This window comes from Sphingomonas turrisvirgatae, from assembly GCF_001721295.1.
In the GTDB taxonomy this organism is placed as follows: Bacteria; Pseudomonadota; Alphaproteobacteria; order Sphingomonadales; family Sphingomonadaceae; genus Sphingomonas; species Sphingomonas turrisvirgatae.
The window spans coordinates 115052-168665 of the sequence record NZ_MDDS01000046.1; the positions used below are offsets into that span (position 1 = coordinate 115052).

60 protein-coding genes (2 of these 60 cut by a window edge) are annotated in these 53614 nt (G+C 66.1%); 29 read left to right on the forward strand and 31 right to left on the reverse strand.

Annotated elements, in window-relative coordinates; all coding sequences use genetic code 11:
* Positions 1 to 464: the 5' portion of a hypothetical protein gene (locus tag BFL28_RS15070; RefSeq protein WP_420911771.1), read on the reverse strand. Its footprint begins 175 nt before the window's first position; the window shows 464 of its 639 coding nt (coding positions 1-464); its start codon is at positions 462 to 464; its stop codon lies beyond the left edge, outside the window.
* An 85-nt stretch (positions 465 to 549) separates the two neighbouring features.
* Between BFL28_RS15070 and ispH the strand changes: the two genes are divergently transcribed.
* From ispH to rnhA, 3 genes are read left to right on the forward strand one after another with little or no spacing between them, the layout of a single operon-like run.
* The gene (gene ispH / locus BFL28_RS15075) at positions 550 to 1503 is read left to right on the forward strand and encodes a 4-hydroxy-3-methylbut-2-enyl diphosphate reductase (RefSeq protein ID WP_069321358.1); all 954 of its coding nucleotides are present in this window, start codon (positions 550 to 552) and stop codon (positions 1501 to 1503) included.
* 2 nt (positions 1504 to 1505) lie between these two features.
* Positions 1506 to 2492 (forward strand): homoserine kinase, encoded by a 987-nt coding sequence (gene thrB / locus BFL28_RS15080; protein WP_069321359.1) that lies wholly within the window; start codon positions 1506 to 1508, stop codon positions 2490 to 2492.
* Complete coding sequence (gene rnhA, locus BFL28_RS15085) at positions 2489 to 2941, forward strand: ribonuclease HI (protein ID WP_069321360.1); 453 nt, start codon at positions 2489 to 2491, stop codon at positions 2939 to 2941. Before thrB ends, rnhA begins: the two co-directional genes overlap by 4 nt.
* 22 nt (positions 2942 to 2963) lie before the next feature.
* Here the strand turns inward: rnhA and BFL28_RS15090 are convergent, their stop codons facing one another.
* On the reverse strand, positions 2964 to 4040 hold the full coding sequence (locus BFL28_RS15090; RefSeq protein ID WP_069321361.1) for an NAD(P)/FAD-dependent oxidoreductase: 1077 nt from the start codon (positions 4038 to 4040) through the stop codon (positions 2964 to 2966).
* Complete coding sequence (locus tag BFL28_RS15095; protein ID WP_069321362.1) at positions 4037 to 4981, reverse strand: alpha/beta hydrolase; 945 nt, start codon at positions 4979 to 4981, stop codon at positions 4037 to 4039. The genes BFL28_RS15090 and BFL28_RS15095 overlap by 4 nt, the downstream gene beginning before the upstream one ends.
* A gap of 50 nt (positions 4982 to 5031) precedes the next feature.
* Here BFL28_RS15095 and BFL28_RS15100 point away from each other — a divergent pair, with 50 nt between their 5' ends.
* Genes BFL28_RS15100 through BFL28_RS15135 form a run of 8 tightly spaced genes read left to right on the forward strand, consistent with a single transcriptional unit; the run spans position 5032 to position 12479 of the window.
* Entirely contained in the window at positions 5032 to 5511 is a 480-nt protein-coding gene (locus tag BFL28_RS15100) for an A24 family peptidase (RefSeq protein ID WP_069321363.1), read from the forward strand.
* A gap of 43 nt (positions 5512 to 5554) precedes the next feature.
* Positions 5555 to 6583 carry a Flp pilus assembly protein CpaB gene (cpaB, locus tag BFL28_RS15105; RefSeq protein WP_069321364.1) on the forward strand — a complete coding sequence of 343 codons (1029 nt, stop codon included), beginning with the start codon at positions 5555 to 5557 and terminating at the stop codon, positions 6581 to 6583.
* 1 nt (position 6584) lies between these two features.
* Positions 6585 to 8255: a type II and III secretion system protein family protein gene (locus BFL28_RS15110; RefSeq protein ID WP_069321365.1), complete on the forward strand. Its 1671-nt coding sequence runs from the start codon at positions 6585 to 6587 to the stop codon at positions 8253 to 8255.
* Between the two features lie 20 nt (positions 8256 to 8275).
* Positions 8276 to 8899: a CpaD family pilus assembly protein gene (locus BFL28_RS15115; protein WP_241527355.1), complete on the forward strand. Its 624-nt coding sequence runs from the start codon at positions 8276 to 8278 to the stop codon at positions 8897 to 8899.
* 1 nt (position 8900) lies between these two features.
* Positions 8901 to 10193: a pilus assembly protein CpaE gene (locus tag BFL28_RS15120; protein ID WP_069321367.1), complete on the forward strand. Its 1293-nt coding sequence runs from the start codon at positions 8901 to 8903 to the stop codon at positions 10191 to 10193.
* 49 nt (positions 10194 to 10242) lie between these two features.
* Entirely contained in the window at positions 10243 to 11223 is a 981-nt protein-coding gene (locus BFL28_RS15125; protein WP_069321368.1) for a type II secretion system F family protein, read from the forward strand.
* 4 nt (positions 11224 to 11227) lie between these two features.
* Positions 11228 to 12226, forward strand: a complete 999-nt coding sequence (locus tag BFL28_RS15130; protein WP_069321369.1) for a type II secretion system F family protein — start codon at positions 11228 to 11230, stop codon at positions 12224 to 12226.
* A gap of 37 nt (positions 12227 to 12263) precedes the next feature.
* Positions 12264 to 12479 (forward strand): hypothetical protein, encoded by a 216-nt coding sequence (locus BFL28_RS15135; protein WP_069321370.1) that lies wholly within the window; start codon positions 12264 to 12266, stop codon positions 12477 to 12479.
* An 11-nt stretch (positions 12480 to 12490) separates the two neighbouring features.
* On the opposite strand, the gene BFL28_RS15140 is transcribed toward BFL28_RS15135, so the two are convergent.
* Both BFL28_RS15140 and ppdK read right to left on the reverse strand, forming a co-directional pair.
* Positions 12491 to 13033: a hypothetical protein gene (locus tag BFL28_RS15140; protein ID WP_079247190.1), complete on the reverse strand. Its 543-nt coding sequence runs from the start codon at positions 13031 to 13033 to the stop codon at positions 12491 to 12493.
* Positions 13030 to 15693, reverse strand: coding sequence for a pyruvate, phosphate dikinase (ppdK, locus tag BFL28_RS15145; RefSeq protein WP_069321371.1), 2664 nt, complete (start codon positions 15691 to 15693; stop codon positions 13030 to 13032). Before ppdK ends, BFL28_RS15140 begins: the two co-directional genes overlap by 4 nt.
* A 152-nt stretch (positions 15694 to 15845) precedes the next feature.
* On the opposite strand from ppdK, the gene BFL28_RS15150 reads away from it, so the two are divergent.
* On the forward strand, positions 15846 to 16646 hold the full coding sequence (locus tag BFL28_RS15150; protein ID WP_069321372.1) for an energy transducer TonB: 801 nt from the start codon (positions 15846 to 15848) through the stop codon (positions 16644 to 16646).
* A gap of 15 nt (positions 16647 to 16661) precedes the next feature.
* Here the strand turns inward: BFL28_RS15150 and glyS are convergent, their stop codons facing one another.
* Both glyS and BFL28_RS15160 read right to left on the reverse strand, forming a co-directional pair.
* A complete protein-coding gene (gene glyS, locus BFL28_RS15155) occupies positions 16662 to 18860 on the reverse strand; it encodes a glycine--tRNA ligase subunit beta (protein ID WP_069321373.1) in 2199 nt (732 codons plus the stop codon).
* A complete protein-coding gene (locus BFL28_RS15160) occupies positions 18857 to 19723 on the reverse strand; it encodes a glycine--tRNA ligase subunit alpha (RefSeq protein WP_069321447.1) in 867 nt (288 codons plus the stop codon). Before BFL28_RS15160 ends, glyS begins: the two co-directional genes overlap by 4 nt.
* A gap of 106 nt (positions 19724 to 19829) precedes the next feature.
* Between BFL28_RS15160 and BFL28_RS15165 the strand changes: the two genes are divergently transcribed.
* The 3 genes from BFL28_RS15165 to pth all read left to right on the forward strand — a co-directional run bounded on the left by BFL28_RS15165 (position 19830) and on the right by pth (position 22105).
* Positions 19830 to 20675, forward strand: coding sequence for a TraB/GumN family protein (locus tag BFL28_RS15165; protein ID WP_069321374.1), 846 nt, complete (start codon positions 19830 to 19832; stop codon positions 20673 to 20675).
* A gap of 111 nt (positions 20676 to 20786) precedes the next feature.
* Complete coding sequence (locus BFL28_RS15170; protein WP_069321375.1) at positions 20787 to 21452, forward strand: 50S ribosomal protein L25/general stress protein Ctc; 666 nt, start codon at positions 20787 to 20789, stop codon at positions 21450 to 21452.
* A 77-nt stretch (positions 21453 to 21529) separates the two neighbouring features.
* Entirely contained in the window at positions 21530 to 22105 is a 576-nt protein-coding gene (gene pth, locus BFL28_RS15175) for an aminoacyl-tRNA hydrolase (protein WP_069321376.1), read from the forward strand.
* A 55-nt stretch (positions 22106 to 22160) separates the two neighbouring features.
* Here pth and BFL28_RS15180 read toward each other — a convergent pair whose 3' ends face one another.
* Positions 22161 to 23150, reverse strand: coding sequence for a transferrin-binding protein-like solute binding protein (locus tag BFL28_RS15180; protein WP_069321377.1), 990 nt, complete (start codon positions 23148 to 23150; stop codon positions 22161 to 22163).
* A 144-nt stretch (positions 23151 to 23294) separates the two neighbouring features.
* The gene (locus tag BFL28_RS15185; RefSeq protein WP_069321378.1) at positions 23295 to 23813 is read right to left on the reverse strand and encodes a hypothetical protein; all 519 of its coding nucleotides are present in this window, start codon (positions 23811 to 23813) and stop codon (positions 23295 to 23297) included.
* A 95-nt stretch (positions 23814 to 23908) separates the two neighbouring features.
* Here BFL28_RS15185 and BFL28_RS15190 point away from each other — a divergent pair, with 95 nt between their 5' ends.
* From BFL28_RS15190 to ychF, 3 genes are all read left to right on the forward strand, one after another.
* Entirely contained in the window at positions 23909 to 24511 is a 603-nt protein-coding gene (locus BFL28_RS15190; RefSeq protein WP_069321379.1) for a TIGR02466 family protein, read from the forward strand.
* A gap of 62 nt (positions 24512 to 24573) precedes the next feature.
* Positions 24574 to 25041: a glycine zipper 2TM domain-containing protein gene (locus BFL28_RS15195; protein WP_069321380.1), complete on the forward strand. Its 468-nt coding sequence runs from the start codon at positions 24574 to 24576 to the stop codon at positions 25039 to 25041.
* A 119-nt stretch (positions 25042 to 25160) separates the two neighbouring features.
* Positions 25161 to 26261, forward strand: coding sequence for a redox-regulated ATPase YchF (ychF, locus tag BFL28_RS15200; RefSeq protein WP_069321381.1), 1101 nt, complete (start codon positions 25161 to 25163; stop codon positions 26259 to 26261).
* Between the two features lie 12 nt (positions 26262 to 26273).
* Here ychF and BFL28_RS15205 read toward each other — a convergent pair whose 3' ends face one another.
* Positions 26274 to 27074: a hypothetical protein gene (locus BFL28_RS15205; protein WP_069321382.1), complete on the reverse strand. Its 801-nt coding sequence runs from the start codon at positions 27072 to 27074 to the stop codon at positions 26274 to 26276.
* Positions 27075 to 27109: 35 nt separating this feature from the next.
* The gene (locus tag BFL28_RS15210) at positions 27110 to 27949 is read right to left on the reverse strand and encodes an oxygenase MpaB family protein (RefSeq protein WP_069321383.1); all 840 of its coding nucleotides are present in this window, start codon (positions 27947 to 27949) and stop codon (positions 27110 to 27112) included.
* A 75-nt stretch (positions 27950 to 28024) separates the two neighbouring features.
* Here BFL28_RS15210 and BFL28_RS15215 point away from each other — a divergent pair, with 75 nt between their 5' ends.
* The gene (locus BFL28_RS15215) at positions 28025 to 28477 is read left to right on the forward strand and encodes a MaoC family dehydratase (protein ID WP_069321384.1); all 453 of its coding nucleotides are present in this window, start codon (positions 28025 to 28027) and stop codon (positions 28475 to 28477) included.
* A 1-nt stretch (position 28478) separates the two neighbouring features.
* Here the strand turns inward: BFL28_RS15215 and BFL28_RS21265 are convergent, their stop codons facing one another.
* The 5 genes from BFL28_RS21265 to petA form a co-directional block, all read right to left on the reverse strand.
* Complete coding sequence (locus tag BFL28_RS21265; RefSeq protein WP_069321385.1) at positions 28479 to 29009, reverse strand: hypothetical protein; 531 nt, start codon at positions 29007 to 29009, stop codon at positions 28479 to 28481.
* A gap of 68 nt (positions 29010 to 29077) precedes the next feature.
* Entirely contained in the window at positions 29078 to 29617 is a 540-nt protein-coding gene (locus BFL28_RS15225; RefSeq protein WP_069321386.1) for an adenine phosphoribosyltransferase, read from the reverse strand.
* A 72-nt stretch (positions 29618 to 29689) separates the two neighbouring features.
* On the reverse strand, positions 29690 to 30544 hold the full coding sequence (locus BFL28_RS15230; RefSeq protein ID WP_069321387.1) for a cytochrome c1: 855 nt from the start codon (positions 30542 to 30544) through the stop codon (positions 29690 to 29692).
* Between the two features lie 14 nt (positions 30545 to 30558).
* The gene (locus BFL28_RS15235) at positions 30559 to 31851 is read right to left on the reverse strand and encodes a cytochrome b (RefSeq protein WP_069321388.1); all 1293 of its coding nucleotides are present in this window, start codon (positions 31849 to 31851) and stop codon (positions 30559 to 30561) included.
* 14 nt (positions 31852 to 31865) lie between these two features.
* Entirely contained in the window at positions 31866 to 32438 is a 573-nt protein-coding gene (gene petA, locus BFL28_RS15240; RefSeq protein WP_069321389.1) for a ubiquinol-cytochrome c reductase iron-sulfur subunit, read from the reverse strand.
* Between the two features lie 197 nt (positions 32439 to 32635).
* On the opposite strand from petA, the gene BFL28_RS15245 reads away from it, so the two are divergent.
* From BFL28_RS15245 to BFL28_RS15255, 3 genes are read left to right on the forward strand one after another with little or no spacing between them, the layout of a single operon-like run.
* A complete protein-coding gene (locus tag BFL28_RS15245) occupies positions 32636 to 33085 on the forward strand; it encodes a tRNA (cytidine(34)-2'-O)-methyltransferase (protein ID WP_069321390.1) in 450 nt (149 codons plus the stop codon).
* On the forward strand, positions 33082 to 33936 hold the full coding sequence (gene hemF, locus BFL28_RS15250) for an oxygen-dependent coproporphyrinogen oxidase (protein ID WP_069321391.1): 855 nt from the start codon (positions 33082 to 33084) through the stop codon (positions 33934 to 33936). Before BFL28_RS15245 ends, hemF begins: the two co-directional genes overlap by 4 nt.
* Before the next feature lie 4 nt (positions 33937 to 33940).
* Positions 33941 to 34540: a GNAT family N-acetyltransferase gene (locus tag BFL28_RS15255; protein ID WP_069321392.1), complete on the forward strand. Its 600-nt coding sequence runs from the start codon at positions 33941 to 33943 to the stop codon at positions 34538 to 34540.
* Here BFL28_RS15255 and BFL28_RS15260 read toward each other — a convergent pair.
* Together BFL28_RS15260 and BFL28_RS15265 are read right to left on the reverse strand one after the other, a co-directional pair.
* Positions 34504 to 35241, reverse strand: coding sequence for a hypothetical protein (locus BFL28_RS15260; protein WP_131818663.1), 738 nt, complete (start codon positions 35239 to 35241; stop codon positions 34504 to 34506). The genes BFL28_RS15255 and BFL28_RS15260 overlap by 37 nt on opposite strands.
* Entirely contained in the window at positions 35238 to 36062 is an 825-nt protein-coding gene (locus BFL28_RS15265) for a hypothetical protein (protein WP_173655769.1), read from the reverse strand. The genes BFL28_RS15260 and BFL28_RS15265 overlap by 4 nt, the downstream gene beginning before the upstream one ends.
* Before the next feature lie 100 nt (positions 36063 to 36162).
* Between BFL28_RS15265 and lipB the strand changes: the two genes are divergently transcribed.
* The 3 genes from lipB (at position 36163) to BFL28_RS15280 (ending at position 38058) form a co-directional block, all read left to right on the forward strand.
* Entirely contained in the window at positions 36163 to 36849 is a 687-nt protein-coding gene (gene lipB, locus BFL28_RS15270) for a lipoyl(octanoyl) transferase LipB (RefSeq protein WP_069321395.1), read from the forward strand.
* 92 nt (positions 36850 to 36941) lie between these two features.
* Positions 36942 to 37193, forward strand: a complete 252-nt coding sequence (locus BFL28_RS15275) for a hypothetical protein (RefSeq protein WP_069321396.1) — start codon at positions 36942 to 36944, stop codon at positions 37191 to 37193.
* Positions 37194 to 37392: 199 nt separating this feature from the next.
* On the forward strand, positions 37393 to 38058 hold the full coding sequence (locus tag BFL28_RS15280) for a hypothetical protein (protein ID WP_069321397.1): 666 nt from the start codon (positions 37393 to 37395) through the stop codon (positions 38056 to 38058).
* Here the strand turns inward: BFL28_RS15280 and queE are convergent.
* The 7 genes from queE to BFL28_RS15315 form a co-directional block, all read right to left on the reverse strand.
* On the reverse strand, positions 38055 to 38687 hold the full coding sequence (gene queE / locus BFL28_RS15285; protein WP_069321398.1) for a 7-carboxy-7-deazaguanine synthase: 633 nt from the start codon (positions 38685 to 38687) through the stop codon (positions 38055 to 38057). The genes BFL28_RS15280 and queE overlap by 4 nt on opposite strands.
* A gap of 42 nt (positions 38688 to 38729) precedes the next feature.
* A complete protein-coding gene (gene queC, locus BFL28_RS15290) occupies positions 38730 to 39416 on the reverse strand; it encodes a 7-cyano-7-deazaguanine synthase QueC (RefSeq protein ID WP_069321399.1) in 687 nt (228 codons plus the stop codon).
* Between the two features lie 52 nt (positions 39417 to 39468).
* Complete coding sequence (locus BFL28_RS15295; RefSeq protein WP_069321448.1) at positions 39469 to 39873, reverse strand: invasion associated locus B family protein; 405 nt, start codon at positions 39871 to 39873, stop codon at positions 39469 to 39471.
* A gap of 51 nt (positions 39874 to 39924) precedes the next feature.
* On the reverse strand, positions 39925 to 40842 hold the full coding sequence (locus tag BFL28_RS15300) for an Hsp33 family molecular chaperone HslO (RefSeq protein ID WP_069321449.1): 918 nt from the start codon (positions 40840 to 40842) through the stop codon (positions 39925 to 39927).
* Positions 40843 to 40958: 116 nt separating this feature from the next.
* The gene (gene argF, locus BFL28_RS15305; RefSeq protein ID WP_069321400.1) at positions 40959 to 41882 is read right to left on the reverse strand and encodes an ornithine carbamoyltransferase; all 924 of its coding nucleotides are present in this window, start codon (positions 41880 to 41882) and stop codon (positions 40959 to 40961) included.
* A 50-nt stretch (positions 41883 to 41932) separates the two neighbouring features.
* Complete coding sequence (locus BFL28_RS15310) at positions 41933 to 43129, reverse strand: aspartate aminotransferase family protein (RefSeq protein ID WP_069321401.1); 1197 nt, start codon at positions 43127 to 43129, stop codon at positions 41933 to 41935.
* Between the two features lie 125 nt (positions 43130 to 43254).
* Entirely contained in the window at positions 43255 to 44103 is an 849-nt protein-coding gene (locus BFL28_RS15315; RefSeq protein WP_069321402.1) for an ABC transporter permease, read from the reverse strand.
* Positions 44104 to 44163: 60 nt separating this feature from the next.
* On the opposite strand from BFL28_RS15315, the gene BFL28_RS15320 reads away from it, so the two are divergent.
* Positions 44164 to 44862: a GcrA family cell cycle regulator gene (locus BFL28_RS15320; RefSeq protein ID WP_069321403.1), complete on the forward strand. Its 699-nt coding sequence runs from the start codon at positions 44164 to 44166 to the stop codon at positions 44860 to 44862.
* 74 nt (positions 44863 to 44936) lie between these two features.
* On the opposite strand, the gene BFL28_RS15325 is transcribed toward BFL28_RS15320, so the two are convergent.
* The gene (locus BFL28_RS15325) at positions 44937 to 45776 is read right to left on the reverse strand and encodes an outer membrane protein (protein WP_069321404.1); all 840 of its coding nucleotides are present in this window, start codon (positions 45774 to 45776) and stop codon (positions 44937 to 44939) included.
* Between the two features lie 152 nt (positions 45777 to 45928).
* Here BFL28_RS15325 and parE point away from each other — a divergent pair, with 152 nt between their 5' ends.
* Entirely contained in the window at positions 45929 to 47911 is a 1983-nt protein-coding gene (parE, locus tag BFL28_RS15330) for a DNA topoisomerase IV subunit B (protein ID WP_069321405.1), read from the forward strand.
* A complete protein-coding gene (locus BFL28_RS15335) occupies positions 47908 to 49206 on the forward strand; it encodes a serine hydrolase (RefSeq protein WP_131818665.1) in 1299 nt (432 codons plus the stop codon). Before parE ends, BFL28_RS15335 begins: the two co-directional genes overlap by 4 nt.
* Here BFL28_RS15335 and BFL28_RS15340 read toward each other — a convergent pair.
* Genes BFL28_RS15340 through BFL28_RS15360 form a run of 5 tightly spaced genes read right to left on the reverse strand, consistent with a single transcriptional unit; the run spans position 49203 to position 52519 of the window.
* Positions 49203 to 49736: a GNAT family N-acetyltransferase gene (locus BFL28_RS15340; RefSeq protein ID WP_069321450.1), complete on the reverse strand. Its 534-nt coding sequence runs from the start codon at positions 49734 to 49736 to the stop codon at positions 49203 to 49205. The genes BFL28_RS15335 and BFL28_RS15340 overlap by 4 nt on opposite strands.
* The gene (locus tag BFL28_RS15345; RefSeq protein ID WP_069321406.1) at positions 49736 to 50065 is read right to left on the reverse strand and encodes a TM2 domain-containing protein; all 330 of its coding nucleotides are present in this window, start codon (positions 50063 to 50065) and stop codon (positions 49736 to 49738) included. The genes BFL28_RS15340 and BFL28_RS15345 overlap by 1 nt, the downstream gene beginning before the upstream one ends.
* A gap of 59 nt (positions 50066 to 50124) precedes the next feature.
* On the reverse strand, positions 50125 to 50919 hold the full coding sequence (locus tag BFL28_RS15350; protein WP_069321407.1) for a LysR substrate-binding domain-containing protein: 795 nt from the start codon (positions 50917 to 50919) through the stop codon (positions 50125 to 50127).
* Entirely contained in the window at positions 50916 to 51314 is a 399-nt protein-coding gene (apaG, locus tag BFL28_RS15355) for a Co2+/Mg2+ efflux protein ApaG (protein WP_069321408.1), read from the reverse strand. The genes BFL28_RS15350 and apaG overlap by 4 nt, the downstream gene beginning before the upstream one ends.
* Positions 51311 to 52519, reverse strand: a complete 1209-nt coding sequence (locus BFL28_RS15360) for a trans-sulfuration enzyme family protein (protein ID WP_069321409.1) — start codon at positions 52517 to 52519, stop codon at positions 51311 to 51313. Before BFL28_RS15360 ends, apaG begins: the two co-directional genes overlap by 4 nt.
* A gap of 81 nt (positions 52520 to 52600) precedes the next feature.
* On the opposite strand from BFL28_RS15360, the gene BFL28_RS15365 reads away from it, so the two are divergent.
* Positions 52601 to 53614, forward strand: the 5' portion of a protein-coding gene (locus BFL28_RS15365; RefSeq protein ID WP_069321410.1) for a glycosyltransferase family 39 protein. Its footprint extends 213 nt past the window's final position; 1014 of the gene's 1227 nt are visible here — the first part of the coding sequence; it begins with the start codon at positions 52601 to 52603; its stop codon lies beyond the right edge, outside the window.

Genomic DNA, 53614 nt, shown 5'->3' on the forward strand with positions numbered 1-53614 from the left:
AGGGTCGCGGCGGCGCGCGATACGCTGGTATAACCGGTCGCGGTTGCCGAAGCGCGGCTCTGCCCCGGCGCGAATCGCACGGTCACCTGCCCCACGCGCTTCGACACGACCGAGCTGCCGCCCTGCACCATCGTCACGAAATAGGGGAAGGTCACGTCGCGCGCCTCGCTGCCCTGCCGCCGGCTCGCCTGCACCTCGAAACTGATCGTAGTGCGGATCGTCTCGCCCGCATCGTCGCAGGTCGAGGTGACGTTCGTCAGCACCGCGGTCACGTCGATCGCGCTCGCCTCGCGGCTCGTCGCCGGGTTGAAGGTGGTGATGTCGCCAGTGCCGGCGGGCACGCCCACGCGCGGGCAGGCCGAGCGAACCTGCGTGATGCCGCCCTCGGCGATATCGCCCGTCTTCGCGCACCCGGCGAGCGTGATCATGGCCGTCGCGACCAGCGCGATATTACGAATGTTCAACTGGGGCACCTTTCCGGGACGCATTTGGCCACGTCATAGGAACCGGCTTCCGCGCGCGCAAGCAATCGCGTAGAGCCGCCTCGATATGACCAGCACCGAAAAGCCAGTCCTCGAGCTCCTGATCGCCGCGCCGCGCGGCTTCTGTGCCGGGGTCGATCGCGCGATCCAGATCGTCGAGCGCGCGATCGAACGGAACGGCGCGCCGGTCTATGTGCGGCACGAGATCGTCCATAACAAATATGTCGTCGACAGCCTGAAGGCGAAGGGCGCGATCTTCGTCAAGAAACTGGACGAGGTCCCCGATGGCTTCCCAGTCGTATTCAGCGCGCATGGCGTGCCCAAGACGGTACCCGCCGCCGCGCAGGACCGCGGTCTTGCCTATTTCGACGCGACCTGCCCGCTGGTGAGCAAGGTCCATCGCCAGGCCGAGCGCCTCGTCGCCGCCGGTCGCCACATCCTGTTCATCGGGCACAAGGGGCATCCCGAAGTCATCGGCACCTTCGGTCAGGTTCCCGCTGGCGACATGACCCTGATCGAGACCGAGGCGGATGCCGAGGCGATCGCCGTCGCCGATCCCGACAATATCGCCTATCTCACGCAGACGACGCTGTCGGTGGACGACACGGCGTCGATCCTCGCTATCCTGCAACGTCGTTTCCCGAACATCATCGCGCCCAAGGCCGACGACATCTGCTACGCCACGTCGAACCGCCAGGCATCGGTCCGCGCCATCGCGCCGTCCTGCGATCTCGTGCTCGTCATCGGTGCGCCCAACTCGTCCAATTCGCTCCGCCTGGTCGAAGTGGCCGAGCGCGAAGGGACTACCGCGCGGCTCATCCAGCGCGCCGACGAGATGGATTTCGACTGGCTGGCCGGCATCGGCACGCTCGGCATCACTGCCGGTGCCAGCGCGCCGGAAGTGCTGGTTCGGGAGGTGATCGACCGCATCGCCACCCGCTTCGACGTGACCGAGCGTCAAGTCGAGACGGCCGAGGAAAATCTGGTCTTCAAGCTGCCTCGCGGCCTCGAAGCGGCCTGAACATGGCAGTCTACACGCAAGTTTCCGCCGAAGCGCTCGGCGACTTCCTGGCGCGCTATGACGTTGGCGAACTCGTTTCGGCCAAGGGCATTGCCGAAGGCGTCGAGAATTCGAATTATCTCGTAGAGACCACTCAAGACCGCTTCATCCTGACGCTCTACGAAAGGCGCGTGAACGCCGACGAACTGCCCTATTTCATGGCGCTGCTCGATCACCTTGCCGCAAAGGGCCTGTCGGTGCCGCCGGCGATCAAGGACCGCAACGGCGTCGCCATCCAGCGGCTGGAAGGCCGCCCCGCCTGCCTCATCAAATTCCTGCGGGGCGTCTCGGTCAGCCATCCCACCCCGGCTCAGGCGCTCGTGGCCGGTGGGGCGCTCGGGCAGATGCACCGCGCGGTCGAGGATTTCGCGCTCGACCGGCCCAACTCGATGGGCGCGCAGACTTGGCAGGCGTTGTTCGAGCAGTGCGGCCGCGATCTCGACCGCATCCACCCCGATCTATACGACCGCGTCGAGGAAGCGCTCGATCAGGTGCTGGCGCGCTGGCCAACCGACCTCCCAACCGGCGCGATCCATGCCGACCTGTTCCCCGACAATATCCTGATGCTCGGCGATCAAGTTACTGGCCTGATCGACTTCTATTTCGCCTGCACTGACCTGCGCGCCTATGACCTTGCAGTGATGCACGGTGCGTGGGCGTTCGACTCGACCGGCACCGATTTCTTCCCGGCCACCGGGCACGGGATCGTCAGCGGCTATCGGGACGCGTTTGAGTTGAGCGAAGCCGAATTGGCCGCCCTACCTGTGCTCGCACAGGGCGCATCGCTCCGCTTCCTGCTCAGCCGCGCGTGGGACTGGCTCAACACGCCGGCCGACGCGCTGGTCACGCGCAAGGATCCGCTCGCCTATCTACGCCGCTACGATTTCTACCGGACCTTCGATCCGGCAACGACGCTTCAGGGCGTCAACGCGGACCCGTTTCTCGCATGACCGATTCATCCCCCGAAATGCCGCTGGTTGAGATCGCCACCGATGGCGCGTGCAAGGGCAACCCCGGCCGCGGCGGCTGGGGCGTGCTGCTGCGTATGGGCACGACCGAAAAGGAGCTGTCGGGCGGCGAAGCGCACACGACGAACAACCGCATGGAGCTGATGGCGGCGATCGAAGGGTTGAAGGCGCTGAAGAAACCATGCCGCGTCAAGCTGTCGACCGACAGCCGCTATGTGATGGATGGCCTCACCAAGTGGATCAAGGGCTGGCAGAAGAACGGCTGGAAGACCGCCGACCGTAAGCCGGTGAAGAATTCCGATCTCTGGATTGCGCTGCTCGACGCCGCCAAGCCACACCGTATCGAGTGGCTGTGGGTCAAGGGTCATGCCGGGCACCCGGACAACGAGCGGGCGGACCGGCTGGCGAGCGAAGCAGCCTTGCGGCACTGATTGCGGCGGCGGATCGCTCGCGCTACCGCCTCAGACGCGACACGGCATACCCAGCAGGGTCGATCGCCGCGACCAGCGGATCGGGCGCCATGCCGAGCAGCATCGCCGCCGCCATTTTGGCAGCAGCGGGCGCGGTCTGGATGCCGAAGCCGCCCTGCCCTGCGCACCAGAAAAATCCGGGCACGCCGGGATCGAAGCCATAGACCGGTAGCCGGTCGGGCGCGAAACTGCGCAAACCCGCCCATTTGCGATCGATCCCGGCAACGCGCCAATGGACGACATGCTCGAACCGCTCAATCGCGATGGCGATGTCGATTTCCTCGGGCTGGGCATCGCACGGCGGGCTGGAGATTTCGTCGTGCGGGCTGAGCCACAGCCGGTCGCCCTCGGGCTTGAAGTAGAAGTCGCCCGCGATGTGGCCGACCAGGGGCAAGCCGGCGGGAGCGCCAGGATCGGTGCGCAACTGCATGATGGTGCGGCGATAGGGCTGGATGCCGATCGGCTTGACGCCGGCCAGCAGCGCCACGCCGTCCACCCACGCCCCTGCGGCGTCGACCAGCACGTCCGCCGCAAATTCCCCCGCCGCCGTGGCCAGCCGCCATGCGCCATTCAAGCGCGCGGCACCGCGCAACTCGGCCGATGGCTGCAGGGTCGCCCCCGCTCGCCTAGCGCGCGCCAGGCAATCCTGATGCAGCCCGCCGACATCGATATAGGCGCAACTCGGCTCCCATATGCCCAGCGCCCAATCGTCACGCAGGCCGGGGACGACGGTGCGCGGATCGCGAGCCTCCAGCGTCACGCCGCTGCCTTCGAATTCCGCCAGAAAGTCGTCGATCCTGGAAGCTTCTCCGGTGCGTCCGATGTGCAGCGAGCCGAGTGGCGAAAGGAATGGTTGCAGACCCGTGTGCGACGCGGTGGTCAGCGGCTGGATCAGCGGCCCGCCATAGGTTTCGGACCAGAAGGCGGCCGAGCGCCCGGTCGAATGGTAGCCCGGCTGATCCTCCATCTCCAGGATCAGGACGCTGGCATGCGGCGCCAGTTCGGCGGCAAGGCTGGCACCCGCGATACCGGCGCCGGCAATGGCGATATCGTATTTCATGGGTGAGGGGCGCGTGCCCGAAGAAAGGCGTCGATCTCATCGAGCGCGCGGTCGCGGACGGCGTCCACCTCCCGCAGGATCTCGTGCGCGCTCTCCTTGCCGAACCGCATCACCCGAGCATCCGGAAGCCGCGCAAGCGTGGCAAGCGCCGCCCGGGCATCGACCAGGCCATCCGTCTCGGCGACCAGGGCCAGCACCGGCACGCGCAAGTTGGCAAGTGCGGGGTTGGCGCGCAACTCGCGGGTGGAGCGGAACGCCTCGATCACCCAGTTCCAGCTTGGCGGGCCAGTGACGATTCGCGGGTCCCTGCCCTGCCACCACAATTCGTCGGCATAACGATCCGGATCATGCGTCAGCAGCGATTCGCGTGAATTGACTGTATAGGGCCGCTCGTTCGCCTTCCACGCCGGGCGGGCGCGATCCCCCAACCCGCCCATCAGGCGCGCGATCCGCTCGCCCCATGACGCGCCGAACGGCGATTTCAGGCCGAGCATCGGCGCGATCAGCACCGCCGCATCCGGCGTTACCGCACCCTCGGCCAGCGCGCGCAGCACCAGATGCCCGCCCATCGAATGGCCGATGATGACATGCGGTCCCGGCGTCGCCGCCTGCCACTCGGCCGCAAAGACTTGTAGGTCACCGATATAGTTCGCGAAATCGTCGATATGTCCGCAATCGCCGGCGGGGCTGACGCGATCCGATCCGCCCTGACCCCGCCAGTCGAACGACGTGATTCCACAGCCTTGGCCGTGCCAGTGGGCCAGCGCCTCAAGATACTTTTCGAACATGTCGCCACGACCGCCCTGGAACAGGATCGACCCGCGCCTGAGGCCATCGACCGGCCAATCGAACCGGCGCAGCCGCACGCCGTCGCCCGCATGCCAATCGCCCACATGCGCACTCGCCGGGATGGCGCGGCGATCGAATGGTGAAGGGTTCATTTGGGCTGGTTACGTTTTTGAAAGCCCCTGCGTCTAGGCATTTGCAGGATATGGGGGAATTCGCGTCTGTCGTGCTGGTGATCGTCCTGAGCCTGTTGCTGGTGTCAGCGGGGATCGAGGACGCACGCAAGCGCGAGATCGCGAACTGGAAGAATGCGGCGATAGCGCTGCTCGCCATCCCCTTCTGGATCGCCAGCGGCTTGCCGCTATGGCCCGGCATTGCGGTGCAATTGGCGCTGGCCCTGGCCGTGCTGGCGGTGTTCGCGGCCGCGTTCCGCTTCGGGATGATGGGCGGCGGTGACGTCAAGATGATCGCCGCGCTCGCGCTGTGGTTCCCGTTCGGTCAGCTAGTAACGATGCTGATCGTCATGTCGCTGGCCGGCGGCGCGATCACCTTGCTCATGCTGATCGACAAATGGCTGCGCCGCGCCAGCGTTCAGCCGGAAGTGCCGTACGGCATCGCGATCGCCATCGCCGCACTGCTTATGCTTCGTGAACCGATTTTTTACCAGTTCAACTTAAATGCTTAACACCGGTGAAACCGGGCGAAGACTTTGAAAGGCCTGTAACGTCATGGATGGACGCAAGATCATTCTGCTGGTGGGCGCGTTGATCATCGCCGCGGTCACGGCATTCATGGCACGCACGCTGATGGTCGGGGCACCCGCGCCGGTGGCCGATGCCAGCGGCGCCCGGGGACCGGCGCCGATCGACGGTGTCGAGGTGCTGGTGGCGACCAAGGCGTTGCCGGTGGGCACGATCCTAGGCCCCGATTCGATGAAGTTCATCCCCTGGCCCAAGGATTTGATCGAGGGCGCCTATTTCAAGCGCGAGGGAACGGACCTGCGCCAGTTGCAGGGCACCGTCGTGCGCTATGCCATTTCGGCGGGTCAGCCGCTGACGCAAGGTGCGCTGGTGAAGCCCGGTGATCGCGGCTTCCTGGCCGCGGCGCTCGGCCCGGGCATGCGCGCCGTGACGGTGCCGGTTTCGACGCAGAGCGCCGTCGCGGGCTTTGTCTTCCCGGGCGACCGGGTCGATCTCATCCTCACGCAATCGGTCGTGGGCGGCGGCGACGGGCCACCGCTCAAGGCTTCGGAAACGGTGCTGCGCAACCTGCGCGTGCTCGCCACCGACCAGAAGACCGACAAGCAGACCGACGAGCAGGGCCAGACGGTGGTCACCACCTATTCGACCGTGACGGTCGAGGCGACGCCCCGCATCGCGGAGAAGATCGCCGTGGCGCAGACCATCGGCACGCTGTCGCTGTCGCTGCGCTCGATCGCCGACAATGCCGGCGACCTGGAAACCGCGATCGCGGCCGGAGAGGTCACGATGCCAAGCGATCCAAAGGCCGAGAAGGCCGTGCTCGCGCGCGTCGCATCGCGCCCCGTCGAAGGCGGCGGGTCGATGTCGACCGGTGCCGACGTGTCGCGCTTCCAGCGCAGCACGGTGCCGGGCAAGCCGCGCGACCAACAGCCGTCCGGCGGCAGTGCGCCGCAGGGCATGCCGTACACGACGGTGCCGGGCATCGACACCGGACCGATCGTCAAGGTTTCACGGGGCAACAGCGTCACCGTTGTTCCGGTTGGTGGAAAGGACTGACATGCGTTCGAGGGGGAAAACGCTGGGCGCGCCGCTGGCGATGGCCGCGATGGTGAGCATGATTGCCACCGTCCCGTTGCCGGCGCTTGCACAGACGGTGCAGGCCGCACCACGCGATACGGTCCAGATCGCGACCGGCCGGGGGCGGCTCGTCACGCTGAACGCGCCGATGTCGGACATCTTCGTCGCCGATCCGTCGATCGCCGATGTGCAGGTCCGCTCGCCTACTCAGCTGTGGGTGTTCGGCAAGAAGGCCGGTGAGACGACCGTCTATGCCACGACCAAGGCCGGTAGGGTCATCTATTCGGCGACCGTCCGCATCGGCAACAATTTCGACAGCGTCCAGTCGATGCTCGGCATCGCGATGCCGGAGGCGCAGATCACCGCCACGCCGATGAACGGCCTGGTGCTGCTGACCGGCACCGTCGCGGCACCCGAGGATGCCGCCGAGGCGCAGCGGCTGGTGCAGGCGTTCGTCGGGCAGGAAACGCAGGTGCTCTCACGGCTCAAGACTGCAACGCCATTGCAGGTCAACCTGCAGGTCCGCTTTGCCGAGGTGAGCCGCAGCTTCGTCAAGAATATCGGCGTCAATCTCGCCACCCGCGACACGACCGGCGGCTTCCAGTTCGGCCTGTCCAGCGGCACGCGCGTGCCGGGCACGATCAGCGCGCCCGATCTCTCAAACCTGCCCCGGCTCGACGCCTCGTCGCGCTTCGGCCTGCCGGCCGGCTCGATCACGCTGCCGTTCGATCCCAAGAAGGGCGACTTCGTCCTCCCGGGCACGGGCAGCCAGTATACGTTCAATCGCCCGACATCGGGCAATGCGCTTAACTTCGCGGGCAAGCTGTTCGGGCTCGACGTGCTTTCGGCACTCGACTTGGGCGAGCGGATCGGTCAGGTCACGACGCTGACCAACCCGAACCTGACCGCGCTGTCGGGCGAGACCAGCACCTTCCTGGCCGGCGGCGAAGTGCCGATCCCGGTCAGCCAGGGGCTTGGCGCCATTTCGGTCGAGTACAAGCAGTTCGGCGTCAGCCTGGCCTATCCCCCGACCGTGCTGTCGGATGGCCGCATTTCGCTGCGCGTCCGGCCCGAAGTGTCGCAGCTGAACTATCAGAACGGCGTGCAAAGGGGCGGGACGATCGTCCCCGGCTTGTCGACCCGCCGCGCCGAGACGACGGTGGAACTGGGATCGGGCCAGAGCTTCGTGATTGCGGGGCTGCTGCAGAACACCCACGACAATTCGATCGACAAGACCCCGGGCCTGGGCGACGTGCCGGTGCTGGGCGCGCTGTTCCGGTCGAACGCTTTCCAACGCGGCGAGACGGAGCTGGTGATCGTGGTGACGCCGTATCTGGTGAAGCCGGTCAACGCGAACGACATCGTCCTGCCGACCGATGGCTACAAGGCGCCGACCGATGTCGAGCGCGTGCTGCTGGGCGAACTGGGCGGCGGTAAGACCGGACTCGACCGTCCCAAGCCGCGCATGGTCGCCCCGGCGGGCAGCGCGCCTTCGGTGGGCGCAGCCTCGCCGCTGTCTCCCGAGCCGCAGCAGGCGCCCCAGCCGCAACAGCCGGTCGCGACGCCGGCACTGCCGCCGCAGCCGGCAGCCAAGGACAGCAAGCGCAAGAAGGGTTCGGCTTCGGCCACGCCCGGCTTCGGCTTCAATTGATCGCGAGAGGAATGGCGCAGATGCTCAAGCGAAACCTGATCGTGCTCACGGGGCTCGCCGCCTCGCTCGCGGCATGCGGCCCGGCCAATCGTGGCATGGAGTCGATCAACCAGCCCGTGGTGCAGCGCACCGACTATGTCTTCGATGCAGCGAGCGACGGCGGCTATCTCGCCCCGAGCGAGTTGCAGCGCGTGGCCGGCTGGCTCGCGTCGGTACGGCTGGCTTATGGCGACCGCGTCTATGTCGACGATCCGAACGGAAGCCAGGCGCGGGCGCAGATTGCGCAGGAGGCGGGCCGCTACGGCATCCTGCTGTCCGATCCGGCACCGGTCACCACCGGGCCGGTCCAGCCGGGCACGGTCCGCGTGATCGTCAGCCGCATGAAGGCAAGCGTGCCGGGCTGTCCCAACTACACGCGCGCCGGGGGTACCGAGTTTGCGGCGAGCACGACGTCGAACTTCGGCTGTGCCAGCAACTCGAACCTGGCCGCCATGGTTGCGCGGCCAGAGGATCTGGTGCGCGGCCAGGCCGGGGCCGAGACGGTTGACCCCAACACGAACTTCAAGGCGATCGACACGCTGCGCAAGGCGCAGCCCACGGGCGCCGGCGGTCTCAAGGAAGCCAGCGGAGGCGGCGGCAACTAACATGAACGCACCCTTCAATCCCCAACGCGCCGCACATCGCGAGCCGTTCATCGCCTTTGTCTGCGACGAAACGACCGCCGACGCACTGCGCCCGATCGCGATCGAACAGGGGTGGAACCCCGAGAAGGTCAACAAGGGCGGACTGCGCAACGCGGTACAGACGCTATCGGTGTCGGCCAGCCCGAACGTGCTGTTCGTCGATCTGTCGGAAAGCGGCGATCCGCTCAACGACATCAACGCGCTCGCCGAAGTGTGCGAGCCGGGCACGGTGGTGATCGCCGCGGGCCAGGTCAACGACGTGCGCCTATATCGCGACCTGGTCGCGTCGGGCATTCAGGATTACCTGCTCAAGCCGCTGAACCCGGACATGCTGCGTGAGGCATTTGCCCACGCCTATACGACGCTGAACGCGCCCAAGCATGTCGATCCCACCGTCGACCGTCCGCATTGCGCGGTTGCCGTGATCGGCACGCGTGGCGGCGTGGGCGCATCCACCATCGCGACCTCGCTTGCGTGGCTGACCAGCGAAAAGGGCGCGCGGACCACCGCGCTGCTCGACCTCGACGTGCATTTCGGGACCGGCGCGCTGGCGCTCGACCTGGAACCCGGACGAGGCCTGACCGACGCGATCGAGAATCCCAGCCGCATCGACGGGCTGTTCATCGAACGCGCGATGGTGAAGGCGTCAGACAAGCTGGCGGTGCTGTCGGCAGAAGCGCCGATCAACCAGCCGGTGATGACCGATGGCGCGGCGTTCTTCCAGCTGCAGGAGGAAATCCGCACGGCGTTCGAATGCACCGTGATCGACTTGCCGCGCACGATGCTGGTCAACTACCCGCACCTCATTACCGATGTGCAGGTCGCGGTGCTGGTGACCGAGCTGACGCTCGCCGCCGCGCGCGACTCGATCCGCATCCTCAGCTGGTTCAAGTCGAACGCGCCGCACACCACCGTGATCGTGGTTGCCAACCGCGTGCCTGCCGGCGGAACGCTTGAGATCACGCGCAAGGATTTCGAAGGGTCGATCGAACGTCGCATCGACTACACCATTCCCTATGACCCCAAGACCGCCGTTCAGGCCGCAAAGCTGGGCAAGCCGCTCGCCGAAGCGGGCAAGGCCGTGAAGGGCATGGCGCCGCTGGCCGAGATCGCCGAACGCGTCGTGGCGTTGACCGATTCCGGCGACGATGCGCGCGCACCCAAGGGCAAGGACAAGAAGGGTCAGGGCGCTTCGGACGGCAAGGGTACCTCGTTGTTCGCCAAGCTCAATCTGAAGCTGCCAAAGAAGAAGTAAGCGGCGTCGCGCAACGCGGCGTTTTGCACATGAGGAGACGACGGACGGCATGGATATTCTGCCGCTGATCCTGCTGGGCGGAGGCACCTTCCTGGTGCTGCTGCTGATGATCCTCGCCTTTGCGGGTCCGTCCGCCAAGGCCGCGGGGTCGCGCCGGCTCGTCTCGCTCCGCGACCGCCACGCCGGCGTGATCGGCGCAGGCGCGGTCGAGGCGCAGATCCGCAAGATCTCGAACCGCAGCAAGGCAAGCGGCATGGAAAGCGCGGCCGCACGGCTGCTGCCCAATCCTGCCCAGCTGGCCAAGCGGCTGGAGATGACCGGCAAGACGTGGACGGTCGGGCAATATGCCATGGCCACCTTGGGCCTGCTGGTCGTGATCGCCGGCCTGCTGATACTTCAGGGCCTGCCGTTCCTGCTCGCCCTGCTGATCGGCGTCGTGATCGGCGCGGGCCTGCCCCACATGGTGGTCGGCTTTTTCATCAACAAGCGCGTCGCCGACTTCACCAAGAAGTTTCCGGACGCGATCGAATTGCTCGTTCGCGGGCTGCGTTCGGGCCTTCCGATTACCGAGACGATGAACGTCGTCGGCAGCGAGGTCGACGGCCCGGTCGGCGAGGAATTCCGTGCCATCACCGACAAGATGAAGATCGGACGCACGCTGGACCAGGCGCTTCAGGAAACCGCCGACCGGCTGGGCACGCCCGAATTCCAGTTCTTTGTCATCACCATCGCGATCCAGCGCGAGACCGGCGGCAACCTTGCCGAAACGCTCGCCAACCTGGCCGAAGTGCTGCGCAAGCGGTCGCAGATGAAGCTGAAGATCAAGGCGATGTCGTCGGAATCGAAGGCGTCGGCCTATATCATCGGCGCGCTGCCGTTCATCGTCTTCGGCCTGATCTGGACGATCAACGGGTCATACATGCAGAACTTCTTCGTCGATGAGCGGCTGATGGTCGCCGGCGGCGGCGGGATCATCTGGATGGGCATCGGGGCCTTTATCATGGCCAAGATGATCAACTTCGAGATTTGATGCTATGACAACGCCTCCTTCCGGCCCTACCCTGCTCGGCGTCGATGTCGTCTTTGCCGGGACGATGCTAGCCGGCATCGCCGCCTTCTGCGTCGTCGTCGCCATCTACGCCGCCACGTCCGTCCGCGATCCCATGGCCAAGCGCGTCAAGGCGCTGAACGACCGGCGCGAGCAGCTGAAGGCCGGCATCACCGCATCGACCAGCAAGCGGCGCGCGAAGCTGGTTCAAAAGAACGAGACGACCGATCGCATCCGGTCCTTCCTCTCCTCGCTCAAGGTGTTGCAGGACGAGCAGGTCAAGGCCGCGCAGATCAAGCTGCTGCAGGCGGGTATCCGATCGAAGGATTACGCTTACGCCGTGATCTTCGGCCGGCTGGTGCTGCCGATCGTGCTGGGCGGCATCATGCTGTTCCTGGTCTATGGCACCGATATGTTTGCCGACTGGTCGCCGCTCAAGGCCTATGGCCTGGTCGCCGGCAGCTTCATCCTGTCCTACAAGGGGCCGGACATCTTCCTGAAGAACAAGATCCAGAAGCGAAGCGCCGCGATCCGCAAGGGCATTCCCGATGCGCTCGACCTGCTCGTCATCTGCGCCGAGGCAGGCTTGACCGTCGACGCCGCCTTTGCGCGCGTGGCCAAGGAGCTGGGCAAGGCATATCCCGAATTGGGTGAGGAATTTTCGCTCACCGCGATCGAGCTGGGCTTCCTGACCGACCGTCGCATGGCGTTCGAGAATATGGCGATGCGCATCGACCTCGATTCGATCCGCGGGGTCGTCACGACGATGATCCAGACCGAGAAATACGGCACCCCGCTGGCTTCCGCATTGCGCGTCCTGTCGGCCGAGTTCCGCAACGAACGCATGATGCGCGCCGAGGAAAAGGCCGCCCGCCTGCCCGCAATCATGACCGTGCCGCTTATCCTGTTCATTCTGCCGGTGCTGTTCGTCGTCATCCTGGGTCCGGCGGCCTGTTCGATCAACGACGCGTTGATGACCGGCTAGGCTGGTCGCGGCGCCTCAAATCCGTCAGGATAGTCTCATGCCCTTCGCGTCTCCCCTTGGCTGGCTGATCGTGGTGCTGGCGCTGGTCGCCGGCTGGGTGATCGGTGCGGCGACGAGCCCTGCCGGTCGCAAATGGCACAAGCGCTTCCGCGAGCGCGAGGTCATTATCGCCAAGTACAAGCGCGAGATGGAAAAGGCGCTGGTCAAGGCGCGCGAACGAGTTCGACAGTTGGAGGACGAACGCGAAGCCTGAGCGGCTCGCGGCTAAGGCGCGCCGATCAACACGCGCTGATAGCGTTCGACCACTTCGGCCAGCGGGCGCCCCTGCCCATCCAGCACGATCGCGCGGTGGCGGATGATCTCAGCGCTGCCCTGGCCCTTTGCCAGCCGGATCGAGACGGTACGACGGCTGGGCACCAGCGGCAGGATCACGCGGCCGAACGGCGCGTCACTGTCGTCGAGCGCGGCGTTCATCGCGGGGGTGAGGCGCGCAGGCACATACCAGTTCGTCGCTTCCGACAAGACGGCATCGCCGCACATCAGCCGTACGCGACGGTAGCCGAGCGGCTCGTCCTTGCCGACCCTCAGCCGAAAACGCGACGGCGCGGCGCTGCCCGGAGCGCGCCCGCGTTCCACTTCGGCCCGAACACGCGGGGGATCGGCAAGGCCCAGCGCGGCGCAGCGCCGTTCCAGCACCGCCGTCGCCGTCGAGCTGGCGAGCAGTTCGGCATTGAGCCGTTCGATCGCATCCGAATGACCCGCTGGCACGGCGGCAGCCGCAAGCACGACCGCCGCCGCGACGATCACTTCGCCTTCAGCGCCGCCTGCGCCGCGGCCAGCCGGGCGATCGGCACGCGATAGGGCGAGGCGGACACGTAATCGAGTCCGGTCTGTTCACAGAATGCGATCGAGGCCGGATCACCGCCATGCTCGCCGCAGATGCCCAGTTTGATGTCGGGGCGGGTCGCACGTCCACGCTCGGCAGCGATCTCGATCAGCTCGCCCACACCCTCGACATCGATGCTGACGAACGGGTCGCGAGCATAGATGCCCTTTTCCACATAGGTCGTCAGGAAGCGGCCGGCATCGTCGCGACTGACGCCCAGCGTGGTCTGCGTCAGATCGTTGGTGCCGAAGCTGAAGAACGCGCCGGCCTCGGCGATCTCGCCCGCTCGCAGCGCTGCGCGAGGCAGTTCGATCATCGTGCCGACGAGATAGTCGATCGTGCGTCCCTTTTCGGCGAACACCGCCTGCGCGGCCTTGTCCACTACCGCCTTCATCAGCTCCAGCTCGCGCTTGGTCGCGACGAGCGGGATCATGACTTCGGGCACCGGCGCGGCGCCGGACTTTTCCGCTACCTCGCACGCCGCCTCGAAGATCGCGCGGGCCTGCATCTCATAGATTTCGGGATAGGTGACGCCGAGGCGGCAACCGCGATGGCCGAGCATCGGGTTAAACTCATGCAGTTCGGCGGCACGGCGGCGGAGCGTCTCGACGTCGAGGCCGGCGGCCTGCGCAACCTCGGCAAACTCGGCTTCCTCGTGCGGCAGGAACTCGTGCAACGGCGGATCGAGCAGGCGGATCGTGCAGGGCAGCCCCGCCATCACCTCGAAAATCTCGGCGAAATCCCTACGCTGTTCGGGCAACAGCTTATCAAGCGCGGCGCGGCGGCCAGCTTCGCTGTCGGCCAGGATCATCTGGCGCACGGCGGTGATCCGCGCCGCATCGAAGAACATGTGCTCGGTACGGCACAGACCGATGCCCTCCGCGCCGAAATCGCGCGCGGTACGGCAGTCGAGCGGCGTTTCGGCATTGGTGCGCACCTTCAGGCGGCGGACCTTATCGGCCCATTCCATCAGCGTGCCGAAGTCGCCAGCCAGCTCGGGCTGGATCGTCGGGACTTCGCCGACCATCACTTCGCCGGTCGCGCCGTCGATGGTGATGACGTCGCCTTCCCTCACCTCGCGCATGCCGACGCGCATCACGCCTTCCTTGGCGTTGATCGATAGCGTGCCGGCACCGGACACGCACGGCCGGCCCATGCCACGCGCGACCACCGCCGCGTGGCTGGTCATGCCGCCGCGCGCGGTCAGGATGCCCTTGGCGGCGTGCATGCCGTGAATATCTTCGGGCGAGGTTTCGACGCGGACAAGGATCACCGCGTCACCATTGTTCGCGCGCTTCTCGGCCGTATCGCTGTCGAACACCGCACAGCCCGACGCCGCACCGGGCGAGGCCGGCAGCCCCTTGGTCAGCACATCGCGCGCCGCCTTGGGATCGAGCGTCGGGTGGAGCAGCTGATCGAGCGCCTGCGGATCGACCCGCGCGATCGCCTCTTCCTGCTTAATCAGCCCCTCTTCGGCCATGTCGACCGCGATCTTCAGCGCGGCCTTGGCGGTGCGCTTGCCCGAACGGGTCTGAAGCATCCACAGCTTGCCGCGCTCGACCGTGAACTCGATGTCCTGCATGTCGCGATAGTGGCGCTCGAGCAGATCGAACACATCGGCGAGCTGGCCGTAGACTTCCGGCATCGCCTCTTCCATCGACGCCGGCTTGGCCCCCGCTTTCTCACGCGCCGCCTTGGTCAGATATTGCGGCGTGCGGATGCCGGCGACGACGTCCTCGCCCTGCGCGTTGATCAGGAATTCGCCATAATAGGCGTTCTCGCCGGTCGCGGGATCGCGGGTGAAGGCGACGCCAGTGGCCGAGGTGTCGCCCATATTGCCGAACACCATCGCCTGGACGTTGACCGCCGTGCCCCAGTCGCCGGGAATGTCGTTCAGGCGACGATAGACCTTGGCGCGCTCCGACTGCCACGACCCGAACACCGCGCCGATCGCGCCCCACAGCTGGTCGTGCACGTCCTGCGGGAACGGCTTGCCCCACAGCTCCTGCACCAGCGCCTTGTATTCCTCGACCAGCTTCTGCCAGTCCCTGGCGGTCAGCTCCGTGTCGAGCGAATAGCCATTGTCTTCCTTGGCGATCTCCAGCGCTTCTTCGAACCGGCCGTGGTCGAGCTCGAGCACGACGTCGGAATACATCTGGATGAAACGGCGATAGCTGTCCCAGGCGAAGCGCTCGTCGCCCGAGATCGCGGCGAGGCCCTGCACGGTCTCGTCGTTGAGGCCCAGGTTGAGGACGGTGTCCATCATGCCCGGCATCGACACGCGCGCGCCGGAGCGGACCGAAACCAGCAGCGGGTCGGCCGCATTGCCGAACGTCTTGCCCGTCACGCCCTCGATATGCTGAACGCCGGTCGCGACTTCGGCTTTCAAGCTCTCCGGAAAGCTTTCGCCCTGTTCGTAATAGAGCGCGCAGACCGGGGTCGAGATGGTGAAGCCCGGCGGCACCGGCAGGCCGATCGATGCCATGCCGTCAAGGTTCGCGCCCTTGCCGCCCAGCAGGTTCTTGTCGCCTTGCCCGCCGTCCGAGACACCGCCGCCGAAGCGGTAAACATAACGAGTCATTTCAGCCCCTTCTGTGTCCCGCGCGCGGCGGCATCGGGCGCGGCTCTACCGCAGCTGCGAACAGGGGGAAAGGGCTTGTCCAGCGCTGGCAGAGACTAGAAATGCTTTGCACATCCATTACGCTCCGTCAGGTTCGCGATGGGGGAAGCAACATGACCTTGACGATGATAGGCATGGCAATGGCTGCGGCCAGTGCCGACAAAGCGGCCCATGCGTTGCAACCTTCCGGTCAGTGGACGCTCGATTATTCGGAAAACAGCTGCGTCTTGACTCGCCCTTTCGGCAGCGGGGACGAACAGGTCACCTTCGGCTTTCGCCTGCTTCCCAACATGCTCGCGTCGGACGGATTGCTGGTCCAGCCCAAGCGGCGCGGCGCCGTCGACGGGCGACTGTTGATGCGCATCGATCCGGGTAGCGCCAGGGTCGAAAGCCGGTTTCGCACCCTGCAGGGGAAGGACGGAGCCGCAATCGCCATCTTTGGCATCGACGCCGATGACATGGAGAAAATCGCTGCGGCGCAACAGATCGAGCTGAACCTCGCCGGGCGCAAGATCGCGCTCGCGGCCAAGGGGATGGACAAGGCCATTGCAGCGACCAAGGCGTGCCTTGATGACCTGCTCACCACATGGAAGATCGACCCGGCGATCAACGCCAATGTCGCGAAAAGGCCCCGGCCCGTCGGGACGCCCGGCAACTGGGTGACGGACGACGATTATCCGTCGGGGTCCGTAGTCGCCGGGGAGCAGGGCTCGGTCACCTTCCGGCTGGATATCGACGCCAAGGGCACGCCCTCAGGCTGCACGGTCGTCGCCGGCAGTGGCTACAAGGCGCTGAACGAAGCGACGTGCGAACTGATGATGAAGCGAGCGCGCTTCCGCCCGGCGGAGCTCGCCGATGGAGCGCCCACGCCCTATTTTTACATCAGCCGCTTCACGTGGCGGGTCGCCTACTGAGCCTGCACGAGGGCCCTAGCCCTCGATCTTCGAGAAGTCCGCCACGGCGTGGACCGCGTCGCGCATCCGGGCGAGCAGCGCCAGACGCGCGGCGCGCTTGGCGGGATCGGCGTCGTTGACCGTCACATGCTCGAAGAACGCATCGATCGGAGCGCGTAGCGTGGCAAGCGCCGCCATGGCGTCCGCAAAGCGCTCCGCCTCGACCGCAGCCTGCGCCTTGGGCGTGGCCTCGTCCAGCGCAGCGATGAGCGCCGCTTCGGCAGGTTCGGGGGCAGTATTGGTCCCCGCGGCCACGGGCACGCCGCCTTCCTTCTTCAGGATGTTCGCGGCGCGCTTGTAGCCGGCAAGCAGGTTCGCGCCGTCATCGGTCGCCATGAAGGCTTGCAGCGCATGGACGCGGGAGAGCAGGCGGACCAGGTCGTCCTCGCCCCCGAGCGCGAACACCGCATCGATCAGGTCGTGGCGGATACGGGCTTCGCGTTGCTGGACCTTCAGGCGGTCGGCAAAGAAGTCTCCGGTGGCTTGCTGAAAACCGGTTAAATCGTGTCCGGTCGAGCGCAACCACATCGTTGCAAGCTGCAACAGCTTACCGAGATCGAACCGCAGTTGGTTACCCGTGATAAGCGCAAGTACGCCAAGCGCGGCCCGCCGCAGCGCGAACGGGTCTTTCGAACCCGACGGCGGCAGACCCACCGCGAAAAATGCGGAGATCGTATCCAGCTTATCCGCGAGCGACACGGCCACCGTGACCGGCGCCGTCGGCACATCATCGCCCTGCCCAACCGGCTTGTAGTGGTCGCGGATCGCTTCGGCGACTGCCGCATCCTCGCCCTGGGCGGCGGCGTAGTAGCCGCCCATCAGGCCCTGCAGTTCCGGGAACTCACCGACCATGCCGGTGACGAGGTCGGCCTTGGCCAGGCGAGCGGCGCGTTCGGCCTGGTCGGCCAATTTCCCTCTCCGATCGGGAGAGGGAGGGAGCGCCGCAGGCGCGGAAGGGTGAGGGCGATCGGTTGAGGCTGGGTCGCCCTCACCCTTCCCACTCGCTGACGCGAGCGGGCCCCTTCCCTCTCCCGCCGGGAGACGGATAGCGCCTTCTTCCACCAGCCAACGCGCCAGCTTGGCAACCCGCTCGATCTTGTTGGCGACCGTCCCCAGCTTCTCGTGGAAGACGATCTTCTCGAGCTTCTTCGCCTGTTCCTCGAGTGGAACCTTGAGGTCCGTCTCGTAGAAAAACCGCGCATCGCTCAGCCGGGCGGCGAGCACCTTCTGATTGCCCTCGACGATCTTGTCGCCGCCGTCCGCCGCATCGATGTTGGCCGTGCAGACGAAGGCGTTCGCCAACCGCCCGTCCGCGTCGTTACACACGAAATATTTCTGGTTCACCCGCGCGGTCAGCTGGATCACCTCGGGCGGGACGTCGAGAAACGCTTCGTCGAAGCGGCCGAGCAGCGGCACCGGCCATTCGGTGAGGCCGGCATTCTCGATCAACAGCCCTTCGTCCTCGATCAGCGTCAGGCCGGCCATGTTCGCCGCCATCTTCGCGCCGACCGCGATGGTCGCGCGGCGTTCGTTCTGGTCGACGATGACGTGGCACGCGCGCAGCTTCTCTACATAGTCGGCCGCGCTGCCGATGGTGATGACGCCGGGATGGTGGAAGCGATGCCCGACGGTCGCCGCACCGGATCGGATGCCGGCCACTTCGCACTCGACCACGTCGTCACCGAACAGCGCGACGATGCCTTGCAGCGGGCGGACCCACCGCTGGCTCTCCGTGCTAAGCGAGGCTTCGCCCCAGCGCATCGACTTGGGCCAGGGGAAGGCACGGATGACGGCGGGGATCGCCTCGGCCAGCACATCGGCGGTGGCGCGGCCGGGCCTGTCGATCACGGCGAACAGCGTCGCCCGGCCCTTTACATCACGCGTTTCGAGCGCGTCGCGGGTCAACCCGGCCTTGCGCAGGAAGCCATCGATCGCGGCATCGGGTGCGTCGGCGGGCGGGCCCTTCAGTTCCACGCTCACAGCGGCGGTCTGCGTGGGCAGGTCGCGCGCGATCAGCGCCAGGCGGCGCGGTGTCGCATAGGTGACCAGCTCGGCGGCCTTAAGCCCCGCCTTGTCCAGCTCGGCGGCGAACAGCCGGGCGAGATCTTCGCGCGCCTTGTCCTGCATGCGCGCCGGGATTTCCTCCGAGCGGAGTTCGAGCAGAAAATCGCTCACAGTGACCACTCCGGATACTTGGCCTGCCAGTCCGGCGTCATATGTTCGATATACGCCTCGCAGCTACCCTTCGCGAGATCGCGCACGCGGCCGATATAGGCCTGGCGCTCGGCGACCGAGATGACGCCGCGTGCCTGCAGCAGGTTGAACAGATGGCTCGCCTCGATCGCCTGTTCATAGGCGGCAATCGGGACGTTGTTGCTCAGGCAATTCTCGCACTCGGCCATCGCCTTGCGAAAGCCTTCGAACAGCGTGTCGGTATCGGCGACCTCGAAATTATACTTCGACATCTGCCGCTCGTTCTCGAGGAAGACGTCGCCATAGGTTACACCCGCGTCATTGTACGCGAGGTCGTACACGCTGTCCTTGTTTTGGATGTACATCGCCAGGCGTTCAAGGCCATAGGTCAACTCGCCCGCCACCGGCTTGCAATCGAACCCGCCCATTTGCTGAAAGTAAGTGAACTGGGTGACCTCCATCCCGTCGCACCAAACTTCCCAGCCAAGGCCCCAGGCGCCGAGCGTGGGGGACTCCCAATCGTCCTCGACAAAGCGGATGTCGTGCCGTGTGAAATCGATGCCGATCGCGGCCAAGCTGCCCAGATACAGTTCCTGCAAGTCCGCCGGGCTGGGCTTCAGGATCACCTGATACTGGTAATAATGCTGCAGCCGGTTGGGGTTCTCGCCATAGCGGCCATCGGTCGGCCGGCGGCACGGCTGGACGAACGCGGCATTCCACGGCTCCGGCCCCAGCGCGCGCAGCGTCGTCGCGGTGTGAAACGTCCCCGCCCCCATGCGCATGTCATAGGGTTGGAGAATAAGGCATCCGCGCTGGCTCCAGTAATCGTGGAGCTTGAGGATCATGCCCTGGAAGCTGAGCGGCTCGGTCATTCGCGCGGCTTTGGCGAAACGCGGGTTAAGGGTCAACTAAGGTTGACGGCGGCAGGTGGGATCGGCTTGTGCTGGTGCGATGTTCAAGTGCCTCGTCCTCACCCTCGCCGCCTTGTGCCTTGGCGGCTGCTCGATGTTCGCCGAGGACGCCGATCCGGCTTTATGGGTGGTGGAGGACGAAGATACGACCATCTATCTGTTCGGCACGGTGCATGTCCTTCAGCCGCGCACGCAATGGTTCGACGACGGGGTACGTGAGGCATTCGACGCAAGCGACGAACTGGTGACCGAGATCGCGAAGCCCGATCCGGCCGCGATCGCCGCGCTTGCCGCCCGGCTGGGTGCGCGCGGCGGCCCGCCCTTCCCCGCAAAAGTCGATGCCGCCGCACAGAAGCTGGGCATGGCGCGCGGCGAGATCGACCGGCTGGAACCGTGGCTCGCCGCGCTGACGCTGTCGCAACTGGCGGTGGCAAAGGCTGGCTATGCCGCAGACGCGGGAGTCGAAGCGACCCTGCACGATGCCGCGGCGGACGCTGGCAAGCGCGTCTATGCGCTGGAGACGGCGGAAAGCCAGCTGATGCTGTTCGACACGCTGTCCGGCGCGGCGCAGAGCGCGATGCTGGACGCAACGGTCAAGGACCTGCCAGAGGCGGGCAAGCGCACGGCCCGCTTCGTCCACGCCTGGGGCGCGGGCGATGCCGAGACCGTGGGGGCCGAGATGAACCGCGCGATGGAAGCATCGCCCGAAATCGCACAGGCGCTGGTCACGCGGCGCAATGCGCACTGGGCCGACTGGGTGGTGCGGCGCATGCAGCAGCCGGGGACGGTGTTCATGGCGGTCGGCGCCGGGCACCTTGCCGGCAAGAACAGTGTTCAGGCGATGCTGGCGGAGAAGGGCCTGAAGGTCGAACGCGTGGCATATTGATCCGTCGGGTTGCCTTTGACGGCCTTTTGCCTTAGTGGCGCGCGCTTCCGGCCAGGGTCATCCCTGGAGGCCTGGCCGGGAATGAACCATTAGCGCATAGGAATACGACACATGAGCGATACGCTTACGCTGTCGGCCGAGACGCGTGATCGGGTTGGCAAGGGAGCCTCCCGTGCACTCCGTCGCGAAGGCCGCGTCCCCGCCGTGATCTACGGCAACAAGCAGGAACCGCTGGGCATCCACCTTGAAGAGCGTGCGCTCATCAAGGCGTTGAACACCGGCCACTTCATGAACTCGGTCATCATGATCGAGGGCGCGGGTGGCAAGGCGATCCGCACGCTGGCCAAGGACGTGGCGCTCGACGTCGTGACCGACCGTCCGGTCCATATCGATTTCCTGCGCATCAGCGAGCATGCCCAGGTCACCGTCGCGGTGCCGGTCGTGTTCACCGACGAGGAAGACGCACCCGGCCTCAAGGGCGGCGGCGTGCTGAACATCGTGGCGCACGAACTGTCGCTGACCGTCGATGCGGCCGAGATCCCGAGCGAAATCAACGTTTCGCTCAAGGGCCTGGAAGCCGGCTCGTCGATCCACCTGGCCGACATAACCCTGCCCAAGGGCGCGACGGCGGCCATGGACGATACGGCCACCATCGCCAGCATCACCGCGCCGACCGCAGTCTCGGTCGAGGCGGAAGATGCGGCGGCCGAAGCCGACGCGGCTGAGGGTGAAGCCGAAGGCGACACTGCCGAGGGCGAGGCGACGGACGGCGAATAAGCCGCTTCCGGTCTGTTGATCCCGATCGCCTCCGCATCGCAAGGTGCGGGGGCGATCTTCGTTTCGGGGTTTGAACGATGCAATTGTGGGTCGGCCTGGGCAATCCGGGGGCGCAATATGCGATGAACCGTCACAATGTCGGCTTCATGGCCGCCGATGCCATCGCCGAGGTGCATGGCTTCACGCCGCCGGCCAAGAAGTTTCAGGGCTGGGTTCAGGAAGGGCGGATCGGCAATGCACCGATCCTGCTTCTGAAGCCCGCCACTTTCATGAACGAAAGCGGCCGATCGATCCGCGCCGCGCTCGATTTCTACAAGCTGGACGTCGCGGACGTCACCGTTTTCCATGACGAACTCGATCTTGCGCCGTTCAAAGTGAAGGTGAAGCGCGGCGGCGGCGCGGCGGGGCAGAACGGTATCCGCAGCGCGATCGCGCATGTCGGGGCGGATTTTCGCCGCGTGCGGATCGGCATCGGCCATCCCGGGCACAAGGACCGGGTGACCGGCTGGGTCCTGGGCAACTATGCCAAGAGCGAGATCGAGCCGCTGTCCGACCTGCTCGGCGCCATCGCGGCCGAGGCGCGCTGGCTGGCCGAGGGGGACAATACGCGCTTCATGAACGACGTCGCCTTGCGGTTGCAGGCAATCCCCTGAAACGAAAAGGGCCGGACGTCGCCGCCCGGCCCTGCGGAATTCGCGGTAGCGGCGATCAGCTCTTCTTGCCGACCACCACGCCCACCGCACGACTGTCGCCGCCGGCGACCGGGCCGGTGATGGCGAAGCTGATACCGATCTCGGCGGCCTGCGGACCATAGGCCAGGCCCTGGAACGTGCCGCCGGCCGTGCTGCCGGTGCCGAAGCTGCCAGTGAACTGGTTGTTGCCCGCTGTGATCGCACCGGTGCCGGTGAACGTGCCATAGGCCGTCGCACCGCGGGTCAGCGTCATGTTGAGCGTGACCAGGCCCGTTGCATAATTGATCGTCAGCGTGGCCGTGCCGCCAAGCTTCTCGACCGAGCTCGCACCCGCCGCCGGCGCGACGACCGAACGGCCGGCCACGCGGACGGTGTAGGTGACGGTGCCGGTGGTCGGCATGTCGGTGTTGAGCGTCGGATAGCCCATGGTAGCATAGGTCACGCGCTTGGTGCCCGCGGTGCTCTCCCCGCGCCACCAGCCGGCATAGGTTACGCGAGACAGCGCCAGCGCCGCATCACTGGTCACCGCGCCGCTCACCGTGTTGTTGAGCAGGTCGAGCTGATAGAATGCGCCGGGCGTCGTCGGCGCGGTCGTCTCACGATAGACATATTCGGTCACGCCTGCCGCCGGTGCAGTCAGCAGGTCGGCGCCGGTAAAGCGGTTTTCCTCGGTATTCTCACGAACCACCGTCTCGGCCGTCTGCGCCGAAGTCACCGTGTTCTGCAGCGCGAAGCGCACACGGTTCGAGAAGCCGTCGGTGCCCGCCGTACCCAGCGTGACGGGTCCGACCGTGGGGTCGCCGCTATAGCTGGTCGACGCGCTGACCGAGAACAGTTCGCTCGCGGCCGTCAGCGGGAACGCCGCATAGGTCGGCGTTGCCGAAGCCGTCGGCGTCGGCGTGGGGGTCGGCGTGGGCGTGGGCGAGCTGTCGTCGTCCTTGCTGTTGCAGCCGGCAATGGCCAGCACTGCCACGGCGCTGGCGATAATGGCGGAACGGCGAATCATACTGCAACTCCTGTTACGTCTGTCCCTGCAAGGCGCGCAGCGCCTTTACCGCAGATGAACGAGGCCCAGCTCGTCCTATGTCAATGAGCGCTGCGGTAGCGCGGTCGGGCCCTAAACGGAACCCCGCGCGTGAGCGCTTGAAGCTCACGCCCCGCGCTGGCGCAGATGATCGCGCAGATACTCCATCTTATCGAACCGCTGCGCCGGGTTCAGCTTTGCCATCGGACCAGTGCCGAACTCGGCCGCGCTCTGCACGCATGCCGAGACCGTGTCGATTGCACCTTTGCGGTCCGCGGTGAACCTGGTGTCGATATAGTCCTTCACGGCCCAATCGAGATAGGCGTCGAGCGTCGCCTTCGACAGTTCGGGCGCGGGCGGCGCGGCGGGGATCGCTGCGTCGCCCAGCTTCTTCTCGATCATCCCGCGATAATAATCGACATAGAGCTGCGGGTCGCCGATCCCGCCGCGCTGCAACGGCACCTGCTGCCACTTGATCCCGGCATAGCAGCGCACGTTCACCATCAGCGCATCGGATAGCGCCTTGGCCTGTGCGGTCGCTTCCGCCTTCGCGCGCGCCTCGGCGGCGGCCTGCTGCGCAGCCTTGTCCTCGCACGCGGTCAGCGCGAGCAGCGCCAGCGGCGTCAGGATGGCAAGATGTTTCATGCTGTTTCCTCTCCGGTTGCCGTCAGCCTTGCCGCCCCTCCCCGCCTGTCAACCATGCGCCTTGCGCGGCACGCGCCGCCATGCTCTGCGGGGCCATGACCATCCGCACGCTTTTCGCGACCCGCTTTTCGCAGACGCAGCTGGACGATGCCGCGCTGCTCGATGAACTCGCCGAAGCCTGCCGCGACCTGGCGCAACAGGATGGCGCCGGCCGCGCTTGGTCTCGGGCGCATGGCTATCGCGGCTATACGTCCTATGCCTCGCTGAACGACCTGCCCGCGCGCGATCCGCGCTTCGCCGACCTCGTCCGGCACCTGAACCGGCAGGTCGCGCGCTTTGCCGATGCCTGCGCGTTCGATCTTGGCGGGCGCAAGCTCAAGCTCGACAGCCTGTGGGTCAACGTCCTGAAGCCCGGCGGCACGCATAGCGGCCATATCCACCCCCACAGCATCGTTTCGGGCACGATCTATGTCGAGGTGCCACCCGGCGCCGGCGCGCTGAAGCTTGAGGACCCGCGCCTCCCTCTGTTGATGGCAGCGCCGCCACGCCGTGCCGATGCGCCGGAGGATCTGCACACCTTCATTTATGCCGAACCCGGCCCAGGCAGCATCTTCCTGTGGGAAAGCTGGCTGCGGCACGAAGTCATGCCGCACGCCGGCAAGGGCGAACGGATCAGCATCAGCTTCAACTATCGCTGACGGCCCTGCCGGAACCATTTCGGTCCTGAACCGGTTTGACCGTCAGCTTCAGGAGACTTGATATGCGTAAGGGATTCACCGCAATGCTGGCGCTGGCGCTGGCGGCTCCGGTCGTCAGCGCTCCGGTCCTGTCGGGCGAGGCGCAGGCGCAAAGCTGGGCGGAACGCGAGGCGCAGCGCGACCGCGAGTGGAACGAACGGCGCGACCGCCGTTATCGCAGCGAAAATCGTGGTCGGAACGACTATCGCTGGCGCGGCGATCAGCGTGGCTGGGATGCCTCCCGCGCCTATCGACAGGGCAATTACCGTGAGCGCCGCCTCGGTCGTCAGGACACCATCTATCGCGGCCGCGACAATCGTTATTACTGTCGCCGCCAGGACGGCACGACCGGTCTGGTCGTGGGCGCCGCGCTCGGCGGACTGCTTGGCGGCGCCGTCGGCGGCGGCGATCTGCTCGGCATCGTGCTGGGCGGCGCGGGCGGCGGCCTGCTCGGCCGTGAGATCGAACGCGGCAACGTGCGCTGCCGTTGATCCGACCGTGAATTGAACGCGAAGCCCGCCGGTTCGAAGACCGGCGGGCTTCGTCATGTCTGGCCTTTTGCCCGCGACCGCCCTATCTGCGCGCCTTTCCCGAGTTACAGGACCAGAAGATGGGCTTTCGCTGCGGTATCGTCGGCCTGCCGAATGTCGGCAAATCGACGCTTTTCAACGCGCTGACAGAAACCGCCGCGGCGCAGGCGGCGAACTATCCGTTCTGCACGATCGAGCCGAACGTCGGCAACGTCGCGGTGCCGGACGATCGGTTGCAGGCGCTGGCAAAGATCGCCGGGTCGGCCAAGATCATCGAGACGCAATTGGGCTTCGTCGATATCGCGGGCCTGGTGCGCGGCGCGAGCAAGGGCGAGGGTCTGGGCAACCAGTTCCTGGGTAACATCCGCGAGGTGGATGCGATCGTCCATGTCCTGCGCTGTTTCGAAAATGATGACATTCAGCATGTCGACAACAAGGTCGATCCGATCGCGGACGCCGAGACGGTCGAGACCGAGCTGATGCTGTCCGACCTCGAAAGTCTCGAAAAGCGCGTGCCGAACCTTCAGAAGAAGGCAGCGCAGGGCGACAAGGAAGCCAAGATCGGCGCCAGCGTGCTTGGTCAGGCACTCGACCTGCTGCGTGAGGGCAAGCCTGCGCGACTGGTCCAGCCCAAGGACGCCGAAGAAGAGCGCGTCTTCAAACAGGCGCAGCTGATCACCGCCAAGCCAGTGCTGTACGTCTGCAACGTCAACGAGGAAGACGCCGCGAACGGCAACGACTTCTCGGCACGCGTGTTCGACAAGGCAAAGGCGGAAGGTGCCGAAGCCGTCGTCGTCTCAGCCGCGATCGAGGCCGAGATCGCGACCATGCCCGCTGAGGAGCGGGGCGAGTTCCTGGGCGAACTGGGGCTTGAGGAAACCGGCCTCGCCCGCGTGATCCGCGCCGGCTATTCGCTGCTTCACCTGCTCACCTTCTTCACCGTCGGTCCCAAGGAAGCGCGCGCCTGGACCACGCATGTCGGAGCAAAGGCGCCGCAGGCGGCTGGCGAGATCCATACCGACTTCGAACGCGGCTTCATCCGCGCCGAGACGATCGCGTATGAAGATTACGTCAAGTTCGGTGGCGAAGCCGGCGCGCGCGACAACGGCAAGCTGCGCTCGGAAGGCAAGGAATATGTCGTTCAGGACGGCGACGTGATGCTGTTCCGCTTCAACGTCTGACCTGGCCCCCCGCTATCCCAGATAGCGGCGGCGGTCGGGTGCGGCCAGCAGGATCAGGAGCGTCACCAGCACGATCGCGCCAGAGGCAAGCGCGGAATAGAGCACGGCGTCGTATCGCTGCCCGCCCTGCTGGATGATGCCCCACAGCGCCCACAGGAACGGCAGCGGATACCACAAGTTGCCGCGCGTTCCGACCAGCGCCGCGGCGACGATCCCGCCGCCGACGAGCAGGATGACCGCCGCCACGGCGGGCGCAGCGAACGGCAGCGTCACCTCGTGATAGTTGAGCGCAGCGGCGATGTTGACGATCGTCGCCGCTGTCAGCCAGCCGGCGAGCAGGCTGAGCGGCAGCACCGCGCACACCCGCTCGGCCCGCGTGAATTCGCGTTGTGCGGCAAAGATGCGTAGCATCGCGAGCAGGTTGACCAGCGTGAAGACGATGATCAGCGCCGAGATGATGCTGAGCCCGGCGCTTTGCGTATAGCCTGCCCATAGCGCATTGCCGAGGAAGGCGCCGGCCGCTGGCAGCGCGAGGCGAGCAGTCAGCGCGTTGTCACGTTGAGCCGGCAGCAACTGCCAGATCGCGTATACGGTCGAACCAAAATACAGCACGCCCCAGATCGAGAATGCGAACCCCGCCGGCGTGATCAGCGTGCGGACCCCGTCGGAGCGATCGCCGATCGGTTCGCCGATCCCCAGGCTCGGCAGCGCGGGAATTGCAATTTGCAGGATCGCGCACAACAGGACGATGGCGCGAAGTGCCACCCCGTTGCCAAGGGCGGATCGATCGGCGGCATAGGTATCGGCTGTCATGCCGGCTCAATTCGCTGCCGTGATGATGGTTCCCGTCAGCCGAATGCCCAGCGGAACGTCTTGGCAATGGCGAGGGTCGATCCGCGCACCAGCGGGACGGCCGGCGGACGCTTGAACCCGTGCATCGCACGCGCCCATTCCGGCAGCAGGTCGACCGCTGCCGCAAAGATGGCCGCTTGTGCCGGCGCGACGGCCATGCTGGGCGGGCGCTGGTTCAGCACGAATCGCGCCACCTCGCGCGTCCGTTCGTCAACTAGCAATTGCGGCCGCATCGTTGCGATCAGCGCGTCGGCCTCGCCCTTGCTGCGCGGGATCGGATCCGCGCCCAGCGCTTCCGCGATACGCGCGGTTTCGGCATAATAGATATCTTCCTCAGGTCGCGTGATCGGCCGGCCGTAACGCTGCCACGCCGCCAGGAAGCTCCACATCTCGGTCACATGCACCCAGGCAAGCAGCGCCGGATCGTCGGCGCGATAGGGTGTGCCGTCGGGCAACGTCCCGCCTACCCGCTCGTGCACCGCGCGAACCCTGGCGATCGCCGCCTCCGCGATGTCGCGGTCGGCATAGGTGGTCTCGGCGATGAAGCGCGCGGTTCGGCGCAGGCGGCCGAGCATGTCGGTGCGGAATGCACTGTGATCCCATACCCCCGCGAGCACCGCGGGGTGGAGCATCTGCAGCAACAGCGACGCAACGCCGCCAACCATCATCGTCGTCACATCCCCATGGACCCGCCATGTCACCGACTCGCGCGGGAACAGGGCGTGGCCGCTGCGCTGAACCGGCTTCTCCCCTCGTGCCTGATCGTTGAACGTTGTTCGCACCACGCCGATCAGGCGAGCGCGCAGGCCAAGGGCGATGGGGTTGGCGGATGGCATTGCTCACCAAGGTAGGGTGCACGCAACCGCTCGCCAAGCTTGCAAAGATCGGGTTTCGCGCCGAAACTGGCTGCCATGCGCTATTTCGAAGACTTGGCTGTCGGCCAGAAAGCAAGGTTCGGCAGCTATGCCGTGACGCGTGAGGAAGTGCTGGCGTTCGCCACGAAATACGATCCTCAGCCATTCCACCTCTCCGACGAGGCGGCGGCGCAGACTCATTTCAGGCGGCTGGCGGCCAGCGGCTGGCACACTTGTGCCATGACGATGGCGATGGTGGTCGAGGATATGAAGGCGAACGCGACCGCCAGCCTGGGCGCGGCCGGGATCGACGAGCTGCGCTGGCTAAAGCCCGTATTCCCCGGCGACACGCTTCACTGCGAGACCGAGATCATCGAGGTAAAGCCTTCCGAGCGGCGGCCGGAGCGCGGCAGCTTTCTCAACCGGATGACGGTCATCAACCAGCATGACGAGCCGGTGATGACCTTCATCGCACGCGGCATGATCGCCCGGCGACGGCCTGCCGCCTGAATCATCGCGGCGGTCGCTGGTCGCGCCGGTTCTCGCGCCGTTCCTGACGATATTCGCGGCGATACTCGCGTCGGTCGTCGCGGCGTTCGGCGCGAAACTGCTCACGCGTCGCTTGCCCGCCGCGATAGGCTTGGCGATCGCCACGACGATCCTGGCTGAATGCGCGGTCATCGCCACGCCGGTCGCGCGCGAAGTCGCGCCAGTTCTGCCGCACCTCGCGCCGGTCGCCACGCCAGGCCTGCTGACGCTGCTCCCAGTAGCGGCGCTGACTGTCGTTCCAGCGGACTGGGCGGCGGTTGCGATCATAGACGTAGTAGCCGCTACCGGGGTAGTAATAGTCGCCGTACCAGCCCCAATAGGGGTCGCCATACGCGCCGGCATAGCCATAGCCGCCGTCATAATAGCCGCCTCCGTAACCGCCGCCGCCATAGCCCAGCGAAACGCCGGAATAGCCATAGCCATCGGTACAGGCCGACAGGCCGAACGCCGCCGCGCCCAGCAGGCCGGCGGACAGGATACGCTTGAGAACCATGGGCTTTCTCCACGGGTGTTAACCACCCTCACCCATAAAGAACGGGAGATACGCCGCCCGGGTTCCGCCTAATGGCCGGCATAGGGGACCAGCGTGGCCACCTCGATCCCCTCTGCGCGCAGTGCGTCGGCGCCGCCCAGTTCGGGCAGGTCGATGACGAACGCCGCGTGCGTGACCTGCGCGCCCGCCTTGCGCAGCAGCCGCACCGCGGCCCGCGCCGTGCCGCCGGTCGCGATCAAGTCATCGATCAACAGGACACGGGCACCTGGCGCAAAGGCGTCGGCATGGATGGCGATGCGGTCGGTGCCATATTCCAGCGCATAATCTTCCGCGATGGTGGCGCCGGGCAGCTTGCCGTCCTTGCGCACCAGCAACACCCCTGCCCCCAGCGCCAGGGCAACCGGCGCGGCGAAGATGAAGCCCCGCGCCTCGATCCCAGCCACCAGATCGACCGGGCCGTCCACCCCTTCCACGATCCGCTCGACGCTGCACGCGAAGCCGGCCGGGTCGAGCAGCAGCGTGGTGATGTCGCGGAACATGATGCCTGGCTTGGGAAAATCGGGGATCGTGCGGATCAGCCCGCGCAGGTCGTCATTGGCGGTGCTCATATCGTTCCCTTCAAAGCAAACGGCCCGAGGATCGCTCCCCGGGCCGCTCGATCGTTGCCGGTGCGGCGGACCTTAGTCCTTCACGCCGCGCCAGATCTGCTTCTTTGCGCCATAAGCGAGGAAGCAGAAGATCACGAGAAAGATCAGCGAAGCGAAACCCGCGGTCTTGCGCGCGCCCATCTTGGGCTCCGCCGACCACATCAGGAACGCCGAGACGTCCTTGGCATAGTTGTCGGCGGTCGCCGCAGTGCCGTCGGAATAAGTCACCTGACCATCCTGGATCGGCGGCGCCATCGCGAGGTTCAACGTCGCGAAATAGGGGTTGAAGTGCAGCCCCTCGGGCGTCTTCGTCTCCGGGAACTGCTTCAGCAGCTCCTCGCCCTTTTCGTTCTTGTAACCGGCCTGCTCACGATAGCCGGTCAGCAGCGAGTAGATATAGTTAGCGCCGTCGTGACGTGCCTTCGCCATCAGCGACAGGTCGGGCGGAATCGCGTTGTTGTTGGCAGCGCGCGCAGCCACGTCGTTTGCATAGACCAGCGGGAAACGATCCGAAGGCAGGCCATCACGCGTCGCCGCTTCGCCCGTTTCCGGGTTGATCGACGGAACCTGGAAGCCCTTGGCGATCGTCTTCAACTGGCCTTCGCTATAGCCGATCGCTTCCAGATCGCGGAACGACACCAGACGCAACGAGTGACAGGCGGCGCAGACTTCCTTGTACACCTGCAGACCACGCTGCAGCTGTCGGTTGTCGTACTTGCCTAGCACGCCCTCGAACGAGAATCCGGCCTTGCGCGGATGCTCGTGGAACTCGTGCTCCGCCGTTGCCTGGGGCGGGTTGGAGATCCAGTTCGACACCGTGTCATAGATGCCGAGCAGCAGGGCCAGGACGAAGCCGAGGCCAACCAAGCCGCCAAGAATGCGAACCATGTTAAATCAGCCCCTTATTCGGTCGCGAGCGCGGTCTGCGCCGGCGACGTGCCACCCTTGCCCGCAAGCACCGCCTCGGTGATCGAGTTCGGCAGCGGACGCGGCCGCTCCATCATCGACACGATCGGCAGGATCAGCAGGAAGTGCGCAAAGTAATAGATGGTCGCGATCTGCCCGATCAGGATCACGGCCGGGGTCGGCGCGGCGCCCCCGATGTACCCCAGGACCAGCACGTCGACGAGCAGGATCCACAGGAAGATGCGATAGGTCGGACGATAGTTCGCCGAACGCACCGGCGAGGTGTCCAGCCACGGCAGGAAGAACAGCAGCAGGATCGAGCCGAACATCGCCAGCACGCCCCACAGCTTCGCCGGGATCCACAGGAAGTCGAAGGTGAAGGCCTTCAGGATCGCGTAGAACGGCAGGAAGTACCATTCGGGCACGATGTGCGCCGGGGTCGAGAGCGGGTTGGCCGGAATGTAGTTGTCCGGGTGGCCCAGCAGATTCGGCGCGTAGAAGATCAGCGCGGCGAAGATCAGCAGCGCGACGCCCACGCCCACACCATCCTTGGCGGTGTAATAGGGGTGGAACGGCACGGTATCCTGCTCGCTCTTCACCTCGACGCCGGTCGGGTTGTTCGAACCGGGGATATGCAGCGCCCAGATGTGGAGGATCACCACGCCCAGGATCACGAACGGCAGCAGATAGTGGAGCGAGAAGAAGCGGTTGAGCGCCGAGTTGTCCGGCGCGAAACCGCCGAGCAGCCACACGCGGATCGTCTCGCCCACGCCCGGGATCGCCGAGAAGAAGCCGGTGATCACCTGCGCGCCCCAGAAGCTCATCTGGCCCCAGGGAAGGACGTAGCCCATGAACGCGGTCGCCATCATCAGAAGGAAGATGACGACGCCCAGCAGCCACACCATCTCGCGCGGCGCCTTGTACGACCCGTACCACAGGCCGCGGGCGATATGGATATAGACGACGAGCAGGAACATTGATGCGCCGTTGGCGTGCGCATAGCGGATGAACCAGCCGGCGTTCACGTCGCGCATGATGTGCTCGACGCTATCGAACGCGATCCCGGCATTGGCCGCATAATGCATCGCCAGCACGATGCCGGTGACGATCTGCAGCGCCAGGAACATCCCGGCGAGCACGCCAAAGTTCCAGAAATAGTTGAGGTTGCGCGGCACGGGATAACCGGCACCGACGGCGTTGTAGACGAAGCGCGGAAGCGGAAGCCGGTCGTCCACCCACTTCATCAGCGGGTGCTTCGGCTCATATTGCTTGGCCCAGGGAAAGCTCATTGTTCTATGCCCCCTCAGCCGACACGAATGGTGGTGTCGGAGATGAATTCATATTCTGGCACCGTCAGGTTGGTCGGCGCAGGACCGCTGCGAATGCGGCCGGCGGTGTCATAGGCCGAGCCATGGCACGGGCAGAAATAGCCGCCAAACGGCCCCTTGTTCTCACCCTCGCCTGCGCCCAGCGGCACGCAGCCAAGGTGCGTGCAGACGCCCAGGGTGACGAGCCAGTTCTTCTTGTCCGGCTTGGTGCGGTCTTCCAGCGTCTGCGGATCGCGCAGGTCGCTGACCGGCGTCGCGTCCGCCTCGGCGATTTCCTTCGGCGTCAGGTTGCGCACGAACAGCGGCTGCTTGCGGAACGTCGCCTTGATCGACTGGCCAGGCTGGATCGCCGAGACGTCGAGTTCGGTAGTCGACAGCGCGAGCACGTCGGCCGACGGGCTCATCTGGTTGATCAGCGGCAGGGCGATCACGCCAGCGCCAACGCCGGCCCATGCGACCGCGCCGATCGCGAGATAATCGCGGCGGCGGGGATCGGCGGGCGCGTCTTGCACTTCACCAGGAGGAACAGCTTCATCAAGCGTTGCCATGCATCAGCCCTTGCACTTCTTGAAACAGGGACGCTTGGCGCGTCCTCGAATTCGGATACGACGAGACGCGCGAACGCCACGCCGAGCCCCCCGGTGCCCCCGGTGGTTGCCGGCCTGATAGACGCCACATGACGCCTTTGCCAACCGCCTTTTTGCCGCCCTTGTGACCGGCGGGCCGCCGCCCTATCGGCATTGCCATGCGCCTCGCCCTGTTCCAGCCCGATATCGCCGGCAATGTCGGCGCCGTCCTGCGCATCGGCGCGTGCTTCGACGTCGCGGTGGACCTGATCGAGCCGATGGGGTTCGCCTGGGACGACAAGCGCGTCGCACGCGCCGGCATGGACTATATCGATCATGTCAGCGTCACGCGGCATGCCGGCTGGGACGCGTTCCTCGCCACCGTCACCGGCCGTATTGCACTCTTTACGACGAAGAGCGCGACCCGGTTTGACGAAACGCAATTCGCGGGCGACGACATTCTGCTGTTCGGATCGGAAAGCGCGGGCGCACCGGATCACGTCCATGCCCGCGCCGACCTGCGCGTGCGCATTCCGATGCGGCCGATCACGCGTTCACTCAACCTCTCGGTCTCGGCCGGCATCGCACTGGCCGAGGCGCTGCGACAAACCAAGGGCTTTCCGCAATGATCGAACTCGACCCCCAGCAAGCAAAGGCACGCGCCTGGTTCGAATCGCTGCGCGACCTCATTTGCGCCGAATTCGAGGCGATCGAGCGCGAGGCGGGATCGGACGCGACGTTCGACTATCTTGCCTGGGACCGCACCGATCCCTCGGGCGAGCCGGGCGGTGGCGGCGTGCGCGGGGTGATGAAGGGTCAGGTGTTCGAGAAGGTCGGCGTCAACGTCTCGACCGTGGGCGGCACGTTCGAGGGGGATTTCGCCAAGACGATCAATGGCGCGGCGGACGATCCGCGCTTCTTCGCCACGGGCATCAGTCTGGTCGCGCATATGGCCAACCCGCACGTGCCGGCGGTCCACATGAACACGCGCTTCCTGGTTACGACCAAGCGCTGGTTCGGCGGCGGCGCGGACCTCAATCCGCCGATCCCCTATGACCAGGACACCGTCGATTTCCATGCGCGGCTGCAGGCCGCATGCAATGCACATGACCCGGACCATTATCCGCGCTTCAAGGCATGGGCCGACGATTACTTCTATATCCCGCATCGCAAGGTGCATCGCGGCGTCGGCGGCATCTTCTACGACCACCTTGCCAGCGACGAAGCCGCCGACTGGAAGGCAAACTTCGCCTTCACCCAGGATGTCGGACGCGCCTTTCTCGACATCTTCCCCGCCCTCGTGCGGCGGCGCATGGCGACGCCGTTCACCGCTGCCGACAAGGCGCAGCAGCTGGAATGGCGCGGCCGCTACGCCGAATTCAATCTGGTCTATGACCGTGGCACGCTGTTCGGGCTCAAGACCGGCGGCAACATCGACGCCATCCTGATGAGCCTGCCGCCGCTCGCGACATGGTCGTGACGCAATGGGTCTGATCGCCGTCAAGCCGGGCGAGATCGCGGCGGTGGTCACCAGCCTTGAGATGCTGGAGCGGCCCCGCCCCCGCCCCCTGCCCGATTCCCCGCTGCGGCTGGTACGCTGGGTGGATCCCGCGCCCGCCAAATACCGCGCCTTGTTCCAGCGGGTCGGCGCGCCGTGGCTGTGGTTTTCGCGCCTCGTCATGACGGACGAGCGCTTGACCGGGATCATCCATGACCCTGCGCTCGAAATCCATGCGGTGGCTGATCCGCGCGGCATCGAGATCGGGCTGCTCGAACTCGATTTCCGAGTCGCGGCGACGTGCGAGCTGTCCTTCTTCGGACTGGTGCCGGAACTCACGGGGCAAGGCCATGGCCGCTGGCTGATGGCACAGGCGCTGCTGCGGGCCTGGCGGCCGGACGTCAGCCGCGTCTGGGTTCACACCTGCACGCTCGACCATCCGCGCGCGCTGGGCTTCTACCGCGCGTCAGGCTTCGCGCCGTATGCCCGCTCGGTCGAAACCTTTGCCGACCCCCGACTGTCAGGCCATCTGCCGCGCGACGCGGCGCCTCACGTGCCGCTGATCGATCCCGCCAGCCGGCGATAAATGGCGACGCGGACCAGCGTGAACGCGATATACGCTGCGGCGCCCGCCGCCGCGACCGGCACCAGCATGATTGCCTGAACCCACGCGGCACCGCCGGCCAGCAGGGTAATCGCCTGGGTCAGGATCGCGAGCACCAGCGCCGCCGAGCCCATGACCGCCACCGTGCCGCAGCCGAGCAGCGCGATCCGCCACCCATTGCCGGCGCTCAGGCGAAAACCACGCTCGATCGCCGCCAGGAAGCCGCGCTCCGGCTCGCCGGCATAGGCCGCGCCCATCATCCAGCTGCGCCCGAACAGGTAGATCCCGGGCAAGACCCACAGCGCAAAGCCAAGGTTCACGACCGTGCCGGTCACGAAGCCGAGCAGCACGAACGGCACGAAGCGCGCGAGCGAGGCGAGCAGCAGGTCGCGCACCGTCCGATTGCCGTGGAGGAAGAGGTTGAGCAGCACGAAGCTGCCAAAGTCGACAGCCAGGCTGACCAGCAGCAGCCACGCAAAGTTGGCGGTGTAGAAGGCGCGGAACGTCGCGAGCATCTCGGCCTGGCTCGATGCCTCGGCCATCTCGGGCAATCTCGTCAGCAACATCGCCAGCGCCAGCACCGGCAGCAGGAAAAAAACGCCCGCGATGCGCAGTACGACGTCGCGTTCGGCGCGCCACAGGATCACGGCATCGGCAAGCACGCCGCCAAAGCTGAGCCTCATTGCGCGCGGACCGCCTCGTGCCGCCCGCCCTCACGCGCTAGCAGCGCCACGAACAACTTGGTCGCAAACACCGCATACAGCACGGTAAATGCGGTCGAAACCGCCGCCACGATGATGCTGGTCAGCACCGTGGCGATGGAAACGCCCGGGTCGCTACCGATCAGCAGCTTGAGGATCGCACCCACGCCGAACCTGGCCGCGCTGCTCGCGATGCTGGAGACGACGACATACAGCAGGATCACGCCGGAAATGCGCAGCGCCACACCGCGGGTGAGCCGCCAGGATCGCGCGATCGCCGCAACGCTCAGCCGCTCGCCGACGATCGCCGGCGCGACTACCGCGAGCCGCGCCATCAGCCACAGCCCGACGACCAGCAGCATAAGCAGATACAGCAGAAGCATCGCGGCCGCGCCGCCGCTCATCGCCGGCATCGCGTCGGGCGCCACGGTCGTCAGATCGACGCCACCGACCGCCATGATCACCCCGAACGGCATGATCAGCACGAACAGCGCGAGGCCCATGACCAGCAGCACGAGCAGGAACGCCGGAAACCGCCGCAGCGCCAGCCGGGCGGCCGAACGCGCCGCCGCCCGGTCGAGCGTCAGCGCCGTGATCGCCAGGCTGCCCCAGATCATCAGCAGCGTCGCCACGATGGTCCCGATGCTCAGCGCGAGGCGCAAGCCCGGCGTCGCGCCCTGTTGCAGCGCACCGAAATTGTCGATGAGCACCAACGGCACGAATATGCCGAGGAGCGCGATCGGCAGCACCGCAGCCAGATTGTCGCTCAGAAACTCGGACGTCCGATCCCAGACGTTGCCCATGCTGACCATAGCCACCCCTCTTGCATCGGTGCGTTAGCGGATTGATCGCGCCGGCGCCACATGGTTGCGCGCATCACGAGCCTGGCGCATCGGGCATGTGATGGACACGAAACACGGCATCGAATGGCGAGTCGCCGAATCCCGCATTCCCTATCCCGAAGCGCTGGCGACGATGCAGGCGCGCGTCGCCGCGATCCAGGAGGGCGCTCGGGGTGAGCTGATCTGGCTGCTCGAACATCCTCCGGTCTATACCGCTGGCACCAGTGCCGACCCGGCCGAGCTGATCGACCCGCGCTTTCCGGTCTATCCGGCCGGTCGCGGCGGGCGCTACACCTATCACGGGCCGGGACAGCGGATCGGCTATGTCATGCTCGACCTCGCCCGGCGGACGAAAGACGTGCGCTGCTATGTCCATGCGCTGGAAGCCTGGGTGATCGACGCGCTCGCGCAGTTCGGCATCCAGACGTTCCGGGCCGAGGGCCGCATCGGCATCTGGACGCGCGACGGCGGCAGCGAAGCGAAGATCGGCGCGATCGGCGTGCGGGTGAAGCGCTGGGTGACGATGCACGGCTTTTCGGTGAACCTGTCGCCCGACCTGGCGGATTTCGGCGGCATCGTCCCGTGCGGCCTGCCCGAGTTTCCCGTCACCAGCGCTGCGGCGCTGGGCAAGGACATCGCGCCCGCCGCGTTCGATGCCGCGCTTGCCGCCACCCTGCCGGCCTTTTTGGCAAAGCTGGAACCGGGTGCACCGGCGGCCTGCCACAATCGCGACAAATTTCCGGGTTGAGGGGACGCACACAACCGATTAATGTCTACCGCGGATTAGGGAGTTTGCGACGCTGCAGGCTCCCGTCCTTTGTTATCTAGGGAGCCTAATTCATGCGCGCGCTCTTCACCAAGGCCGTTGCCGGTTCGCTGATCGCCAGCTCGGCGCTGCTGCTGTCGGCTTGCGGCGGCAACGACAACGTCACGGTCGAGAACACCACGGTCGTCGACGTGAACGCGACCGACCCGGTTCTCGACGGCACGGTCAGCGACAACATGACCGCCGTTGACGGTGCGACCGGCAACGACACCGGCATGGCTGCCGACATGGCCGGCAACGACACCATGATGGGCAACGGCATGTAATCTCGCGTTTCGCGACTTACGCTTTTGCGAGGGCCGTCCGGCAACGGGCGGCCCTTTCGATTCGCGGGCACGCCGCTGCTGCCGGGCCAGTGCGACGAACGGTTAACGGGAATTGGCGTCGGTCCAGAATTCGCTTGGGCCGGGACTCAAAAGTCCCTAACCGATGGCAATTCCAGTATCGCGTGCAAGAGGTTGAGGAATGCCAGTTTCGCGTTTGTCGTTGGTCGCTGCCGGCGCTGTCACTCTGCTCAGCGCGGCTCCCGCATCGGCGCAATTCTATTTCCGCGCGCCCGATATCGCCAGCCCGCGCATCACCGGCGCCGAACCCAATATCCTGGGTCAGGCGCTACCCGACGCCAGTCCGGCGGAAATCCGCGCCGCGATGGTGTGGAACCTGCGCGCCGCGCTGAACGTCGCCGCGCTGCAATGTCAGTTCGCGCCGACGCTGCAGACGCTCTCCAATTACAATGCGATCATCAAGGATCATGCTGCCGAGCTGAACAGCTCGTACGCAACGCTCACAAAATATTTCGTGCGCACCGCCAAGACGGCCAAGGCCGGGCAGACCGCGCTCGATCAATATGGCACGCGCGTGTATTCCAGCTATTCGGCGGTCTACTCGCAGCTGATGTTCTGTCAGGTCGCCGATCAGGTTTCGCGCGAAGCGGTCTTCGCGCCGCGCGGCCAGTTCGGCGAGATTGCGGCCGAAAGCCTGGGCGAACTGCGCAACAGCATGACCCGCTGGGGTGAACAGCAGTTCCCGCGCCTGTTCTATCAGGTCGCATCGGCCGGCACGCCCGTGTTCGACAACGACAAATGCTGGCGCAAGGGGCTTTACCAGCCGGGTCGCTGCATCAAGCGCTAACGCAAGCCCAGCGCCTTGTGCGCCTGAAGCGTCAGGCGCCATTTGGGTCGGGCCATGGCAAAGTCGATCGCCGCCTGCACATTCGCGGCGGCGTCGGCATCGTCCATCGGCTGGACCAGGAAGTTCGCGAAGTCCCAGCGCTCGATCTCGGCGACGTCGCTGCCCGGCTGCGGCCACACCAGCTTCAGCTCGTCGCCGCGCCGCTGCACGACCGTGCTGCCCGCCTTGGGGCTGATGCAAACCCAGTCGATGCGCGGATGGGCCGGCAACGTTCCATTGCTCTCGATTGCGATGCGAAAGCCGCGCGCATGCAGGGCGTCGACCAGCGCGTCGTCCACCTGCAACATCGGCTCGCCCCCGGTCAGCACCACGAACCGGCGCTCGTCGCCCTCGCCCCAATGCTGCTCGACTGCCGCCGCCAGCGCTTGCGCCTCCCCGAACTTGCCGCCGCCCAGGCCATCGGTGCCAACAAAATCGGTGTCGCAGAACCGGCAGATCGCACTTGCCCGGTCCTGCTCGCGCCCGGACCACAGATTGCACCCGGCAAAGCGCACGAACACCGCCCGCGCGCCGGCATTGACCCCTTCGCCCTGCAGGGTGAGGAAAAGCTCCTTGACCGAATAGGTCACGACAAGGCTTCCGAGTAGCTCACAGCCGGGCCTCCGGACCGCTCATGGCGTGACGGCATAGGTCGTTGGATCGGCGATCCCTGATTCCTCGAATCCTTTCGAGCGTAGGCGGCAGCTGTCGCACAGCCCGCAATGTACGCCACCCGGCGCCGGGTCGTAGCACGACCAGCTGATGCCAAGGTCGAGCCCCAGTTCAGTCCCCTTGCGCACGATATCGGCCTTGCTCATTTCGAGCAGTGGCGCGCGGACGCGGAACGGCTCGCCCTCGACCCCGGCCTTGGTCGCCAGCTCCGCCAGCTTCTCGAAGCCGGCAACGAATTCCGGCCGGCAGTCGGGATAGCCCGAATAGTCCAGTGCATTCACCCCGATATACAGGTCGCGCGCACCGGCCGCCTCGGCCCAGCCCAGCGCAAGGCTGAGGAAGATCGTGTTGCGCGCGGGTACATAGGTGATCGGAATATCGTCCCCCACCCCATCCTTGGGCACGTCGATGTCGGCGGTCAGGGCGGATCCGCCGAACAGCGACAGGTCGAGCGGCAGCACGACATGCCGCTCGGCCCCCAGCACGTTCGCGATCCGTCGCGCTGCGGCCAGTTCTACATGATGGCGCTGGTTATAATCGATCGACAGCGCCAGCAGGCGATAGCCATCGGCGCGTGCGCAGGCGGCCGAAACATAGGAATCGAGCCCGCCCGAGATCAGGGCGACGGCCAGCTTTGAGTGGGTCATGTAACGCAGGTAACCGCTTCGCCGCAGCGCAGCAAGCTAGCCGGCCCGCCGCCTATCGCGAGGCCGAAGCACAGGCGCCGGTCTTGCGGCCCTCATATTCCTCGGTGAACGGCAGGCCGCGATTGATCCCTTGCGTCTCCAACCGGATCAGCCGCGGCGTTTCGACCGTGATGCGCGTGTCGCCATTGCCCAGCCCCGGGCAGCTGTAAGTGATCCGACCGCCACTGGCGCCGTTCTCGACCACGAAGCGCTGGCACTGCGCGCCGCGATGGCGGTATTGCAGCAACGCCTGGGGGTCGGTTACGCAGATCGAGCGAGTAGAGCCGTCGGGCGCGCGCAGCGACCATTCGCCACGCTCGATCCGCCCCAGCGCGGCGAGGCCGCCGCTCTGCGCGGCAGCCGAAAAGCCGGTGGCGATCAGCGCCGCCGCAAGGAACAGGCTGGCAATCTTGCTCATTTCATCGCCCCAATAGCACAACTGGGCGCCCCAGGTTACTGACAATCGCCCTCAAGCCGCCTCATCCAGAGACACTGGGAACTTGCGCGCGCAAAAGGCGCAGTCGACCATGATCACGCCATCCTCGGCCATCTCCGCGCGGTCGGCGGCGGAGAACTTCGCCAGCACCGAACCGATATACGCCGCATCGCATCGGCACCCGCGCACCAGCGGCACCTCACCCTGCAGCCGCACCTCGGGTTCCTCGTTGAACAGCCGCCACACCAGATCCTCCAGCGGTAGAGCGGGATCGCCCAGCTCCTCCTCGCTGATCGTCGCGCCCAGCGCTTCGACATGCTCCCATTCCGGATGCGCCTCGCGCACGTGCAACCGCTCGCCGCCCGCTTCGCCTTCGGGCAGGTGCTGCAGGAACAGCCCGCCGCCCACGCAGCTGCCATCCGCTTGGTGCCGCATGCCCAGCCGCACCAGCGTCGGGATCTGCTCCGACTGATCGAAATAGTTTTCCGCCGCCTGCGCGATCGATTCGCCATCCAGCGGTACGATGCCCTGATAGCGCTCGCCCGTGCTGGCAAGGTCGAAGGTCATCGCCAGATGCCCCTTGTGGAACAGCGCATAGAGCGAGGGACTGTCGCCCAGTTCGGCCAGGCGCTCGCCATCGAACTGAAGATAGCCGCGCAGCTCGCCGGCCTTGTAGTCGCACACCAGCAGGCTGACGATGCCGCCCTGGGTCTGCGCCTGAAGCGTCAACTGCCCGGCCGCGTCCTTCAGCGTCGACCCGAGCAGCGCGGTCAGCGTCAGGGCCTCCGCCATCACCCGCTCGATCGGAGGGGGGTAGGCGTGCGCCGACAGGATCTGGTTCAGCACCGGACCGAGCCGCGCGACGCGGCCGCGCGCATGGCGTCCGGGGATGGTGAAGTTGACCGTGCGGTCGAGGTCGGCGTTGGCGCGGTCCGGGGTCGGGGCAGTCATCATGCGTCCTTCGTCATCCCGGCAAATGCCGGGATCTCATGCCGCAAGGGCAGTGCTCGCGGGGGGAGTTGCCGGCTTGCCCGGCACGAGGAACGTAAGAAGCGATCCCGGTCAGTTCAACCGATCTGGCCGAAGCACCAGCGCAACACCGCCTTCTGCGCGTGAAGTCGGTTCTCCGCCTCCGCCCAGATCAGCGACTGCGGTCCGTCCAGCACGGCATCGGTCGCCTCCTCGCCGCGGTGCGCAGGCAGGCAATGCAGGAACTTCGCATCGGGCTTCGCCTGCGCCATCAGTCCCTCGTTCACCTGGAACGGCCACATCGCGGCAAGCTTCGTCTCGGCATGGTCCTGGCCCATCGAAATCCACGTGTCGGTGACCACGATATCGGCGCCCGCCACCGCCTCGGCGGCGTTGCCGACGACCTTCGCGCGCCCCTGCCCCGCGGCAACCATCGCGTCGGACGGCGCAAAGCCCTGTGGGCACGCAGCCACCACGTCGAACTGCATCAGGCCCGCCGCCTCGATGATCGAGGCGAGCACGTTGTTGCCGTCGCCCAGCCACGCGACCTTCAGGCCCGGCAGCGACTTGCCGCTCTCCACGATCGTCTGCAGGTCGGCCATGATCTGGCACGGATGGCTGTCGTCGGTCAGCCCGTTGATCACCGGCACGCTGGCATAATGCCCCATCTCGAGCAGCTTGGCGTGATCGTCGGTGCGCACCATGATCGCGTCGCAGTAGCCCGACAGGACCCGCGCGGTGTCCGCCACGCTCTCCCCGCGGCCGAGCTGGCTGGTCCCGGCGTCGAGGATGATCGGCACGCCGCCCAGCTGGCGGATCGCCAGATCGAAGCTGACACGCGTGCGGGTCGAATTCTTCTCGAACACCATCGCCAGCACGCGGCCGGCGAGCGGCGCGTCGACGTCTAGCCGCGCCTTGGGCCAGCCCTTGCGGGCGGCCTTGCGGTCGATCGCATCGGCCAGCATCGCGGCAATGCCGTCGGCACCCGCATCGGTCAGCGAAAGGAAGTTACGGTAGGTCATTGCAACAGGCCCCCTGTTGCGCCCGCCTTATGGTCAGGCGGGCGGAAGGATCAGTCGTCGGTCAGCGGCGCATAGCTGCGCGCGCCGGCGCTCAGCCGTTCGACGCATTCGGCGATATGGCTCTCGTCGATCACCAGCGGCGGCAGCACGCGGAACACATTCTCGCCTGCCGCGACGGTCAGCAGCCCATGATTGTCGCGCAGATGCGCCACGAAGTCGCGTGCCACCGCGGGCTCCTTGAGCTTGATGCCCAGCATCAGCCCCTTGCCGCGGATCTCGTCGAACAGGTGATCGTGATTGGGGATCATCTGCTCGAACGCCGCGCGCAACCAGTCACCCATCTGCTCGACGCGCTCGAAGAAGCCGTCCTCCAGCATCACGTCGAGCACCGCCATGCCGACCGCCATCGCTAGCGGGTTGCCGCCATAGGTCGAGCCATGGGTGCCGAACACCATGCCCTTCGCCGCTTCCTCGGTCGCCAGGCACGCGCCCAGCGGGAAGCCGTTGCCGATCCCCTTGGCCACGGTCATGATGTCCGGCGTGATGCCGTAATGCTCATGGGCGAAGAACTTGCCGGTGCGCCCATAGCCGCACTGGATCTCGTCCAGGATCAACAGCAGGCCATGCTCGTCGCATGCCTTGCGCAGTCCGGTGATGAACTCGGGCGTGCCGGCGGTCATCCCGCCCTCGCCCTGCACCGTCTCGACCAGGAAGCCCGCCGTCTCGCCGTCGATCGCGGCGAGCGCGCCTTCCAGATCGTTGAACTTCACATAGTCGAAGCCAGGCAGCAGCGGCTCGAACCCGTCGCGCATCTTGGGCTGGTCGGTCGCGCTGATTGCGCCGATCGAACGGCCGTGGAACGCGTTCTTGAAGGTGATCAGCTTGTGCCGCTGCGGATTGCCGTTGACGTAGTGATAGCGGCGCGCGGTCTTGATCGCGCACTCGATCGCCTCGACGCCCGAGTTGGTGAAGAACACCGTGTCGGCGAAGGTATGATCGACGATACGCTGCGCCAGCTTCTCGCCCAGCGGCGAGCCATAGAGGTTGCTGGTGTGCATCAGCGTCGCCGCCTGATCCGCGATCGTCCTGGTGATGTGCGGATGGCCATGGCCCAGCGCGTTCACGGCGATGCCGGCGGCAAAGTCCAGATAACGCTCACCCCGCTCGCCGATCAGCCAGCAGCCCTCGCCTCGCACCGGACGCACATCGCACCGCGGGTAAACGGGCATGAGCGCAGGGGTAGACATCGAACTGCTCCTCTTCTTCGGGCGCTGAAACGGGCGCGTTGAACTCCGGAAACGAAAAAGGGCGGCCCAACCGGACCGCCCCGGAGCGCGCTTCTAACCCTCGCGCAAACGGGCCGCAACCCCGCTCAATTCTTGATCTTCCATCCCGACCGCAACAGGAAGTAGCAGGCAATTCCCAGCACCACGTTGATCGCCAGAACCACGGTTCCCGCCGTCCAGATCGAGGCATAGCCGTCGCTCACGCCCAGGAACCCATAGCGAAAGCCCGAAATGACATAGAAGAACGGGTTGAAGTGGCTGACGGTCTGGAACGCCGGCGCCAGCCGGTCGACCGAATAGAAGGTCCCCGACAACAGCGTCAGCGGCGCGATGACGAAATTGGTGATCGCGGCGGCATGATCGAACTTCTCACCCCAGATCGAGGTCAACACGCCGAGGAAAGCGAGCATCAGCGATCCGAAAAAGCCGAACCACAGGACGGCGAGCAGATGCTGCGGGATCATCGCGGTGCCCAGGAACGCGAGCATCGCCAGCCATACCGCGCCGCCCACGCAGAAGGCGCGCGTCACCGCCCCGCCGCACAGCGCCGCCAGCAACTCGCCGGTCGATAGCGGGGGCATCAGATAATCGACGATCGTCCCCTGGATCTTGCCGACCAGCAGCGAAAAGCTGGCGTTGGCGAACGCATTGTTCAACATGCCCATCACGATCAGGCCTGGCGCGACAAAGGTGCCGAATGGCACGCTCACTCCGCCGACCGAAACCTCGCCGCGCGCGCCCAAAGCCGTGGTAAAGACGACCAGCAGCAACAGCTGCGACATCGCCGGCGCCCAGATCGTCTGGAGCTGCACCTTGAAGAAACGCCGCACCTCCTTCACATAAAGGGTCGACAAGCCGCCCCAATTGATGTTGCGGATCACTGCGACGCCAGGGGCGGAAAGCTGCGAGTTGGACGATGCGTGTTGCTCGGTCATGCCAAGACCGGGTAATCGCTCCCGCCATGACCCGCAACGGGATAGATCAAGGACGTAAGAATGAGCTGGACCGACGAACGGATCGAGACGCTGCGCAAGATGTGGGACAGCGGCCTCACCGCCACCCAGATCGCCGAGGAACTGGGCGGCGTCAGCCGTAACGCGGTGATCGGCAAGGCGCACCGCCTTGGCCTTGCCTCGCGCCCCTCGCCGGTAAAGCCGAACTCGGCGGAGACAAAGGCGGCACCCGCCCCGGCGCCTGCGGCGGCTGCACCGCCCCCCGCGCTGGCGCCGGCTGCGCCGACCCGTGTGGAAGTGGCTCCGACGCCGCGCCCCGCACCGGTCGCGCCGCCGCGTGAAGCCGCGCCGGTCGAACGTCAGGAAACCGTGCCGGCTCCCGCGCCGACCCCGCGCGCCGACGGTCCGGTCCTGCGCTCGGTCGGTCCCGGCGGCTTCGTTCGCCAGAATCCGGGCGAACAGGCCCCGCCGGCCACTCCCGCGCCCCCGCGCCGCCTGGTCCCGGCCAAGCCGAGCAAGGAGATCGAGGGCAAGACCAGCCTGCTCGACCTCAATGACCGGATCTGCAAATGGCCGCTCGGCCATCCCGGCGAGCCGGACTTCCACTTCTGCGGCGACAAGGTAAACCCGGGCTTCCCTTATTGCGTCGATCATTGCGGCCACGCCTATCAGGCGCAGCTGCCCCGTCGTGATCGCCGTCCCCCGCCGCCGCTGCCCTATGGCGGCCCGCGCGTTCGCTGACCTTTCGCGTACTCGGCAACGAAAACGGCCGGCGGATCGCTCCGCCGGCCGTTCTCATTTGCCAGTCTCGACTGTTAGAAGCGGAACGCCGCCGTCACGCGTGCCGCGTGGAAGTCGAACTTGCGGTCGCTGCGGATCAAGTCCGCGCCGCCAGCCAGCACGAACGGGTTGGTCGCGCCGGCCGAACCGGTGCCGACCCGAATGCCGTCGTCCTTGTCGTTGTAGCGGCTGTAGAGATATTCGAAGCCGACCGAGAAGTTGTTGCTGATCTTCTGGTCGACGCCGCCGCCGACCTGCCAGCCCCAGACCATGTCGTCATCGTTCCGGTCGACGAAGCTGTTGGCGCCATTGTTCGTCGCAAAGCTGCGATCGATCTTGGCATAGGCCGCGCCTCCCGTGGCATAGAACAGCGTGCTGGTGCCGGCGACATAGCCGGCGCGGGCGCGCAGCGCCGCATTCCAGTCGAGTTCGCGGGTCATGGTGTAGAAAGCCGGCGTGGTGCTGAACGCCGTCACGCTGTCGCGTGCTTCGGTCTTGCCGAATTCGGCGACTGCGCCGACTACCCACTTGCCATATTGCCGGTCGGCACCGATCCGCGCGTAATATTCGATGCCGTCGCGATCGTTGGTGCAGGCGACATTGGCGCTCGACGTTGCGCTGCCGTTGCAGAAGCCGGGCGAGAAGGCATCGGCACCGGCTGCGGTCGTGATCGTCTCGCCGAAGCTGCCGTTGGAACCGCGATCGAACAGCACGCGCTCCCCGACATCGTTGTTCTGGAGCGAAGCGCCGAACGAGCCGCCGATATAGAAGCCGTCGAACGCAGGCTCGTCGACCGTCTCCTGTGCCATGGCCGGCATTGCGGCAAGCGACAGGGTCAGGACGCCGGCGGCGCCCAGGAGATTACGCATACGCATGTAGTGAACTCCGATATCGTTTCGTGTTTGCGGGCCACAGAACGGACCGCCCGCACAATCTTTCCCTCGATCAAGCGCGAAAGCGCTGCGATGTTGCATCAAGGCAACACTCCCGCTTGCCGCGACCCGGCGGAACGATATAGCAACAAGCCATGTCGTCAGACCTCTTCCAGTCCGCCCCCAACGCCGCCGCCGCCACCTATGACGCCTCGTCGATCGAGGTGCTTGAGGGGCTGGAACCGGTCCGCCGCCGTCCTGGCATGTATATTGGCGGCACGGACGAGCGCGCGCTGCATCACCTTGCCGCCGAAGTGCTCGACAATGCGATGGACGAAGCGGTCGCGGGCCATGCCACGCGGATCGAGATCCAGCTTGAGACCGGCAATTGCCTGACCATCACCGACAACGGGCGTGGCATGCCGATCGACCCCCACCCCAAATTTCCGGACAAGTCGGCCCTCGAGGTCATTCTCTCGATGCTGCACTCGGGCGGCAAATTCTCGGGCAAGGCCTATGCGACCTCCGGCGGCCTGCACGGCGTCGGCGTGTCCGTCGTCAACGCGCTGTCGACCGAGACTATCGTCGAGGTGGCGCGCGACAAGCAACTCTACCGCCAACGCTTCAGCCAGGGCCAGACGCTTGGCCCGCTTGAGCATCTCGGCGGCACGCCCAACCGGCGCGGCACCAGCGTCACGTTCACGCCCGATCCCGAAATCTTCGGCCCCGAGCTGCACTTCAAGCCGGCGCGGCTCTACAAGCTTGCGCGGTCGAAGGCATATCTCTTCGCGGGCGTCGAGATCCGCTGGAAGTGCGACGCGTCGATCATCACGGACGACACGCCGGCCGAAGCCGTGTTCCAGTTTCCAGGCGGCCTTGCCGATCACTTGAAGGAACAGCTCGGCACGCGCGAAGGCGCCACGGCGGAATTCTTTGCCGGCCGTCAGGAGTTCCCCGACGGCCAGGGCAGCGTCGAATGGGCGGTCGCCTGGCCGCTATGGAGCGACGGCTCGTACAGCTGGTATTGCAACACCATCCCGACGCCCGATGGCGGCACGCATGAACAGGGCCTGCGCCAGGCGCTGGTCCGCGGCATCCGCGCGTTCGGCGATCTGGTCGGCCAGAAAAAGGCAAAGGACATCACCGCCGACGACATCATGGTCGGCAGCGAGCTGATGCTCAGCGTCTTCATCCGCGACCCCCAGTTCCAGTCACAGACCAAGGATCGCCTGACCTCGGTCGAGGCGACCGCGCTCGTCGAGAAGGCGGTGCGCGATCACTTCGACCATTTCCTCGCCGACCGGATGGAGCGCGGCAAGGCGCTGCTCGGCTATGTGCTCGACCGCATGGACGAGCGCCTGCGCCGCAAGCAGGAGCGTGAGGTCAAGCGCAAGACCGCAACGTCCGGCCGCAAGCTGCGCCTGCCGGGCAAGCTCACCGACTGTTCCGCAGACGATCCCGCCGGCACCGAGCTGTTCATCGTCGAAGGCGACTCGGCCGGCGGCAGCGCCAAGCAGGCGCGCGACCGCAAGACCCAGGCGATCCTGCCGATCCGCGGCAAGATCCTGAACGTCGCCAGCGCGACCAGCGCCAAGATCCTCGCCAATCAGGAAATTGCCGACCTCGTTCAGGCGCTGGGCTGCGGCACGCGCAAGGACTGCCAGCCGGAACAGCTGCGTTACGACCGCATCGTCATCATGACCGACGCCGATGTCGACGGCGCGCATATCGCGACGCTGCTGATGACCTTCTTCTTCCAGGAAATGCCTGAAATCGTCAGGCGCGGGCATCTCTACCTCGCCCAGCCGCCGCTCTATCGCCTCACCGCCGGTACCAAGAGCCTCTACGCCCGCGACGACGCGCACCGTGCCGAGATCGAGAACGGACCGTTCAAGGGCCGCAAGGTCGAAGTCTCCCGGTTCAAGGGCCTTGGCGAGATGAACCCGGGCCAGCTTCGCGAAACGACGATGGACCCCAGGACGCGCGGCATGATCCGCATCACCCTGCCTCAGGAATATGAGGAGCGCGCCGGCGTCAAGGATCTGGTCGATCGCCTGATGGGCACCAACCCGGCTCACCGCTTCGCCTTCATTCAGGAGAATGCCGCCCGGCTCGACGAGGCGGCGATCGACGCTTGAGGTGGCTGGTTCAAACGCTGGCCCTGTGCCTTCTCGCGCCTCTCACGGTGCAGGCACAGGCGCAGGCACCCACCGCCGCCGCTCAGCCCGCCGCCGGCCTTCAGGCGCGGATCGACGCGCTTCCCGCGATGCTGAACGGCACGGGCGATTATGATGGCTATTTTGCGGATACCTTCAAGGCCGCCGTACCGCGCGCGCAATGGAACGCGCTGCTCGCTCAGATCAGGGCGCAGCATGGCGCGGCGGTGAAGGTCGAGGGGGTCACCGCCACCACCCCCTATTCCGCCGAAGTGAAACTCGGCTTCGAAAAGAGCGTCGCCACCATCGCGCTGAACGCCGACCCCGCCCCGCCGCATCGTATCGCCGGCATGCTTATCCGCTCGATCGAGCCGCGCGGCGACACGGTCGTCAGGATCGCCGACGACTTCCGCAAGCTGCCGGGCAAGGCGGCGTTCGGCGTCTATGCGCTCGGCGCCGCCGCGCCGACCAGCGTAGCCGAACTCGGCGGCACGGATGCACTGCCGATCGGCTCGGCGTTCAAGCTGTGGATCCTCGCCGAAGCCGCACGCCAGACCGCTGCCGGCACGCGCAGATGGGACGATGTCGTGCCGCTTGGCGAACGCTCGCTGCCGTCGGGCGTCATGCAGCGCTGGCCCGCCGGAGCGCCGGTCACGCTGCACACGCTGGCGACTCAGATGATCTCGATCAGCGACAACACAGCGACCGACACGCTGCTGAACCTGCTCGGCCGCGACCGCGTGGATGCGATGGTCGCGGCCGCCGGCGTCGCCAATCCCGCCGCGACGCTACCCGTGCTCGGCACGATGGAGGCCTTTCGCCTCAAATCGCCGGCCAATGCCGCGCTCGCCGCCGGCTGGACGCAGGCCACGCCCGACCAGCGCCGCCACATCCTGCGCGACAATGCGGCACGCCTCGCCGCCACGCGCGTCGAACCCGGCATGTTCGGCGACAAGCCGGTTGCCCAGCAGATCGAATGGTTCGCCAGTCCAGCAGACATGGCGCGCACGATGGACTGGCTGCGTCGCAACGGCGGCGAACAGGCCCTCGCGATCCTCGCCGTCAATCCCGGCACGGCCAGCGCCGCGCTTTTCGACTATATCGGGTTCAAGGGCGGGTCGGAGGCCGGGGTGATCTTCGGCGCGTTCCTGGTGCGGACTAGGGCAGGCAACTGGTATGCCGTTACCGGCGGATGGACCCGCCGCGATGCGCAGGTCGACAACGCCGCCTTCCTAGCGCTAATGACCCGCCTGCTGGCGACCGTCGCCAGCCGCTAGCGACCCGGCCACTCCTCGCGCAGCAGGCCATAGATGGTGGTGTCCCGCACCCCGAGATGCGTTTCCCATTCAGCGCGCAGATAGCCCTCTTGTCTGAACCCCAGCCGCTCGAGTATCCCGCGCGATGCAGCATTATCCGGGTCGGTATCGGCAAACACCTTGCGCTGCCCTTCGGCAAAGATACGGTCGATTACCGCACTGACCGCCTCGCGCGCGATGCCAGTGCCCCAATGCACAGGGGCGAGCATATAGCCCAGTTCGCTGACATTCCCCTGCCGCTTCTCGCCCGCCGCAACCATACCGATCGCGGTATCGTCACCCTTCAGCGTGATCGCCCAACCGCGCCAGGCCGGGTCGCTGCGGGCGAAATCGGCGCGGGTCTGCTCGACGCTCTCGTGCGGCGCGCCAGTCCAATATTGCATGACCTGCGGGTCGGCCATGGTCGGATGCATCGCGTCGGCGTCCTCGATCCGCCGCGGCCGCAGGATCAGCCGCGCGGTTTCCAGCACGACCGTCTCGCGCGGCTCGATCACACGCCCGCTCGCTGCCCGCCCGTCAAGTCGTGCGCCAACTGCATGTTATGTTCCCGAACCAGACCCGGGATCAGAAATGCATCGACTAGAAGCCATATGCCCACAGCCGCAAGCAGAAAGAAGCCGACGATCGCGATCAATGTCACCCATCCCAAGGTGGTGAGGATCAGCTGTGTAATCGCAGTGCCGGTCTTGCCGAGGTAGAAGCGGTGCCCACCTGCCCACCCCACGAAGAACCAAAGAAAATAGCTGACGCCCGCCGACTTACGGCTCGCATCATACATCAATTGCGAGCGCACAAGCTCGGATCGTTCAGCAGTATCCATGCCATTCCCCCTGGTTCGAGCAGTGAGACAATCACTAAACTAGAAGGAACGCAATGATTTCACGCCTCGCCCAGTGCTTCGACCAGCGTCTTGACCTTCTTCTGTCGCCATTGCGGCAGCGGCGCGACCATCCAATAGCCTTGCCGCGCCGGCTTGGGTTCGCCCACCACGACCAGCCGCCCGCTCGCGATGTCGTCGCGCGCCAGCAGTTCGGGCACGGTCGCCTGCCCCAGCCCTTGCGCCGCCGCGTCGAGCGCCAGCCCCGCATCGCCCACGCGCACCAGTGCCGCGCCGTCCTCGCCGGCACAGCCGGGCCACGCGATCGGCGTTTCGGCGACCGATCCGGGCTGCGCCACGGTCACCATGCCGTCGCTTTCCAGCGCCTCGCCCTCATGTTCGCCGGGCCCCTCGCCCCAGCGGATCGCCAGGTCGAGATTGGCTTCGGTGAAATCGATCGCCTCGTCCGCCGACACCAACACGAAACGCAGCTCGGCATCGCGCTGCGCAATCTGCGCCAGCCGCGGCATCAGCCATTTCTCGGTCAGATCGCGCGGCGCGGCGATGGTCAGCGACTTGCTCGACTGCCCCGCCTGCATCGCGCGCACCGCTTCCTCGAACTGCAGGAACCCGGCACGCAGCGCGCCAAGGCCAGCCTCGGCCTCCGGCGTCAGCTCAAGCCCCTTGGTCGTGCGGCGGAACAGCACGACGCCCAGCGTATCCTCGAGCGCCCGGACCTGCTGGCCGACCGCTGCCGGCGTCACCGCCAGCTCGTCCGCCGCGCGCGTAAAGGACAGATGCCGCGCCGCCGCATCCAGCACGCGCATGCCGTTGAGCGGAAGATGCGTGCGCTTCATTCCGCAACCGCCGGCGCGCGCAATGCGAATTTCGGGATCGCGACGTCGAACGTCATGCCATCGGCCCCCACCATCTCGTAACTTCCCTGCATCGATCCCGTCGGCGTCGCCAGCGGACAGCCCGACACATAATCATAGCTCGAACCCGGGGCGATCATCGGCTGTTCGCCGACCACGCCTTCGCCCTCCACCGTATGGCGCATGCCGCGCCCGTCGGTGATGATCCAGTGCCGCGTCAGCAGCTGCACGGCCTGGTGCGACCCGTTCTCGATCCGGATGTGATAGGCCCAGAACCAGCGCCCGCGGTTCGGCTCGGACTGTTCGGGAAGATAGCTCACCGACACGCGCACCGTGATGTCGCGCGTCACTGCCTCTTCGCCGAACAGCGCCTTCATAGCGACACGGCCTTCAATGCCTGATCCAGGTCGGCGATCAGGTCTTCCGGATCCTCCAGCCCGACATTGAGCCGCAGCATTCCTTCGCGCACGCCCATGATTTCGCGCTGTTCGGCCGCGACGCCCGAATGGGTGGTCGATGCCGGATGAGTCATCAGCGAGCGCGAATCACCGATATTGTTCGAAATGTCGATCAGGCCCAGCGCGTCGAGCAGCCCATGCGCCTGCGCCCGCCCGCCATCCAGTTCGATCGAGAAGATCGGCCCGGCCGCCTCCATCTGGGTCATCGCGAGGTCGTGCTGCGGATGGCTCGGCAGGCCGGGGAAGTTCACCCGCGGCACGCGGCCTTCCAGGAAGGTGGCGACCTTCACCGCATTCTCGCTCTGGCGGCGAATGCGCAGGTCCAGCGTTTCCAGCCCCTTCAGCACCACCCAGGCATTGAACGCGGATAGGGTCGGCCCGGTGTTGCGATGGAACGGCAGCAGGATGTTGTTGATGAAGTCCTCGGTCCCGCACACCGCACCGGCCAGCACGCGGCCCTGCCCGTCCATCATCTTGGTCGCGGAATAGGCGACCACGTCCGCCCCGAATTCCATCGGCCGCTGCAAGGCCGGGGTCGCAAAGGCATTGTCGACCACGGTCGTGATGCCCCGATCGCGCGCGATGCCGCACACCGCCTTCAGGTCCACCACGTCCATCGTTGGATTGGCTGGCGTTTCAAAGAAGAATACCTTCGTATTCGGCCGGATCGCATCGACGAACTGCTGCGGGTCGCGCGCGTCGACCACCGTCGTCTCGATCCCGAACTTGGGCAGCAGCGTGTCGGTCAGCCAGCGGCACGACCCGAACGCCGCGCGTCCGCCGACCAGATGGTCCCCGCTCTGCAGCTGGCACAGCAGGGCCGCGGTCATCGCCGCCATGCCCGAAGCCGTCGCGCGGCAGGCCTCGGCCCCCTCCAGCAGCGCGATGCGCTGCTCCAGCATTTCGACGGTCGGGTTCTGCAACCGCGAATAGGTCATGCCCGACTGCTCGCCGGCAAACCGCGCGGCGGCGTCCCCGGCGCAGTCATAGGCATAGCCCGATGTCAGGAACAGCGCCTCGCTCGTTTCGCCGAACTCGCTGCGCGCGGTGCCCCCGCGAACCGCGAGCGTGGCGGGCTTCCAGTTTTTGGTGACGTTACGGTCTTGTCCGGTACGGCGCTTCATGCGGTCATCCTCTACGCCTTGTTGCCGGTGACGCAAGGGCGGCGGATGACGTGGCAGGCAAGCTGCGCTATCGCCCCGGCAATGCTCGAACGCCTCGAACAGCGCCCGCTCCTGCTTGCCGTGCTGATCGGCATTGCGGCCCAGTTACTGTTCACCATCGGGCTTGGGCGGCCCAGCATCCTCAACTTCGACGAAGTCCATTACGTCACCGCGGCGCGCGTTCTGCTGGAACTTAGCCACATCGCCAATCCGGAACACCCGCTGCTCGGCAAGTCGCTGATCGCGCTCGGCATGCTGATCTTCGGTGACAATCCGATCGGCTGGCGTGCCCTATCGACACTGGCTGGCAGCGCGACGGTCGTCGGCGTCTATGCCTTCACCCATAGTCTCACCCACGCCACGCGGCCGGCCCTCTTCGCCGCGCTGTTCGCAATGCTGAACCAGATGGTGTTCGTGCAGGCGCGGATCGGCATGCTCGACGGGTTCATGGGCGCGTTCCTTGTCTGGGGCGGCGTATTGTTCACGCGAGCCATGACCAGCCGCCACGCCTGGCCGCTCTTCCTCGGCAGCGGCGCGCTGTTCGGTGCCGCCGTGGCCGTCAAATGGGCGGCGATCCCGTGGGTGGCATTCGCGCTCGCGGCCTTCGCACTGCTCAAGCGGCGCGGCGCTGTCCCGCACCTGTCTTGGCTTCCCGCCAGCCTCGCCTTTGGCGCGATCGCCCTCGCCGTTTATTTCGCGTCCTTCGCCCCGGCCTTCTTCTATGCTCAAGACCCGATGACGCTGGCCCGGCTCATCCCCTTCCAGGTCGAAATGTGGTCGCTTCAGACGCAGGTGCTTGCCGCACACAGCTATCAGTCGAGCTGGTGGAGTTGGCCGCTGATGGTCCGGCCGATGTGGTATTTCTACGAGCCGGATCAGGGCGCCGTGCGCGGCGTGCTGCTGGTCGGCAACCCCGCGATCCTGTGGGGTGGCTTGGTCGCCGTCCTCGCCTGTTGGTGGGCCGGCGTGCGCCATCGCGCCGGCGTGCCGCTGACCGCCGCGATTCTGTGGACCTTCTCGCTCGCCATCTGGGCGATCATCCCCAAGTCGCTGGGC

Excerpts from the sequence above, each read along its gene's own strand:
- ispH (WP_069321358.1), top strand. The coding sequence starts at position 550 with ATGACCAGCACCGAAAAGCCAGTCCTCGAGCTCCTGATCGCCGCGCCG.
- thrB (WP_069321359.1), top strand. The coding sequence starts at position 1,506 with ATGGCAGTCTACACGCAAGTTTCCGCCGAAGCGCTCGGCGACTTCCTG.
- rnhA (WP_069321360.1), top strand. The coding sequence starts at position 2,489 with ATGACCGATTCATCCCCCGAAATGCCGCTGGTTGAGATCGCCACCGAT.
- BFL28_RS15090 (WP_069321361.1), bottom strand. The coding sequence starts at position 4,040 with ATGAAATACGATATCGCCATTGCCGGCGCCGGTATCGCGGGTGCCAGC.
- BFL28_RS15095 (WP_069321362.1), bottom strand. The coding sequence starts at position 4,981 with ATGAACCCTTCACCATTCGATCGCCGCGCCATCCCGGCGAGTGCGCAT.
- BFL28_RS15100 (WP_069321363.1), top strand. The coding sequence starts at position 5,032 with ATGGGGGAATTCGCGTCTGTCGTGCTGGTGATCGTCCTGAGCCTGTTG.
- cpaB (WP_069321364.1), top strand. The coding sequence starts at position 5,555 with ATGGATGGACGCAAGATCATTCTGCTGGTGGGCGCGTTGATCATCGCC.
- BFL28_RS15110 (WP_069321365.1), top strand. The coding sequence starts at position 6,585 with ATGCGTTCGAGGGGGAAAACGCTGGGCGCGCCGCTGGCGATGGCCGCG.
- BFL28_RS15115 (WP_241527355.1), top strand. The coding sequence starts at position 8,276 with ATGCTCAAGCGAAACCTGATCGTGCTCACGGGGCTCGCCGCCTCGCTC.
- BFL28_RS15120 (WP_069321367.1), top strand. The coding sequence starts at position 8,901 with ATGAACGCACCCTTCAATCCCCAACGCGCCGCACATCGCGAGCCGTTC.
- BFL28_RS15125 (WP_069321368.1), top strand. The coding sequence starts at position 10,243 with ATGGATATTCTGCCGCTGATCCTGCTGGGCGGAGGCACCTTCCTGGTG.
- BFL28_RS15130 (WP_069321369.1), top strand. The coding sequence starts at position 11,228 with ATGACAACGCCTCCTTCCGGCCCTACCCTGCTCGGCGTCGATGTCGTC.
- BFL28_RS15135 (WP_069321370.1), top strand. The coding sequence starts at position 12,264 with ATGCCCTTCGCGTCTCCCCTTGGCTGGCTGATCGTGGTGCTGGCGCTG.
- ppdK (WP_069321371.1), bottom strand. The coding sequence starts at position 15,693 with ATGACTCGTTATGTTTACCGCTTCGGCGGCGGTGTCTCGGACGGCGGG.
- BFL28_RS15150 (WP_069321372.1), top strand. The coding sequence starts at position 15,846 with ATGACCTTGACGATGATAGGCATGGCAATGGCTGCGGCCAGTGCCGAC.
- BFL28_RS15160 (WP_069321447.1), bottom strand. The coding sequence starts at position 19,723 with ATGATCCTCAAGCTCCACGATTACTGGAGCCAGCGCGGATGCCTTATT.
- BFL28_RS15165 (WP_069321374.1), top strand. The coding sequence starts at position 19,830 with ATGTTCAAGTGCCTCGTCCTCACCCTCGCCGCCTTGTGCCTTGGCGGC.
- BFL28_RS15170 (WP_069321375.1), top strand. The coding sequence starts at position 20,787 with ATGAGCGATACGCTTACGCTGTCGGCCGAGACGCGTGATCGGGTTGGC.
- pth (WP_069321376.1), top strand. The coding sequence starts at position 21,530 with ATGCAATTGTGGGTCGGCCTGGGCAATCCGGGGGCGCAATATGCGATG.
- BFL28_RS15180 (WP_069321377.1), bottom strand. The coding sequence starts at position 23,150 with ATGATTCGCCGTTCCGCCATTATCGCCAGCGCCGTGGCAGTGCTGGCC.
- BFL28_RS15185 (WP_069321378.1), bottom strand. The coding sequence starts at position 23,813 with ATGAAACATCTTGCCATCCTGACGCCGCTGGCGCTGCTCGCGCTGACC.
- BFL28_RS15190 (WP_069321379.1), top strand. The coding sequence starts at position 23,909 with ATGACCATCCGCACGCTTTTCGCGACCCGCTTTTCGCAGACGCAGCTG.
- BFL28_RS15195 (WP_069321380.1), top strand. The coding sequence starts at position 24,574 with ATGCGTAAGGGATTCACCGCAATGCTGGCGCTGGCGCTGGCGGCTCCG.
- ychF (WP_069321381.1), top strand. The coding sequence starts at position 25,161 with ATGGGCTTTCGCTGCGGTATCGTCGGCCTGCCGAATGTCGGCAAATCG.
- BFL28_RS15205 (WP_069321382.1), bottom strand. The coding sequence starts at position 27,074 with ATGACAGCCGATACCTATGCCGCCGATCGATCCGCCCTTGGCAACGGG.
- BFL28_RS15210 (WP_069321383.1), bottom strand. The coding sequence starts at position 27,949 with ATGCCATCCGCCAACCCCATCGCCCTTGGCCTGCGCGCTCGCCTGATC.
- BFL28_RS15215 (WP_069321384.1), top strand. The coding sequence starts at position 28,025 with ATGCGCTATTTCGAAGACTTGGCTGTCGGCCAGAAAGCAAGGTTCGGC.
- BFL28_RS21265 (WP_069321385.1), bottom strand. The coding sequence starts at position 29,009 with ATGGTTCTCAAGCGTATCCTGTCCGCCGGCCTGCTGGGCGCGGCGGCG.
- BFL28_RS15225 (WP_069321386.1), bottom strand. The coding sequence starts at position 29,617 with ATGAGCACCGCCAATGACGACCTGCGCGGGCTGATCCGCACGATCCCC.
- BFL28_RS15230 (WP_069321387.1), bottom strand. The coding sequence starts at position 30,544 with ATGGTTCGCATTCTTGGCGGCTTGGTTGGCCTCGGCTTCGTCCTGGCC.
- BFL28_RS15235 (WP_069321388.1), bottom strand. The coding sequence starts at position 31,851 with ATGAGCTTTCCCTGGGCCAAGCAATATGAGCCGAAGCACCCGCTGATG.
- petA (WP_069321389.1), bottom strand. The coding sequence starts at position 32,438 with ATGGCAACGCTTGATGAAGCTGTTCCTCCTGGTGAAGTGCAAGACGCG.
- BFL28_RS15245 (WP_069321390.1), top strand. The coding sequence starts at position 32,636 with ATGCGCCTCGCCCTGTTCCAGCCCGATATCGCCGGCAATGTCGGCGCC.
- hemF (WP_069321391.1), top strand. The coding sequence starts at position 33,082 with ATGATCGAACTCGACCCCCAGCAAGCAAAGGCACGCGCCTGGTTCGAA.
- BFL28_RS15255 (WP_069321392.1), top strand. The coding sequence starts at position 33,941 with ATGGGTCTGATCGCCGTCAAGCCGGGCGAGATCGCGGCGGTGGTCACC.
- BFL28_RS15260 (WP_131818663.1), bottom strand. The coding sequence starts at position 35,241 with ATGAGGCTCAGCTTTGGCGGCGTGCTTGCCGATGCCGTGATCCTGTGG.
- BFL28_RS15265 (WP_173655769.1), bottom strand. The coding sequence starts at position 36,062 with ATGGGCAACGTCTGGGATCGGACGTCCGAGTTTCTGAGCGACAATCTG.
- lipB (WP_069321395.1), top strand. The coding sequence starts at position 36,163 with ATGGACACGAAACACGGCATCGAATGGCGAGTCGCCGAATCCCGCATT.
- BFL28_RS15275 (WP_069321396.1), top strand. The coding sequence starts at position 36,942 with ATGCGCGCGCTCTTCACCAAGGCCGTTGCCGGTTCGCTGATCGCCAGC.
- BFL28_RS15280 (WP_069321397.1), top strand. The coding sequence starts at position 37,393 with ATGCCAGTTTCGCGTTTGTCGTTGGTCGCTGCCGGCGCTGTCACTCTG.
- queC (WP_069321399.1), bottom strand. The coding sequence starts at position 39,416 with ATGACCCACTCAAAGCTGGCCGTCGCCCTGATCTCGGGCGGGCTCGAT.
- BFL28_RS15295 (WP_069321448.1), bottom strand. The coding sequence starts at position 39,873 with ATGAGCAAGATTGCCAGCCTGTTCCTTGCGGCGGCGCTGATCGCCACC.
- BFL28_RS15300 (WP_069321449.1), bottom strand. The coding sequence starts at position 40,842 with ATGACTGCCCCGACCCCGGACCGCGCCAACGCCGACCTCGACCGCACG.
- argF (WP_069321400.1), bottom strand. The coding sequence starts at position 41,882 with ATGACCTACCGTAACTTCCTTTCGCTGACCGATGCGGGTGCCGACGGC.
- BFL28_RS15310 (WP_069321401.1), bottom strand. The coding sequence starts at position 43,129 with ATGTCTACCCCTGCGCTCATGCCCGTTTACCCGCGGTGCGATGTGCGT.
- BFL28_RS15315 (WP_069321402.1), bottom strand. The coding sequence starts at position 44,103 with ATGACCGAGCAACACGCATCGTCCAACTCGCAGCTTTCCGCCCCTGGC.
- BFL28_RS15320 (WP_069321403.1), top strand. The coding sequence starts at position 44,164 with ATGAGCTGGACCGACGAACGGATCGAGACGCTGCGCAAGATGTGGGAC.
- BFL28_RS15325 (WP_069321404.1), bottom strand. The coding sequence starts at position 45,776 with ATGCGTATGCGTAATCTCCTGGGCGCCGCCGGCGTCCTGACCCTGTCG.
- parE (WP_069321405.1), top strand. The coding sequence starts at position 45,929 with ATGTCGTCAGACCTCTTCCAGTCCGCCCCCAACGCCGCCGCCGCCACC.
- BFL28_RS15345 (WP_069321406.1), bottom strand. The coding sequence starts at position 50,065 with ATGGATACTGCTGAACGATCCGAGCTTGTGCGCTCGCAATTGATGTAT.
- BFL28_RS15350 (WP_069321407.1), bottom strand. The coding sequence starts at position 50,919 with ATGAAGCGCACGCATCTTCCGCTCAACGGCATGCGCGTGCTGGATGCG.
- apaG (WP_069321408.1), bottom strand. The coding sequence starts at position 51,314 with ATGAAGGCGCTGTTCGGCGAAGAGGCAGTGACGCGCGACATCACGGTG.
- BFL28_RS15360 (WP_069321409.1), bottom strand. The coding sequence starts at position 52,519 with ATGAAGCGCCGTACCGGACAAGACCGTAACGTCACCAAAAACTGGAAG.